This is a genomic window from Bacillus stratosphericus (assembly GCF_020524495.1).
In the GTDB taxonomy this organism is placed as follows: Bacteria; Bacillota; Bacilli; order Bacillales; family Bacillaceae; genus Bacillus; species Bacillus stratosphericus_B.
Genome location: NZ_JAIVLB010000014.1, coordinates 1 through 56,122, shown reverse-complemented (window position 1 = coordinate 56,122; position 56,122 = coordinate 1). Strand labels below are relative to the sequence as shown.

The 56,122-nt window shown below is 41.6% G+C and carries 69 protein-coding genes, 2 rRNA genes and 2 other annotated features; all 71 genes read right to left on the bottom strand.

Going from position 1 to position 56,122, the window contains the following annotated elements:
• Window positions 1-6: 6 nt before the first annotated feature.
• Window positions 7-1,791 carry a restriction endonuclease gene (locus LC033_RS07610; protein WP_226567676.1) on the bottom strand — a complete coding sequence of 595 codons (1,785 nt, stop codon included), beginning with the start codon at window positions 1,789-1,791 and terminating at the stop codon, window positions 7-9.
• 541 nt (window positions 1,792-2,332) lie between these two features.
• Window positions 2,333-2,725: a 30S ribosomal protein S9 gene (gene rpsI / locus LC033_RS07605; protein ID WP_007496354.1), complete on the bottom strand. Its 393-nt coding sequence runs from the start codon at window positions 2,723-2,725 to the stop codon at window positions 2,333-2,335.
• A gap of 20 nt (window positions 2,726-2,745) precedes the next feature.
• Window positions 2,746-3,183 carry a 50S ribosomal protein L13 gene (gene rplM / locus LC033_RS07600; protein WP_226567675.1) on the bottom strand — a complete coding sequence of 146 codons (438 nt, stop codon included), beginning with the start codon at window positions 3,181-3,183 and terminating at the stop codon, window positions 2,746-2,748.
• A 164-nt stretch (window positions 3,184-3,347) separates the two neighbouring features.
• The gene (truA, locus tag LC033_RS07595) at window positions 3,348-4,091 is read right to left on the bottom strand and encodes a tRNA pseudouridine(38-40) synthase TruA (RefSeq protein WP_226567674.1); all 744 of its coding nucleotides are present in this window, start codon (window positions 4,089-4,091) and stop codon (window positions 3,348-3,350) included.
• A gap of 11 nt (window positions 4,092-4,102) precedes the next feature.
• The gene (locus LC033_RS07590; protein ID WP_226567673.1) at window positions 4,103-4,900 is read right to left on the bottom strand and encodes an energy-coupling factor transporter transmembrane component T family protein; all 798 of its coding nucleotides are present in this window, start codon (window positions 4,898-4,900) and stop codon (window positions 4,103-4,105) included.
• Window positions 4,897-5,766, bottom strand: a complete 870-nt coding sequence (locus LC033_RS07585; protein WP_226567672.1) for an energy-coupling factor ABC transporter ATP-binding protein — start codon at window positions 5,764-5,766, stop codon at window positions 4,897-4,899. Before LC033_RS07585 ends, LC033_RS07590 begins: the two co-directional genes overlap by 4 nt.
• Window positions 5,742-6,584 carry an energy-coupling factor ABC transporter ATP-binding protein gene (locus LC033_RS07580; protein ID WP_226567671.1) on the bottom strand — a complete coding sequence of 281 codons (843 nt, stop codon included), beginning with the start codon at window positions 6,582-6,584 and terminating at the stop codon, window positions 5,742-5,744. The genes LC033_RS07585 and LC033_RS07580 overlap by 25 nt, the downstream gene beginning before the upstream one ends.
• A 123-nt stretch (window positions 6,585-6,707) precedes the next feature.
• Window positions 6,708-7,070, bottom strand: coding sequence for a 50S ribosomal protein L17 (gene rplQ / locus LC033_RS07575; RefSeq protein ID WP_003216944.1), 363 nt, complete (start codon window positions 7,068-7,070; stop codon window positions 6,708-6,710).
• A gap of 75 nt (window positions 7,071-7,145) precedes the next feature.
• A complete protein-coding gene (locus LC033_RS07570; RefSeq protein ID WP_226567670.1) occupies window positions 7,146-8,090 on the bottom strand; it encodes a DNA-directed RNA polymerase subunit alpha in 945 nt (314 codons plus the stop codon).
• Window positions 8,091-8,265: 175 nt separating this feature from the next.
• Window positions 8,266-8,661 carry a 30S ribosomal protein S11 gene (gene rpsK, locus LC033_RS07565; protein WP_008356548.1) on the bottom strand — a complete coding sequence of 132 codons (396 nt, stop codon included), beginning with the start codon at window positions 8,659-8,661 and terminating at the stop codon, window positions 8,266-8,268.
• A 20-nt stretch (window positions 8,662-8,681) separates the two neighbouring features.
• A complete protein-coding gene (gene rpsM / locus LC033_RS07560; protein ID WP_226567669.1) occupies window positions 8,682-9,047 on the bottom strand; it encodes a 30S ribosomal protein S13 in 366 nt (121 codons plus the stop codon).
• A 21-nt stretch (window positions 9,048-9,068) separates the two neighbouring features.
• On the bottom strand, window positions 9,069-9,182 hold the full coding sequence (gene rpmJ, locus LC033_RS07555; RefSeq protein ID WP_003156543.1) for a 50S ribosomal protein L36: 114 nt from the start codon (window positions 9,180-9,182) through the stop codon (window positions 9,069-9,071).
• Between the two features lie 31 nt (window positions 9,183-9,213).
• Complete coding sequence (gene infA / locus LC033_RS07550) at window positions 9,214-9,432, bottom strand: translation initiation factor IF-1 (RefSeq protein ID WP_003178377.1); 219 nt, start codon at window positions 9,430-9,432, stop codon at window positions 9,214-9,216.
• Between the two features lie 313 nt (window positions 9,433-9,745).
• Window positions 9,746-10,492, bottom strand: a complete 747-nt coding sequence (gene map, locus LC033_RS07540; RefSeq protein WP_226567668.1) for a type I methionyl aminopeptidase — start codon at window positions 10,490-10,492, stop codon at window positions 9,746-9,748.
• Window positions 10,489-11,142 (bottom strand): adenylate kinase, encoded by a 654-nt coding sequence (locus tag LC033_RS07535; RefSeq protein ID WP_226567667.1) that lies wholly within the window; start codon window positions 11,140-11,142, stop codon window positions 10,489-10,491. Before LC033_RS07535 ends, map begins: the two co-directional genes overlap by 4 nt.
• Before the next feature lie 54 nt (window positions 11,143-11,196).
• Window positions 11,197-12,489 carry a preprotein translocase subunit SecY gene (gene secY, locus LC033_RS07530; protein ID WP_226567666.1) on the bottom strand — a complete coding sequence of 431 codons (1,293 nt, stop codon included), beginning with the start codon at window positions 12,487-12,489 and terminating at the stop codon, window positions 11,197-11,199.
• A 1-nt stretch (window position 12,490) separates the two neighbouring features.
• Entirely contained in the window at window positions 12,491-12,931 is a 441-nt protein-coding gene (gene rplO / locus LC033_RS07525) for a 50S ribosomal protein L15 (RefSeq protein WP_226567665.1), read from the bottom strand.
• Between the two features lie 30 nt (window positions 12,932-12,961).
• The gene (gene rpmD, locus LC033_RS07520; protein ID WP_003217067.1) at window positions 12,962-13,144 is read right to left on the bottom strand and encodes a 50S ribosomal protein L30; all 183 of its coding nucleotides are present in this window, start codon (window positions 13,142-13,144) and stop codon (window positions 12,962-12,964) included.
• A gap of 13 nt (window positions 13,145-13,157) precedes the next feature.
• On the bottom strand, window positions 13,158-13,658 hold the full coding sequence (gene rpsE, locus LC033_RS07515) for a 30S ribosomal protein S5 (RefSeq protein ID WP_007496332.1): 501 nt from the start codon (window positions 13,656-13,658) through the stop codon (window positions 13,158-13,160).
• A gap of 24 nt (window positions 13,659-13,682) precedes the next feature.
• Window positions 13,683-14,045: a 50S ribosomal protein L18 gene (gene rplR, locus LC033_RS07510; RefSeq protein WP_226567664.1), complete on the bottom strand. Its 363-nt coding sequence runs from the start codon at window positions 14,043-14,045 to the stop codon at window positions 13,683-13,685.
• A gap of 32 nt (window positions 14,046-14,077) precedes the next feature.
• Entirely contained in the window at window positions 14,078-14,614 is a 537-nt protein-coding gene (gene rplF / locus LC033_RS07505; protein WP_226567662.1) for a 50S ribosomal protein L6, read from the bottom strand.
• A gap of 31 nt (window positions 14,615-14,645) precedes the next feature.
• Window positions 14,646-15,044 (bottom strand): 30S ribosomal protein S8, encoded by a 399-nt coding sequence (gene rpsH, locus LC033_RS07500; RefSeq protein WP_007496327.1) that lies wholly within the window; start codon window positions 15,042-15,044, stop codon window positions 14,646-14,648.
• Window positions 15,045-15,075: 31 nt separating this feature from the next.
• Window positions 15,076-15,261 carry a 30S ribosomal protein S14 gene (gene rpsN / locus LC033_RS07495; RefSeq protein ID WP_008356542.1) on the bottom strand — a complete coding sequence of 62 codons (186 nt, stop codon included), beginning with the start codon at window positions 15,259-15,261 and terminating at the stop codon, window positions 15,076-15,078.
• A gap of 22 nt (window positions 15,262-15,283) precedes the next feature.
• On the bottom strand, window positions 15,284-15,823 hold the full coding sequence (gene rplE, locus LC033_RS07490; protein ID WP_024425600.1) for a 50S ribosomal protein L5: 540 nt from the start codon (window positions 15,821-15,823) through the stop codon (window positions 15,284-15,286).
• A 25-nt stretch (window positions 15,824-15,848) separates the two neighbouring features.
• Window positions 15,849-16,160: a 50S ribosomal protein L24 gene (rplX, locus tag LC033_RS07485; protein ID WP_008356538.1), complete on the bottom strand. Its 312-nt coding sequence runs from the start codon at window positions 16,158-16,160 to the stop codon at window positions 15,849-15,851.
• A 35-nt stretch (window positions 16,161-16,195) separates the two neighbouring features.
• Complete coding sequence (gene rplN / locus LC033_RS07480) at window positions 16,196-16,564, bottom strand: 50S ribosomal protein L14 (protein ID WP_003216882.1); 369 nt, start codon at window positions 16,562-16,564, stop codon at window positions 16,196-16,198.
• Window positions 16,565-16,603: 39 nt separating this feature from the next.
• The gene (rpsQ, locus tag LC033_RS07475) at window positions 16,604-16,867 is read right to left on the bottom strand and encodes a 30S ribosomal protein S17 (RefSeq protein ID WP_003216906.1); all 264 of its coding nucleotides are present in this window, start codon (window positions 16,865-16,867) and stop codon (window positions 16,604-16,606) included.
• Between the two features lie 25 nt (window positions 16,868-16,892).
• Window positions 16,893-17,093, bottom strand: coding sequence for a 50S ribosomal protein L29 (gene rpmC, locus LC033_RS07470; protein WP_003217155.1), 201 nt, complete (start codon window positions 17,091-17,093; stop codon window positions 16,893-16,895).
• The gene (gene rplP / locus LC033_RS07465; RefSeq protein WP_003225801.1) at window positions 17,083-17,517 is read right to left on the bottom strand and encodes a 50S ribosomal protein L16; all 435 of its coding nucleotides are present in this window, start codon (window positions 17,515-17,517) and stop codon (window positions 17,083-17,085) included. The genes rpmC and rplP overlap by 11 nt, the downstream gene beginning before the upstream one ends.
• Window position 17,518: 1 nt before the next feature.
• Complete coding sequence (gene rpsC, locus LC033_RS07460) at window positions 17,519-18,175, bottom strand: 30S ribosomal protein S3 (protein WP_226567660.1); 657 nt, start codon at window positions 18,173-18,175, stop codon at window positions 17,519-17,521.
• Window positions 18,176-18,178: 3 nt separating this feature from the next.
• Window positions 18,179-18,520: a 50S ribosomal protein L22 gene (rplV, locus tag LC033_RS07455; RefSeq protein WP_007496316.1), complete on the bottom strand. Its 342-nt coding sequence runs from the start codon at window positions 18,518-18,520 to the stop codon at window positions 18,179-18,181.
• A 17-nt stretch (window positions 18,521-18,537) separates the two neighbouring features.
• Window positions 18,538-18,816: a 30S ribosomal protein S19 gene (gene rpsS, locus LC033_RS07450; protein ID WP_003216920.1), complete on the bottom strand. Its 279-nt coding sequence runs from the start codon at window positions 18,814-18,816 to the stop codon at window positions 18,538-18,540.
• Between the two features lie 57 nt (window positions 18,817-18,873).
• Window positions 18,874-19,707, bottom strand: coding sequence for a 50S ribosomal protein L2 (gene rplB, locus LC033_RS07445; protein WP_226567659.1), 834 nt, complete (start codon window positions 19,705-19,707; stop codon window positions 18,874-18,876).
• A gap of 28 nt (window positions 19,708-19,735) precedes the next feature.
• Window positions 19,736-20,023: a 50S ribosomal protein L23 gene (gene rplW / locus LC033_RS07440; RefSeq protein ID WP_003217016.1), complete on the bottom strand. Its 288-nt coding sequence runs from the start codon at window positions 20,021-20,023 to the stop codon at window positions 19,736-19,738.
• A complete protein-coding gene (rplD, locus tag LC033_RS07435; RefSeq protein WP_226567658.1) occupies window positions 20,023-20,646 on the bottom strand; it encodes a 50S ribosomal protein L4 in 624 nt (207 codons plus the stop codon). Before rplD ends, rplW begins: the two co-directional genes overlap by 1 nt.
• Before the next feature lie 27 nt (window positions 20,647-20,673).
• Window positions 20,674-21,303, bottom strand: coding sequence for a 50S ribosomal protein L3 (gene rplC / locus LC033_RS07430; protein ID WP_226567657.1), 630 nt, complete (start codon window positions 21,301-21,303; stop codon window positions 20,674-20,676).
• Between the two features lie 38 nt (window positions 21,304-21,341).
• Window positions 21,342-21,650 carry a 30S ribosomal protein S10 gene (gene rpsJ / locus LC033_RS07425; protein WP_003156464.1) on the bottom strand — a complete coding sequence of 103 codons (309 nt, stop codon included), beginning with the start codon at window positions 21,648-21,650 and terminating at the stop codon, window positions 21,342-21,344.
• A 218-nt stretch (window positions 21,651-21,868) separates the two neighbouring features.
• Window positions 21,869-22,828 (bottom strand): alpha/beta fold hydrolase, encoded by a 960-nt coding sequence (locus LC033_RS07420; protein WP_226567656.1) that lies wholly within the window; start codon window positions 22,826-22,828, stop codon window positions 21,869-21,871.
• Between the two features lie 110 nt (window positions 22,829-22,938).
• On the bottom strand, window positions 22,939-24,129 hold the full coding sequence (gene tuf, locus LC033_RS07415; protein WP_007496302.1) for an elongation factor Tu: 1,191 nt from the start codon (window positions 24,127-24,129) through the stop codon (window positions 22,939-22,941).
• A 118-nt stretch (window positions 24,130-24,247) separates the two neighbouring features.
• Entirely contained in the window at window positions 24,248-26,326 is a 2,079-nt protein-coding gene (gene fusA, locus LC033_RS07410; RefSeq protein ID WP_226567655.1) for an elongation factor G, read from the bottom strand.
• A 54-nt stretch (window positions 26,327-26,380) separates the two neighbouring features.
• On the bottom strand, window positions 26,381-26,851 hold the full coding sequence (gene rpsG / locus LC033_RS07405) for a 30S ribosomal protein S7 (protein WP_008356520.1): 471 nt from the start codon (window positions 26,849-26,851) through the stop codon (window positions 26,381-26,383).
• A 121-nt stretch (window positions 26,852-26,972) separates the two neighbouring features.
• Entirely contained in the window at window positions 26,973-27,392 is a 420-nt protein-coding gene (gene rpsL / locus LC033_RS07400; protein WP_008356518.1) for a 30S ribosomal protein S12, read from the bottom strand.
• 111 nt (window positions 27,393-27,503) lie between these two features.
• Window positions 27,504-27,752 (bottom strand): 50S ribosomal protein L7ae-like protein, encoded by a 249-nt coding sequence (locus LC033_RS07395; protein ID WP_226567653.1) that lies wholly within the window; start codon window positions 27,750-27,752, stop codon window positions 27,504-27,506.
• 146 nt (window positions 27,753-27,898) lie between these two features.
• Complete coding sequence (rpoC, locus tag LC033_RS07390; RefSeq protein ID WP_226567652.1) at window positions 27,899-31,498, bottom strand: DNA-directed RNA polymerase subunit beta'; 3,600 nt, start codon at window positions 31,496-31,498, stop codon at window positions 27,899-27,901.
• Between the two features lie 61 nt (window positions 31,499-31,559).
• Window positions 31,560-35,141, bottom strand: a complete 3,582-nt coding sequence (rpoB, locus tag LC033_RS07385; protein ID WP_226567650.1) for a DNA-directed RNA polymerase subunit beta — start codon at window positions 35,139-35,141, stop codon at window positions 31,560-31,562.
• A 255-nt stretch (window positions 35,142-35,396) separates the two neighbouring features.
• The gene (locus LC033_RS07380) at window positions 35,397-36,002 is read right to left on the bottom strand and encodes a class I SAM-dependent methyltransferase (protein WP_226567648.1); all 606 of its coding nucleotides are present in this window, start codon (window positions 36,000-36,002) and stop codon (window positions 35,397-35,399) included.
• 95 nt (window positions 36,003-36,097) lie between these two features.
• Entirely contained in the window at window positions 36,098-36,466 is a 369-nt protein-coding gene (rplL, locus tag LC033_RS07375) for a 50S ribosomal protein L7/L12 (RefSeq protein ID WP_226567646.1), read from the bottom strand.
• 42 nt (window positions 36,467-36,508) lie between these two features.
• Entirely contained in the window at window positions 36,509-37,009 is a 501-nt protein-coding gene (gene rplJ, locus LC033_RS07370; RefSeq protein ID WP_226567644.1) for a 50S ribosomal protein L10, read from the bottom strand.
• Between the two features lie 69 nt (window positions 37,010-37,078).
• Window positions 37,079-37,219 (bottom strand) — a sequence feature (ribosomal protein L10 leader region).
• Window positions 37,220-37,268: 49 nt separating this feature from the next.
• Window positions 37,269-37,967, bottom strand: a complete 699-nt coding sequence (gene rplA / locus LC033_RS07365) for a 50S ribosomal protein L1 (protein ID WP_226567642.1) — start codon at window positions 37,965-37,967, stop codon at window positions 37,269-37,271.
• Window positions 37,968-38,065: 98 nt separating this feature from the next.
• Window positions 38,066-38,491, bottom strand: coding sequence for a 50S ribosomal protein L11 (rplK, locus tag LC033_RS07360; protein WP_003216956.1), 426 nt, complete (start codon window positions 38,489-38,491; stop codon window positions 38,066-38,068).
• Window positions 38,492-38,662: 171 nt separating this feature from the next.
• On the bottom strand, window positions 38,663-39,196 hold the full coding sequence (gene nusG / locus LC033_RS07355) for a transcription termination/antitermination protein NusG (protein WP_226567640.1): 534 nt from the start codon (window positions 39,194-39,196) through the stop codon (window positions 38,663-38,665).
• A gap of 171 nt (window positions 39,197-39,367) precedes the next feature.
• On the bottom strand, window positions 39,368-39,544 hold the full coding sequence (gene secE, locus LC033_RS07350) for a preprotein translocase subunit SecE (protein WP_226567638.1): 177 nt from the start codon (window positions 39,542-39,544) through the stop codon (window positions 39,368-39,370).
• 34 nt (window positions 39,545-39,578) lie between these two features.
• Window positions 39,579-39,728 (bottom strand): 50S ribosomal protein L33, encoded by a 150-nt coding sequence (gene rpmG, locus LC033_RS07345; RefSeq protein WP_008356502.1) that lies wholly within the window; start codon window positions 39,726-39,728, stop codon window positions 39,579-39,581.
• 76 nt (window positions 39,729-39,804) lie between these two features.
• The gene (gene sigH, locus LC033_RS07340) at window positions 39,805-40,461 is read right to left on the bottom strand and encodes an RNA polymerase sporulation sigma factor SigH (RefSeq protein ID WP_226567636.1); all 657 of its coding nucleotides are present in this window, start codon (window positions 40,459-40,461) and stop codon (window positions 39,805-39,807) included.
• A 63-nt stretch (window positions 40,462-40,524) separates the two neighbouring features.
• On the bottom strand, window positions 40,525-41,037 hold the full coding sequence (gene rae1 / locus LC033_RS07335) for a ribosome-dependent mRNA decay endonuclease Rae1/YacP (RefSeq protein ID WP_226567634.1): 513 nt from the start codon (window positions 41,035-41,037) through the stop codon (window positions 40,525-40,527).
• Between the two features lie 2 nt (window positions 41,038-41,039).
• Entirely contained in the window at window positions 41,040-41,789 is a 750-nt protein-coding gene (gene rlmB, locus LC033_RS07330; protein ID WP_226567633.1) for a 23S rRNA (guanosine(2251)-2'-O)-methyltransferase RlmB, read from the bottom strand.
• Entirely contained in the window at window positions 41,773-42,204 is a 432-nt protein-coding gene (locus tag LC033_RS07325) for a Mini-ribonuclease 3 (RefSeq protein ID WP_226567631.1), read from the bottom strand. The genes rlmB and LC033_RS07325 overlap by 17 nt, the downstream gene beginning before the upstream one ends.
• Before the next feature lie 3 nt (window positions 42,205-42,207).
• Window positions 42,208-43,608 carry a cysteine--tRNA ligase gene (gene cysS, locus LC033_RS07320; protein WP_226567629.1) on the bottom strand — a complete coding sequence of 467 codons (1,401 nt, stop codon included), beginning with the start codon at window positions 43,606-43,608 and terminating at the stop codon, window positions 42,208-42,210.
• Window positions 43,605-44,258: a serine O-acetyltransferase gene (gene cysE, locus LC033_RS07315; RefSeq protein ID WP_226567691.1), complete on the bottom strand. Its 654-nt coding sequence runs from the start codon at window positions 44,256-44,258 to the stop codon at window positions 43,605-43,607. The genes cysS and cysE overlap by 4 nt, the downstream gene beginning before the upstream one ends.
• An 81-nt stretch (window positions 44,259-44,339) precedes the next feature.
• Window positions 44,340-44,571, bottom strand: a binding site (T-box leader).
• Window positions 44,572-46,023: a glutamate--tRNA ligase gene (gene gltX / locus LC033_RS07310; RefSeq protein WP_226567628.1), complete on the bottom strand. Its 1,452-nt coding sequence runs from the start codon at window positions 46,021-46,023 to the stop codon at window positions 44,572-44,574. It lies immediately after the preceding feature.
• Between the two features lie 94 nt (window positions 46,024-46,117).
• A complete protein-coding gene (gene ispF / locus LC033_RS07305; protein ID WP_226567626.1) occupies window positions 46,118-46,594 on the bottom strand; it encodes a 2-C-methyl-D-erythritol 2,4-cyclodiphosphate synthase in 477 nt (158 codons plus the stop codon).
• A gap of 3 nt (window positions 46,595-46,597) precedes the next feature.
• Window positions 46,598-47,287 carry a 2-C-methyl-D-erythritol 4-phosphate cytidylyltransferase gene (gene ispD / locus LC033_RS07300; RefSeq protein WP_226567624.1) on the bottom strand — a complete coding sequence of 230 codons (690 nt, stop codon included), beginning with the start codon at window positions 47,285-47,287 and terminating at the stop codon, window positions 46,598-46,600.
• Between the two features lie 13 nt (window positions 47,288-47,300).
• Window positions 47,301-48,401: a PIN/TRAM domain-containing protein gene (locus tag LC033_RS07295; RefSeq protein ID WP_226567690.1), complete on the bottom strand. Its 1,101-nt coding sequence runs from the start codon at window positions 48,399-48,401 to the stop codon at window positions 47,301-47,303.
• 148 nt (window positions 48,402-48,549) lie between these two features.
• Window positions 48,550-49,629, bottom strand: coding sequence for a DNA integrity scanning diadenylate cyclase DisA (gene disA / locus LC033_RS07290; protein ID WP_226567622.1), 1,080 nt, complete (start codon window positions 49,627-49,629; stop codon window positions 48,550-48,552).
• Between the two features lie 2 nt (window positions 49,630-49,631).
• On the bottom strand, window positions 49,632-51,011 hold the full coding sequence (radA, locus tag LC033_RS07285) for a DNA repair protein RadA (protein ID WP_226567620.1): 1,380 nt from the start codon (window positions 51,009-51,011) through the stop codon (window positions 49,632-49,634).
• Window positions 51,012-51,104: 93 nt separating this feature from the next.
• Window positions 51,105-53,540, bottom strand: coding sequence for an ATP-dependent protease ATP-binding subunit ClpC (clpC, locus tag LC033_RS07280; RefSeq protein ID WP_226567618.1), 2,436 nt, complete (start codon window positions 53,538-53,540; stop codon window positions 51,105-51,107).
• Complete coding sequence (gene mcsB / locus LC033_RS07275) at window positions 53,537-54,628, bottom strand: protein-arginine kinase McsB (protein WP_226567616.1); 1,092 nt, start codon at window positions 54,626-54,628, stop codon at window positions 53,537-53,539. The genes clpC and mcsB overlap by 4 nt, the downstream gene beginning before the upstream one ends.
• Before the next feature lie 4 nt (window positions 54,629-54,632).
• Window positions 54,633-55,190 (bottom strand): protein-arginine kinase activator protein McsA, encoded by a 558-nt coding sequence (mcsA, locus tag LC033_RS07270; RefSeq protein WP_226567615.1) that lies wholly within the window; start codon window positions 55,188-55,190, stop codon window positions 54,633-54,635.
• Window positions 55,191-55,204: 14 nt separating this feature from the next.
• On the bottom strand, window positions 55,205-55,669 hold the full coding sequence (locus LC033_RS07265) for a CtsR family transcriptional regulator (RefSeq protein WP_226567614.1): 465 nt from the start codon (window positions 55,667-55,669) through the stop codon (window positions 55,205-55,207).
• A 176-nt stretch (window positions 55,670-55,845) separates the two neighbouring features.
• Window positions 55,846-55,961, bottom strand: a 5S ribosomal RNA gene (gene rrf / locus LC033_RS07260).
• Window positions 55,962-56,022: 61 nt separating this feature from the next.
• A 23S ribosomal RNA gene (locus LC033_RS07255) occupies window positions 56,023-56,122 on the bottom strand; the annotation flags it as partial.

Here is a 56,122-nt window from a genome sequence, read left to right as displayed (position 1 = left end):
CAGGTATTACGATGGGTAAAATAATGTACCCATATTCTTTGTCGATTTACGGATAATCCTCCCAACAGCTTGAACAATATCTACTTGAGACTTCCTAGGTGATAAGAAGATGATTGCATCCAGATTAGGAACATCAATTCCCTCAGTAAGAAATCGCACATTGGATAGAATTCGAGCTGAATTATCAGGTATATTTTCACTAGCTAACCAATCAAGCGCTTCGTTCTTCTCTAATGCGTTCATACCTCCGTCAACATGTCGAACTTCTGCACGATAGCCTCCTTCTAAGTTTAGATAATCATTAACAACATTTTCAAACTGATTAGTAATTTTTTGACTGTCCTTAATCGTCCTAGAAAAGGCTATCGCACGTTTCATAGGATCACCACTTACTTTATTTGAAAATGTTTCTCTCTTGATCATGCCATTCCAAATACCGATAATCCGACCAATATCATCAATCCCTAACCCATTTTCGGGATCAGCAATTGATTTTTGCATATCTTTTTGAATAACGGTTTCATCAACAGCAAGTACCATCAATTTATAATCTGTCAAATAGTCTTGTGAGATCGCATCTCCAAAACCCAAACGATAAAACACTTCACCATATCTTTCTGGGTCATCCATACTAGAGATAACCACAGAAGATGCCTCTGCTCTTTTTTTAGCTTCTGCTCCATATAATTTAGGGGTTGCTGTTTGATAAAGACGTTTGTTTCCTTTAACATTATTATCAGAATGAACTTTTTGAAATGCGCTATCTTCTTCTCCTAATGCAGTGGCTCCGGTCGTTCTATGCGCTTCATCAGCAATTATTAAGTCAAATTCAGGAAATCCATGTTTTTGCGCATTGCCTAAAACATCTATTGATTGATATGTCCCAAACACAACAAGTAACTCCGTTTTATCCTTTTTTGATAGCTCCATATAATTTGAAACAACTTTTTTATATGAAGTAGTAGCTGGATAACCAATATCACTGGCTCTAGTAACCAAATTAGTTTCATCTTGATTTATTTTCCCTCTACTTGCATTTCGATCACTTGTTACAGCCATTGAGGAGATTGACATTTCAGAATCATTATTCCAACCTCTTAGAGTCTGTGTTAATAATTGAATACTTGGAACCAAATATAAAACAATAAACTGTTCCTTATTTGTCTTTTTTGCCAATGCTTCCGTCAACTTTAAACTAGTAAATGTTTTTCCAGTACCAGGAGCCATAATTAACTGCCCCCGATCTTTTTTTTCAAAATAAGTTAAGGCAGCATTTATAGCATCCTGTTGATACTTACGAACTTTTTTTGCTTTTCTAACCTTTACTTCTTCAGGGCTAGCAAAAGAAAATTGATTCCAATCAATCTGAGAACTCCTCAAATCAGATAAGCCGATTCTTATAACGTCTTCTCTATCCGCTAATGCCTGTTCAGCATTTTTCCCCCATTTATCTGTAGTACTAACGATAATTCCTGATGAAAAATAAGAACGTCCTAATTCTCCCAAGAAAGAATCAATATTAGATTTTTGAACAGTACCTTCATAGAACTTAGCCTGAATAGCTACTAGTTCACCAGTACGTTTTTGTGCAACTAGATCGACCCCTGTATCAATATGAGAGATTCCCAGGTCTAATGGTACTTCATTTAACATCCAAACATTTGTAAACTCATTCTTATACATGGGCTCATTCTTTAAGTAGGCTTGAACAATATACTCAAAATAAGTTCCCCTTAACCTCTGGCTATCGGATATTTTGTTAATTTGATTAATAAGATTGTTAAGGCTCAAATTTCAATTGCACCCTTTCTTAACTTGGTATTTTTTAATCAACTTCAACATGCAAATTAACAAATATGTTAAATGAAATAGTTTTTCTAAGAATACTGACTTTCTAAAATTTTTTAAAGGTAATCCAGTCACAAATTTAAAAGTTTAATAAATTTGTTTCTTACTAAAAAGGAATTACCTATAAATAACATGGGTATATATCCAATGGGATAAAATTTTTATTCGATTTAATAATTAATTAGCCCTGCTTAAAGTCACTTTTGAGCAAGTAATTAAGTTTCAAAATCAAACAGCTCCACTTCATTGAAAACTATTTCTTAAAGAGAATAGTTTCTTAGTGTAGCAATATCTAAAAATAGGAAGGACTACAAACTGTAGGAACCTATTTATAGGTACTAAGCTAAGCAGATAGAAAATATAAAGATTCAGACAGCAAAGGTATTCTTATTACCAGAAAAAAGCACCAGCAAAATGCTGATGCTTTTTTATATAGTTTGTCTGTAACAAAACTTTGTAAAACGTCCATACAATATAAAATTGATTAACGCTTCGAGAACTGAGGAGCTCTACGTGCGCCTTTAAGACCGTATTTTTTACGCTCTTTCATACGAGAGTCACGAGTAAGAAGTCCAGCACGTTTAAGTGGTGTACGGTACTCAGGATCTACTTCTAGAAGAGCACGAGAGATACCGTGACGAATTGCTCCAGCTTGACCAGAGAATCCACCACCGTGAACATTTACAAGAACATCGTAGCTGTTAGCTGTTTCTGTGATGTTCAAAGGCTGTTTCACGTCTTCGATTAAAGCAGCGAATGGAATGTATTCAGTAATTTCACGATTATTAACGACGATACGGCCTTCACCTGGAACTAAGCGAACGCGCGCTACAGAACTTTTACGACGACCTGTACCGTAATATTGAACCTGTGCCAAATTGTTAACCTCCCTTATAATTAACCGCGAAGTTCGTAAACTTCAGGTTGTTGTGCTTGATGTGGATGCTCAGAACCACGGTACACATTTAATTTTTTGAACATTTGACGACCTAGTGGACCCTTTGGAAGCATACCTTTGATAGCAAGCTCCAACATTTTTTCAGGGTAGTTTGTACGCATCTCAAGAGCAGTTCTTTGTTTCAAACCACCTGGGTGCATTGTGTGACGGTAGTAAATTTTGTCCGTCAATTTCTTACCAGTTAATTCAATCTTCTCAGCATTGATGATGATGACGTGATCACCTGTATCAACGTTTGGTGTATAAGTTGGTTTATGCTTACCGCGCAAAAGTGATGCTACTTCAGTAGAAAGACGACCTAGAGTCTTGCCTGCCGCATCAACAACTAGCCATTTGCGCTCAATTGTGCTTGCGTTCGCCATTGGTGTTGTACGCATGAGTTTCCCTCCTAAATAAATCAATGATTTTTCCTTGAATCAAATGCTACGTTCTATTTCAAAACACAGATAAGTTTCCGGGGCTTATTTGTGGGGTTGAAATACATACCATATGATATCTTATAACTTTCTGCTTCCTGTGTCAAGAACATGTTACACCTGGTTTAGTTGTCATAGAAAACTTCCCATAAATACAGTCCGTGACTAGGCGCAGTCTTGCCTGCCACTTCGCGATTTCGCGCGGCAAGCATGGCTTTTATCTCTTCAGGGTGAAATTTACCAGATCCGATTTCAAGTAACGTCCCAGCAATAATTCGCACCATGTTGTATAAAAAACCATTTCCTTTCACACGCATTTCAAGCCCATCTGAGACGTTTTTCCACTCGAGGGCGTAAATATCCCTCACCTTGTCCTGAACCTCTGTATTGGCCGCACAAAAGCTTGTGAAGTCATGTGTGCCAATCAGGTGCCCAGCGGCTTCTCTCATTTTGTCGACATCTAGCCGGTAAGGATAGTGGCAGGCATACTGTCTCGTAAACACATTTTGATGCGTTTCCGTTGAGACTCTATATCGGTACTCCTTCGAAACGACACCAAATCTTGCATGAAACGACTCATCCACTTCCTCAGCCTTTAGAACACGAATGTCATCTGGCAGCAAGCTGTTAAGGGCAAAAGGCCATCTCTCCATCGTGATGGCAAGCGGGGTGTCGAAATGGATGACCTGCCCCTTTGCGTGAACACCGCTGTCCGTCCGGCCAGAAGCCACAATCGGAATCAGTTCATCCTGTTTATGCATTCTGGCAAGGGCAGACTCAATCTCCGTTTGTACGGTTCGCTGCCCAGGCTGCACCTGATAGCCTTTAAAATGTGTTCCATCGTATGATACAGTACATTTTACTTTCATCTAGGCATCACCTAATTTCTAAAAAGCACAAGGAGTGCTGTTAACAGGATGAATAGAAGCAGCGTGAACGTGTCTTTCGTGCCCCAGACAAGCTGACGGTATTTCGTACGCCCTTCTCCCCCTCGATAGCCTCTCGCTTCCATAGCGGTCGCCAATTCCTCCGCACGCTTAAACGCACTGACGAAAAGCGGGACAAGCAACGGAACAATCGCTTTTAAACGATCTTTCACTGGTCCGCTAGTAAAATCAACACCTCTTGCCATTTGTGCCTTCATGATTTTGTCCGTCTCTTCGAGTAAAGTCGGAATAAACCGAAGAGAGATGGACATCATGAGAGCAAGCTCATGAACAGGCAGTTTGATTTTACGGAAGGGGTGCAGCAGCTTTTCCATGCCATCTGTCACTTCTATAGGCGTTGTGGTTAACGTTAGAAGTGTCGTCATCATGATGAGATAGACAAAACGGAGTGAGATGAATATCCCCTGCTTTAAACCTTCTTCATAAATATTCAGAAAACCAAAGTGAAATAGCAAGGCGCCATCCTTTGTCATGAAGATATGCAGAATAAAGGTAAAGAGGACAATCCATAGGATCGGCTTCATTCCTTTGAGAATAAAGTAAAGCGGCACCTGAGAAAACATCACCACAAGGATCGTAAAGACCCCTAAAAGCCCGTAAGTAATGTAGTTATTAGCAAAAAAGACAATAAAGACGAAAAAGAAAATTGATAACAGCTTTGTCCTTGGATCAAGACGATGGACAAAGGATGAACCTGGCACATATTTGCCGATAATCATACTATCCATCATGATGACGTGTCCTCCTGATATAGAGCTGTTAAGGCTTCTGCCATTTCTTTCATAGTTAAAAGCGGCCTTGGAAACGCAATGCCCAGCTTTTCTTCTAAGGCCTGCTGGAATTTAATCGTTTCCGGGAGGTCGAGACCGAAAGAAGACATGTCTGTGCGATTGGCAAATAGCTCTCTCGGCGTACCTGTCGCCTTTACTGTTCCTTTATGCATCACAATCATTTGATCCGCATAATGAGCGGCATCCTCCATACTGTGTGTAACAAGGATCGTGGTCAGATTTGCTTTTTGATGAAGCTCATAGAACATGTCCATGATTTCTTTTCGCCCGCGTGGATCTAATCCTGCAGTCGGCTCATCAAGCACAAGCACTTCTGGCTCCATAGCTAGAACACCTGCAATCGCCACGCGTCTCATTTGACCCCCGCTTAATTCAAAAGGTGATCGAGATAATAAGGATTCAGACAGGCCTACGAGCTTCAGCATCTCCTTTGCCTTGACTTCTGCCTTCTCCTGAGGAACGCCGAAATTCATTGGACCAAAACAGATATCCTTCAGAATGGTCTCCTCAAAAAGCTGATGCTCAGGAAACTGAAACACGATGCCTACTTTTTTCCGAAGGGATTTCAAGTCCTTCTGCTTTTTATTGGCTTGTAAGACCGTATCTCCAAGCGCAATGCTCCCTTTTGTTGGTTTGAGCAACCCATTTAAGTGCTGCAGCAATGTAGACTTGCCAGAGCCCGTATGACCAATGACAGCGACATAGCTGCCTTCTTTGATGGAAGCATTGACATCATACATAGCGAGACGCTCAAACGGCGTTTTCATTTGATAACGATGCTCTAATTCTTTGATCGTAATGTCCATAGCTCTTTCACCAATCCTTCTTGTGTCAAGTGGGCATTTGCCAGTGGCACACCTTGCTGCTTTAATTGCTTGCTCAACCGGTAGCAAAATGGCAGATCAAGTCCGATCTGAACCAGCTGTTCATCTAGTTCAAATACTTCCTCTGGTGTTCCCTCGGCAAATTTCTTGCCACCGTTCATCACAATCACGCGATCTGCTTTCGCAGCCTCGTCTAAATCATGTGTGATGGAGATGACCGTGACCGTTCCTTGTTCCTTCAGCAGTCTGACGGTCTCTAACACTTCTTCACGGCCAATCGGATCAAGCATTGATGTTGCTTCATCCAAGATCATGATGTCAGGGCTTGCGGCAAGCACACCTGCGATGGCTACTCTCTGCTTTTGCCCGCCTGATAGATGGTGCGGCTCTTGATCAAGAAACTCCTGCATACTGACCTGTTTGACAGCCCAATCTACACGTTCTATCATCAATTCCCGCTCAACCCCGTTATTTTCTAAACCAAAAGCCACATCATCACGAACCGTTGAGCCAACGAATTGGTTATCTGGGTTTTGAAAGACCATTCCAACTTTTTTGCGGATATCCCAAACACTTTTTTCTTTCAGCTCAATCTCACCAACCTTGACCGTTCCAGCATCCGGTAAAATGAGCCCATTCAGTACGCGGGCAAGTGTGGATTTACCTGAACCGTTGTGACCAACAATGGCGAGCCATTCATTTTGATTCACATGCAATGATACTTGATCTAAAACGGGCTTGTCCGCATCTTTGTGATAACGAAATACAATGTCTTTTACGTCAATTAATGTCTTCCCCATCTCTACCGGACCTCCTCTCAGCTCAATCTCTTCTTTGCTTATTCCTAAACAGCCGTAGTATCTAAAAAAGGGCATAGATCCAGTTTGAACTGTCCCGCCCTTTCTTAGATACACGATATGTGATTAAACTAATTCAATGACAGCCATTGGTGCGCCATCGCCGCGACGAGGTCCAAGCTTCATGATACGAGTGTATCCACCTTGGCGATCTTCGTAGCGAGTTGCAACGTCAGCGAACAATTTTTGAAGTGCATCTTGGTTCGTTTCAGCGTTAGCTACTTCGTTACGAATGTAAGCTGCAGCTTGACGGCGAGCATGAAGATCTCCGCGTTTGCCAAGAGTGATCATTTTTTCAACTACAGAGCGAAGTTCTTTCGCACGTGTTTCAGTTGTTTCAATGCGTTCGTTGATAATCAAATCAGTCGTTAGATCACGAAGCATTGCTTTACGTTGTGCACTAGTGCGTCCTAGCTTTCTGTATGCCATGTGATGTCCCCTCCTTAATTAGAGATGCTGTATGAATAAAAAACACACGAAAATCCTAGTTCACAATGAAACTAGTCAATCGTCTTTACGAAGACCCAGTCCAAGTTCTTCTAGTTTCGCTTTCACTTCTTCAAGAGATTTACGTCCAAGGTTACGAACTTTCATCATATCCTCTTCTGTCTTGTTAGCAAGCTCTTGAACAGTGTTAATACCCGCACGCTTCAAACAGTTGTAAGAACGAACAGAAAGATCAAGCTCTTCAATTGTCATTTCAAGCACTTTTTCTTTTTGGTCTTCTTCTTTTTCAACCATGATTTCTGCATGCTGAGCTTCGTCAGTTAACCCAACGAATATATTAAGATGTTCAGTTAAAATCTTAGAACCTAGAGCGATCGCTTCTTTCGGTCCTGTGCTTCCATCAGTCCATACATCTAGTGTTAGTTTATCATAGTTTGTAATTTGCCCAACACGGGTGTTTTCCACTTGATAAGTCACACGAGATACAGGTGTATAGATTGAGTCGATCGGAATCACGCCGATAGGCTGATCGTCTCTTTTGTTTGCATCAGCAGGATTATACCCACGACCTCTTTGTGCAGTCAAACGAACACGAAAGCTCGCATTCTTGCCAAGAGTTGCGATGTGAAGATCTGGATTTAAGATTTCAATATCGCTGTCGTGTGTAATATCAGCAGCTGTTACAGCACCTTCATCTTGTACATCAATTTCAAGCGTCTTCTCTTCTTCAGAGTAAATTTTGAGTGCAAGCTTTTTAATGTTTAAGATAATTGTTGTAACATCTTCAACCACGCCTTCAATCGTTGAGAATTCGTGTAAGACACCATCTATCTGGATCGATGTTACAGCTGCACCAGGAAGTGAGGATAAAAGGATACGACGAAGGGAGTTCCCTAAAGTGGTACCATATCCACGCTCAAGTGGCTCTACGACAAACTTGCCATACTTGGCATCATCGCTGATTTCAACCGTTTCGATTTTTGGTTTTTCAATTTCGATCATCTAATAAAACCCTCCTTCAAAACGTCGAAACCTCGAATAGAATCATATAAGATTCCATCCGAAATTCCTCATTGTTTAGTCCCGTATGTGCTGAGGCAACGAGTCGTGTATTCGTCTCATAAATAACTGTATCATAACCCATTATTGACAGGGACACAAAATCTATACAAACAAATTACACGCGGCGACGTTTTGGCGGACGGCATCCGTTATGAGGAACTGGAGTTACGTCTCTGATTGCAGTAACTTCAAGACCCGCAGCTTGAAGTGCACGAATTGCAGCTTCACGACCAGAACCAGGACCTTTAACAGTTACTTCAAGTGTTTTAAGACCATGTTCGATAGAACCTTTAGCAGCAGTTTCAGCAGCCATTTGTGCAGCGAAAGGAGTAGATTTACGAGAACCTCTGAATCCTAATGCACCAGCACTTGACCAAGAAATTGCGTTTCCATGAACATCAGTAATCGTTACAATCGTGTTGTTGAAAGTGGAACGGATATGAGCGATTCCAGCTTCAATATTCTTTTTCACGCGACGTTTACGCGTATTTGATTTACGAGCAGCAGCCATTCTTTAACTACCTCCTTTACTTATTTTTTCTTGTTAGCTACAGTACGACGCGGACCTTTACGAGTGCGTGCGTTGTTTTTTGTGTTTTGTCCACGAATAGGAAGTCCTCTACGATGACGGATTCCGCGGTAGCTTCCGATTTCAATTAGACGCTTAATATTAAGTGAAACTTCACGACGAAGGTCACCTTCTACTTTAAGTTTGTCAATGATATCACGGATTTTACCAAGTTCGTCTTCAGTTAGATCGCGAACGCGAGTGTCTTCAGAAACACCTGCTTCTTTAAGGACTTGTTGAGCAGTCGTACGACCAATTCCAAAAACATATGTTAAAGAAATGACAACACGCTTATCACGTGGAATATCTACACCAGCAATACGAGCCATGATTTGGGCACCTCCTTGTTATTAGCCTTGTTTTTGTTTATGTTTTGGGTTTTCACAGATCACCATTACTTTTCCTTTTCTGCGAATCACTTTACATTTTTCACAGATAGGTTTAACAGATGGTCTCACTTTCATGTGTTTCCAACCTCCTTCTTCCGGAGTTGCTTTATTTGTAACGGTACGTAATTCTACCACGAGTTAAGTCATATGGAGATAATTCTACCGTAACTTTGTCTCCAGGTAAAATGCGAATGAAGTGCATACGGATTTTTCCTGATACATGCGCTAAAACTGTATGACCATTCTCTAGTTCAACTTTGAACATTGCGTTTGGCAGAGTTTCAACTACAGTACCTTCCACTTCAATTACATCGTCTTTCGCCATTCAAGTGTTCTCCCTTCTTCAAATCAGTAACTTGCTCTCTGATAAATGTCCAAAAGAGATTATCTCAATTGTCCATCTATCACCCGACCTGTTTTGAATATACTGTTCTGAACTTCCGGAGATACGCAATCATAAAAGGTTAAATGATTGATATTTTTTTCTTAGGAGAATGAAATTTACGCTTTTCTCCGTCTGCGACTAGTACATGGCAGCCACCGAACATGCCGCTGAACAACTGTATACTGATCTTGTTCTTTCCTTGGACTATACAGACAACCTGCCCGATTTGGGCTTGAAAGGCTTTAGTGAAGACCTAAATCTTAGTCAGTATATCAAAACCTGTATCTGTAATCGCAATCGTATGCTCAAAGTGAGCACACTTTTTCCCATCAACCGTTACAACCGTCCAGTTATCAGCCAGTGTTTTCACATATCGGCTGCCTGCGTTCACCATCGGTTCGATGGCCAACACCATTCCAGGTTTTAGCCGTGGGCCTTTGTTAGGCGGACCATAATGAGGAATTTGAGGGTCCTCATGAAGATCCTGTCCGACACCATGTCCAACATATTCTCTAACAACTGAGAAATTCTCACCTTCAACATACGTTTGTATGGCATGGGAAATGTTTGACAGACGTTCGCCTGGCTTTGCTTCCTGTAAGCCTTTATATAGAGATTCCTCTGTGACTTCCAGTAGTTTGCGGTCCTCATCACTGATTACCCCAACTGAATAAGTCCAAGCAGAGTCACCATGATAGCCATTTAACTTTGCACCGATATCGATACTAATGATGTCTCCATCACGTAAAACCCGTTTACCAGGAATACCGTGAACGAGTTCTTCATTCACCGAAACGCAAATGCTCCCGCGAAAACCATTATACCCTTTAAAAGATGGGATTGCACCCTGCTTTGTCATAAAACATTCGGCAATTTGATCCAATTCTTTTGTCGAAATACCTGGTTTTATGTGTTTCTTGAGCTCTTCATGAGTCAGTGCGACAATGCGTCCAGCTTCTCTCATAATGTCAAGCTCGCGAGGAGTTTTACAGATAATCATTTATTTAATCCCCCAAGCAGATCCTTGATATCTGCGTATACATCGTTAATGTGCTTCGCACCATCAATGTTTGCAAGATATCCTTTTTCTGAATAGAAGTTCAGTAAAGGCTCAGTCTGCTTTAAGTTTACTTCAAGTCTCGTCGAAACGGTTTCTGCATTATCATCTGCACGTTGATAAATCTCGCCTCCACACTTGTCGCAAACATTTTCTTTCGCAGGTGGATTGAATACTAAATGATATGTCGCTCCGCAATTTTTGCAAATTCTTCGGCCAGTCAGACGCTCCATCAAGGCATCTTTATCGACTTTAATATTAATGACATAATCAATCGTTCTGCCAAGGTCCTTTAGAATGTCTTCTAAAGCTTCAGCCTGAGCGACTGTTCGCGGAAATCCGTCCAGAAGAAAACCTTGTTCACAATCATTCTTGCCAAGTCTTTCTCTAACAATACCGATTGTGACCTTATCAGGAACAAGCTCTCCCTTATCAATAAAGGATTTTGCTTCGAGCCCAAGTTGTGTCTCCTCTTTTATAGCAGCACGGAACATATCTCCTGTTGAGATATGAGGTATCCCATAATCATCAACAATTCGTTCTGCCTGAGTGCCTTTGCCAGCACCCGGAAGCCCCATTAAGACTAAGTTCATTTCGGATTTCCCCTTCCTTACTAGAGAGGTTGGGCAGGAGCCCAGCCCTCTGTTTTATTTCATAAATCCACGGTAGTTTCGTTTCACTAATTGGCTTTCAAGCTGTTTCATTGTTTCAAGTGCAACACCTACAACAATGAGAAGACTTGTGCCGCCAATTTGTGCAGCCGAAGGTAATCCAGCGAATTGAATGAAAAAGATAGGAAGTATTGAAATCACGGCTAAGAAAATGGCGCCCACAAAAGTGAGTCGGTACAAAATGCTCGTAATTCTATCTTGAGTCATTTTCCCTGGACGAACTCCCGGGATATAGCCACCCTGCTTTTGCAGATTTTCAGCCATTTGTTCAGGGTTTACTTGGACAAAGGCATAAAAATATGTGAAAGCAACAATCAGTGCTACATAAATCGTCATACCGATTGGCTTAGTATAGTCAAAGTTGTTAGTTATCCAAGTTGTCACATTATTTGTTCCGAAGAACGATGCGATCGTCTGAGGAGTAATAATGAAAGCAACGGCAAAGATGACTGGTATCACCCCTGCTGGATTCACTTTCAATGGAAGGTGCGTTGCTTGACTAGCAGACATTTGTGCACGACCAGTTCCTTTTGAATATTGAATCGCAATCTTTCTCACTGCCATTTGAATGTATATAACACCTATAACAATGACAAGAATGGCAATCACAATAAGGGCAATTTTAAGGATCTGCATGAACAACTGTCCATCTCCACCTACAAATTGCTGAGCGTACACTTGTTTTAATGTTTGAGGGACACCTGCGATGATACCGGCAAAGATAATAATCGAAATACCGTTACCAACACCGTGAGCAGTAATCTGCTCTCCCAGCCACATTAAAAATGCTGTTCCCGCAGTGAGTACGACCGCAATTAAGAGATACGTTGAAACACCTTGGTTTTCAATCAGCATGCCTCCTGCCATATTGTTGAATCCATACGACATTCCTAGCGCCTGGATAAATCCTAGAACAATTGTAAAATACCTTGTGAATTGTGCTAATTTTCGGCGGCCAACCTCTCCTTGCTTTGACCACTCAGTAAACTTCGGAACAACATCCATCTGCAAGAGCTGGATGATGATTGAAGCGGTGATATACGGCATAATCCCCATTGCAAGAATAGAGAATTGGAAAAGTGCCCCGCCCCCAAACGTGTTGAGAATTCCGAAAACACTCATTTGGTCCTGTGCCTGGAGAACTTCGGCGTTCACATTAGGCACAGGGATGAAAGCACCTATACGAAAGACGACTAACATTAAAAGTGTGAATATAATCTTATTCCGTATATCTTTCACGCGCATAAAATTGGAGATTGTCTTAAACAAGTTAGATCACCTCGGCTGTACCGCCAGCAGCTTCAATCGCTTCTTTCGCAGAAGCAGAGAATTTATTGGCTTTTACAGTTAATTTTTTTTCTAATTTACCGTTGCCAAGAATTTTTACTCCTGCTTTTAACTTGCTTATTGAACCAGTCTCTAGAAGAAGTTCAGGAGTGACTTCCGTTCCTTCGTCAAAACTGTTTAATCTGTCTAAGTTGATTACCGCATAATCTTTACGGTTGATGTTTGTAAAACCACGTTTTGGAAGGCGTTGGAATAAGGGCATTTGACCACCTTCAAATCCAGGACGTACACCGCCCCCAGAACGAGCGTTTTGACCTTTATGACCTTTACCAGAAGTTTTACCGTTACCTGATCCAATACCACGACCAACACGGTTACGTACTTTACGTGAACCTTCTGAAGGCTTCAATTCATGAAGTTTCATTTGGGCACCTCCTTATCAATTAAAAATGTTTTATTGTTCTTTTACAGAAACTAAATGAGACACCTTGTTAATCATGCCGCGGATCGCTGCATTGTCTTCATGTACGACTGTTTGGTTTGTTTTCTTAAGACCAAGAGTACGAACAGTGACACGCTGATCTTCTGGGCGACCGATTACACTGCGTTTGAGGGTAATTTCTAATTTATTTGCCATTATTGTTCCCTCCTTATCCTAACAGGTCTTCTACAGATTTTCCACGAAGCTTCGCTACATCTTCAGCACGTTTAAGTTCACTTAAACCTTGAAGTGTTGCGCGAATCATGTTGATCGGTGTATTAGAACCTAGAGATTTAGAAAGGATATCAGCTAGACCAGCAAGCTCAAGTACCGCACGCACTGGGCCTCCAGCGATAACTCCTGTACCTTCTGAAGCAGGCTTCAATAGAACGTTTCCTGCACCGAATCGACCGATGATTTCATGTGGAATTGTAGTTCCAACCATTGGTACTTCAATTAAATTCTTTTTCGCATCTTCAACAGCTTTGCGGATCGCTTCTGGTACTTCTTGTGCTTTACCAGTACCGAATCCTACATGACCATTTTTGTCACCGACAACAACTAAAGCTGCAAAACGGAAGCGACGTCCACCTTTAACAACTTTCGCTACGCGGTTAACCGTAACTAAGCGTTCTTCTAACTCTAATTTGCTTGGGTCAATACGACTCATTCGGATGTGTCCCTCCTTCTTTTATTAAAATTTAAGTCCAGCCTCACGAGCAGCTTCAGCTAGAGCTTTTACACGTCCATGATATAGGTATCCTCCGCGGTCAAATACCACGTTAGAAATGCCTTTTTCAACAGCACGTTTTGCAACAAGTTCGCCAACTTTCGTAGCAGCTGCAGTGTCAGAACTATTCTCGATCTTTAACTCTTTATCAAGAGTAGAAGCACTTACAAGTGTTACACCGTTAACATCATCAATTACTTGAGCGTAGATATTCTTGTTAGAACGGAAAACATTAAGGCGAGGTCTTTCAGCAGAACCTGAAAGTTTCGCACGAACACGAGCATGTCTTTTAAGACGAGTAGCGTTTTTGCTAGTTTTCGTAATCATCGGAGTCACTCCTTTCTTCACTTTAAGCGGTCTTACTTACCAGTTTTTCCTTCTTTACGGCGAACGAATTCACCTTCGTAACGAATTCCTTTACCTTTGTAAGGCTCTGGAGAACGGACAGCGCGGATGTTAGAAGCTAGAGCTCCTACACGCTCTTTATCGATACCTTTAACGATTACTTTCGTTTGAGATGGAACTTCGATTTCAACTCCAGCCTCAGGAACGATTTCAACTGGGTGAGAGTATCCAACGTTAAGAACAAGTTTGTTTCCAGATTTAGCTGCACGGTAACCGACACCGATAAGTTCTAAACCTCTTTCGAAACCTTTAGATACACCTTCAACCATGTTTGCAAGCAAGCTACGTGTTGTACCATGTAATGCACGGTGTTCTTTATGTTCAGACGGACGGCTTACAGTTAAGACGTTGTCCTCAATTTTAATTTCCATATCAGGGTGAAACGTACGAGTTAGTTCACCTTTTGGTCCCTTTACTGTCACTGTGTTATCGTTCTTTGTCACAGTTACACCTGAAGGGATCTCAAGTAGTTTTTTACCTACGCGAGACATACCAAGCACCTCCATTCATCTTAAACTTTTTTTACCATACGTAAGCAAGTACTTCTCCACCAGCTTGTTTAGCACGGGCTTCTTTGTCCGATAAAACACCTTGTGATGTAGAAATAATTGCGATTCCAAGTCCGTTAAGTACACGTGGTACTTCATTTGATTTCGCATATACGCGTAAACCAGGTTTACTGATTCTTTTAAGACCAGTGATCACACGCTCGTTGTTTTGGCCGTATTTAAGAAACAAACGGATAATTCCTTGTTTGCTGTCTTCGACGTATTCAACGTCACGGATAAAACCTTCACGCTTTAAGATTTCAGCAATTTCTCTTTTGATTTTTGAAGCCGGTACTTCTAGCTTCTCATGACGTACCATGTTCGCATTGCGAATACGAGTCAGTAAATCTGCAATCGGATCTGTCATAACCATTATTTAATAACCTCCTTCCCATTTATGGGGATTACCAGCTAGCTTTTTTAACGCCAGGAATTTGTCCTTTATATGCAAGTTCGCGGAAACAAATACGGCAAAGTTTAAACTTACGAATAACTGAATGTGGACGACCACAACGTTCGCAGCGCGTATACTCTTGAACTTTAAACTTTTGTTTGCGTTGTTGTTTCGCAATCATAGACTTTTTAGCCACGATTTCGCCTCCCTTTCATTGATTATTTCTGGAACGGCATACCTACTTGAGTTAATAACTCACGTGCTTCTTCGTCCGTATTGGCAGTAGTAACGATAACGATATCCATACCGCGGACCTTTGTTACTTTATCGTAATCAATTTCTGGGAAGATTAACTGTTCTTTAATACCAAGCGTGTAGTTTCCACGTCCGTCGAAAGATTTTTTAGAGATCCCACGGAAGTCACGTACACGTGGTAAAGATACAGAAATAAGTTTATCAAGAAAATCATACATGCGCTCTCCGCGAAGTGTTACTTTCGCACCGATTGGCATTCCTTCACGTAGACGGAATCCAGCAATAGATTTCTTCGCACGAGTAACGACAGGTTTTTGACCAGCGATAAACGTTAATTCTTCAACAGCAGTATCGATTGCTTTAGCGTTTTGAACTGCGTCACCAACACCCATGTTGATCACGATTTTTTCGATTTTTGGCACTTGCATTACTGAAGTGTATTCAAACTTAGAAACTAATGCAGGTGTAATTTCTTTTACATACTTTTCTTTAAGGCGGTTCATGAGAAAGACCTCCCTTCCTTATTTACTATTTATCTAGAACTTGCCCAGATTTTTTCGCTACACGGACTTTCTTTCCGTCCTCAACTTTATACCCAACACGTGTCACTTCACCCGTTTTAGGATCAAGCGGCATTACGTTTGATACGTGGATCGGCGCTTCTTGTTCAGAAATTCCGCCTTGAGGGTTAGCTTGGGTTGGTTTAGAGTGTTTTTTCACAAGGTTAATACCTTCTACTAAAACACGTTCCTTTTTAGGGAAAGCAGCAAGGATGACACCTTGTTTACCTTTATCTTTACCAGAGATAACCACTACTTTATCGCCCTTTTTAACATGCATTTAATCGCACCTCCTTGAGTCGCGGATTGTATTCATTAAAGTACTTCTGGTGCTAGAGAAACAATTTTCATATAGTTGTTTTCACGAAGTTCACGTGCTACTGGTCCGAAGATACGAGTTCCACGTGGGCTCTTGTCGTCACGGATGATGACACATGCATTTTCATCAAAACTGATGTAAGATCCATCGTTTCTGCGAGCTCCGCTCTTTGTACGAACGATAACTGCTTTCACAACTTCACCTTTTTTGACAACGCCTCCTGGTGTTGCTTGTTTAACCGTACAAACAATGACATCACCGATGTTAGCCGTTTTACGTCCAGAGCCACCAAGAACTTTAATCGTTAGTACTTCGCGTGCGCCAGAGTTGTCAGCTACTTTTAAACGAGTCTCCTGTTGAATCATTAATGTTACCTCCCTTCGGAAAAAGAAATCCGAACTTTATTAGATAATAACAGCTTCTTCGACAACTTCAACTAGACGAAAGCGTTTAGTCGCAGATAATGGACGAGTTTCCATGACCTTTACGATGTCTCCGATTTTTGCTTGGTTGTTTTCATCATGTGCTTTGAACTTTTTAGAGTATCTTACACGTTTGCCATAAAGTGAATGCTTTTTGTATGTTTCAACAACAACAGTGATGGTTTTATCCATTTTGTCAGAAACAACACGACCTTGATACACTTTACGTTGGTTACGTTCGCTCATGTTTGCGGGTCCTCCCCTCTAATTATTATTTATTAGCAGCGATTTCTCTTTGACGAATCACAGTTTTCATGCGTGCGATTGATTTACGCACTTCACGAATGCGAGCAGTATTTTCAAGCTGCCCAGTCGCTAATTGGAAACGAAGATTGAAAAGTTCTTCTTTAAGAGACTTTACTTTTTGTTCAATTTCAGCAGTGGTAAGGTCACGAATTTCATTAGCTTTCATTTGATTCACCACCAATTTCTTCACGTTTTACGAACTTCGTTTTAATTGGCAATTTGTGAGATGCAAGACGAAGAGCTTCACGAGCAACTTCTTCAGACACACCAGAAATTTCAAATAAAACTTTGCCCGGTTTTACTACAGCTACCCAACCTTCTGGAGCACCTTTACCGGAACCCATGCGGACCTCAAGAGGTTTAGCTGTGTATGGCTTAGAAGGGAAAATTTTAATCCAAACTTTACCGCCACGTTTCATATAACGAGTCATAGCAATACGAGCAGCTTCGATTTGACGGTTAGTGATCCAAGAAGCTTCAAGAGCTTGGATACCGAATTCACCGAAATGTACTTCAGTGCCGCCCTTTGCACGACCACGCATTTTTCCACGATGTTCTCTGCGATACTTCACGCGTTTTGGCAATAACATATTATTTTCCTCCTTCCGCAGTATTCTTCTTAGTTGGAAGGACTTCTCCACGATAGATCCATACTTTTACGCCAAGCTTACCATAAGTAGTGTCAGCTTCAGCAGTAGCATAGTCGATGTCAGCACGAAGTGTGTGCAACGGAACAGTACCTTCACTGTAATATTCAGAACGAGCAATATCTGCACCGCCAAGACGACCAGAAACCATTGTTTTGATTCCTTGTGCTCCAGCACGCATTGTGCGTTGGATTGTTTGTTTTTGTGCACGACGGAATGAAATACGATTTTCAAGTTGACGAGCGATGTTTTCAGCAACTAGCTGAGCATCAAGATCTGCTTTCTTGATTTCAAGAATGTTAATGTGTACACGTTTGCCAGTTAGGCTGTTAAGAGCTTTACGAAGTGCTTCAACTTCAGATCCGCCTTTACCAATTACCATACCTGGTTTAGCCGTGTGGATTGTGATATTTACGCGGTTTGCAGCACGTTCAATTTCTACTTTAGAAACAGACGCTTCAGACAAACGCTTGCTGATGAATTCACGGATTTTCAAGTCTTCATGTAAGAAGTTTGCGTAATCTTTTCCTGCGAACCATTTAGATTCCCAATCTCGAATGACGCCAATACGAAGACCTACTGGATTTACCTTTTGACCCACGGATTATCCCTCCTTCTTTTCTGATACAACGATTGTAATGTGGCTAGTACGTTTGTTAATTGCGCTCGCACGACCCATAGCACGTGGACGGAATCTCTTAAGTGTTGGACCTTCGTCAACGAATGCTTGAGTAATTACTAGGCTGTTAGCGTCCAACTCGTAGTTATGCTCAGCATTTGCGATAGCAGATTTTAATACTTTTTCAATAATTGGTGAAGCAGCCTTAGGTGTAAGGTTTAAGATAGAAACTGCTTCTCCTACTTGCTTACCTCGAATCAGGTCCATTACTAGACGTGCTTTGCGAGGAGCAATACGGACTGTTCTTGCGACAGCTTTAGCTTGCATTTAAAAGCCTCCTCTCATTAGCGTCTTGTTTTTTTATCGTCACTAGCATGACCTTTATAAGTACGGCTTGGTGCGAATTCGCCCAATTTGTGACCTACCATATCTTCAGAGATGAAAACAGGTACATGTTTGCGTCCGTCATAGACAGCGATTGTGTGACCGATGAATTGTGGGAAAATTGTAGAACGACGAGACCAAGTTTTTACTACTTGCTTTTTGTCAGTTTCATTCAATTTCTCGACTTTAGCCATCAAATGATCATCAACAAATGGTCCTTTTTTTAAGCTGCGAGCCATTGTGTAACCTCCCTTCGTGATTGAACTACGGTCCTAAATGAACCGTAGACAACCCCGTTACTTGTTTTTACGACGACGTACAATAAATTTATCAGACTTGTTGGTTTTCTTACGAGTCTTGAATCCAAGAGTCGGTTTACCCCATGGAGACATTGGTGATTTACGTCCGATTGGAGCGCGTCCTTCACCACCACCGTGTGGGTGATCGTTAGGGTTCATTACAGAACCACGAACTGTTGGGCGTACGCCTTTCCAGCGAGAACGTCCAGCTTTACCGATGTTAATTAATTCGTGTTGCTCGTTTCCAACTTGACCGATTGTCGCACGGCAAGCAGAAAGGATCATGCGAACTTCACCTGAGTTCAAACGTACAAGAACGTATTTACCTTCTTTACCAAGAACTTGAGCAGAAGTCCCAGCAGAACGAACTAATTGTCCACCTTTGCCTGGTTTTAATTCAATGTTATGCACAACTGTACCAACTGGGATGTTGATAAGTGGTAGAGCATTACCTGGTTTGATGTCTGCTTCTGGACCAGAAGTAACTTCAGTACCAACTTGAACTCCTTTTGGAGCAAGAATGTAACGTTTCTCACCATCTGCATAGTTTACAAGAGCGATGTTCGCTGAACGGTTTGGATCATACTCGATTGTAGCAACGCGTCCAGGTATACCGTCTTTATCACGCTTAAAGTCGATGATACGGTATTGACGTTTGTGACCGCCACCTTGATGACGAACTGTTAATCTACCTTGGTTGTTACGTCCGCCTTTTTTATGAAGCGGTGCAAGCAACGACTTTTCTGGTTTGTCAGTCGTGATTTCAGCAAAATCTGAAGTAGTCATGCCACGACGACCATTACTGGTTGGTTTATACTTTTTAATCGCCATTTTGAATTTCCCTCCTTCTTTTTAAGATTTATGCTTCAAAAATTTCGATTTCTTTGCTGTCAGCAGTTAATTTCACGATCGCTTTTCTGCGACGGCTAGTCATACCAGTATAGCGTCCAACGCGTTTAGATTTCCCTTTGTAGTTTTGAACGTTGACTTTCTCAACTTTCACTCCAAAGATTTCTTCAACAGCGTCTTTCACTTCTGTTTTGTTAGCTCTGACATCAACTTCGAACGTGTACTTCTTCTCTGTCATTAGATCAGCAGAACGTTCAGTAATGATAGGGCGCTTTAGAACATCACGAGGATCTTTCATTATGCAAGTCCCTCCTCTACTTTTTCAACCGCTGCTTTAGTGATCAGAAGTTTGTCGTGGTTGACAACGTCAAGAACGTTGATACCTTTAGCTTCAACAACTGTTACTCCAGGGATGTTACGAGCAGATAAAGCAACTGTTTCGTTTGCATCCGCAGTGACGATCAACGCTTTCTTCTCAACAGATAATCCTTTAAGGATGCCTGCGAATTCTTTCGTTTTCACTGCATCAAGAGTAAGATCTTCAAGAACGATGATGTTGTTGTCGACTACTTTAGAAGACAATACTGACTTGATAGCCAAGCGGCGAACTTTTTTAGGTAATTTATAAGAATAGCTGCGTGGTGTTGGACCGAATACGATACCGCCTCCGCGCCATTGTGGTGAACGGATAGAACCTTGACGAGCACGACCAGTACCCTTCTGTCTCCAAGGCTTACGACCTCCGCCACGTACTTCAGAACGAGTTTTTACTTTGTGAGTTCCTTGACGTAAGGAAGCTCTTTGCATAAGAATAGCATCGAATACTACGCTTTCGTTTGGCTCGATTCCAAACACAGAAGCGTTTAATTCGATTTCACCGTTAGTAGAACCGTTTTGGTTAAATAATGCTACTTTTGGCATGACTTGTTTCCTCCTTTCCTAAGAGAGTTATTTAGATTTAACTGCACTCTTTACAGTTACTAGAGATTTTTTAGCTCCTGGTACGTTACCTTTGATCAAAAGAAGATTGCGTTCAGCATCAACTTTTACGATCTCAAGGTTTTGGACAGTGATTTGCTCTCCACCCATACGACCTGGAAGAAGTTTACCTTTGAATACACGGTTTGGATCAACAGGTCCCATTGAACCAGGACGACGGTGGTAACGTGAACCGTGAGTCATTGGTCCGCGTGATTGTCCGTGGCGTTTGATAGCCCCTTGGAATCCTTTACCTTTTGATGTTCCTGTTACATCTACGATATCTCCATTTGCGAAAATATCAACTTTGACTTCCTGACCAACTTCATACGCATCTAGCTCCACACCGCGTAATTCTTTTACGAAGCGCTTAGGAGCAGTTTCCGCTTTAGCAACGTGGCCTTTCTCTGGTTTGTTAGAAAGCTTTTCACGTTTGTCGTCAAAACCGATTTGGATTGCTTCGTAGCCATCCGTGTCATCAGTTTTCTTTTGAAGAACAACGTTAGCAGCAGCCTCAACAACAGTTACAGGGATAAGATCACCGTTTTCTGCGAATACTTGCGTCATACCAATTTTTCTACCTAAGATTCCTTTGGTCATTTCGTCACACCTCCTATAATGTATGTTTTCTATTTGAATTAAAGTTTGATTTCGATATCTACACCAGATGGTAAATCTAAACGCATCAGTGCATCAACTGTTTGCGGAGTTGGATTCACGATGTCGATTAGACGCTTGTGAGTACGCATCTCGAATTGCTCACGAGAATCTTTGTACTTATGCACCGCACGAAGGATTGTGTAAACTGATTTTTCAGTTGGAAGCGGGATTGGACCAGATACACTAGCACCAGAACGCTTAGCCGTTTCAACAATCTTCTCAGCAGATTGATCAAGAATTCTATGATCATATGCTTTTAAACGAATACGAATTTTTTGTTTTGCCATTATTTTCCCTCCTTTTCGCCTACTTACGTTAGACAGTTCTCCGTGAGAAAAACCTGATCACCTCGCCATGGCAAAGCGGCCGGGTGTGTCAGCAACCTCTCACTTCATCGCAGTCAAAGACCAACATGCACTATTGTAACAAATTGGCCTGTGTGTTGCAATAATAAATCAGATAAATTTATGATTTGCACACTTTTTATATTATACAGGGGTTCAGCCTATAAATCAAGCTTTCCCTGAAGATGATGTATAGCAGTCTTTCTTACGATACGAATGAATTCATCTGGTTCTTCAAGATGTGGGGAATGTGCAGAATCTTTAAAGGTGAACCATTCTTTTATTGGTGTCGTTAATTGGTCAACATATGGTTTTGATACATCAGCTGGTGTAATCAAGTCATGTGCACCATTGATAAAGTAGCACGGTATTAATATAGTAGAAACTCGGTTTTGAATGCTCTCATTCATCAGCTCATCCCACAGCTTGCTTTGACTAAACTTCTGCCCTTTGAGAAATCTCCATTTATCTATAAGCTGATAATGCTTGCTATGGAGAAACGCTCCCATCATTTGAAAAATCGGCTTCCACCTAAGCGTGAATCCTGCTTTTGCGAACTCTTTATATAGAGAGAACAATGCATGAGCTGAGCTTCGTTTCCACGGAGGAGGCGTAAGTAATCGCAGACAACTAGTGAAGAGTCGATTGCGATGGTATTTTCTCTGAAGAAGCTCATAAGAGACAATATTTTCTTTTAATACATCTACTACCTGACTAATTCCATAATAAGCATGATATAGATATGGACGTCTATGTACTGCTTGTATAGCAATCAATGAACCCCATGAGTATCCTGCAATGTATAATTTCGATTGGCCAACGTGGGAAAGGAGTTTTTCTGTGAGCTCAATCGTATCCTCGACAAATTGCTGAATGGTCATCGATGAAGCAGGAATATTTTTTTGATATGAAAGCCCTGCGCCGCGCTGATCCCATTGGACGACTGTGAAGTCTTGATCAAGTTCCTCATGAAAGGAACCGATATAACTAATTTGAGCTGAGCCAGGTCCACCGTGTAAAAATAAAAGAACGGGCTTTGTCTCTTTTGAATGATCCTCTTTCATCATGGTCCATTGGTCTACCCCACCAATCACCCATTTTTTCAAATATGTCTTTGCCATTCCAGTGATCCTCTCGGTTCAATATAGATTCTATAGCTTATAGTAGCCGTTCTGATCTGAAAAAGCAAAAAAAGAGACCCTTTTGGCAAGGAGTCTCTTTTATATGTTGATTACTTAATGATAGTTGAAACGACGCCAGAACCTACAGTACGTCCACCCTCACGGATAGAGAAACGAGTTCCTTCTTCGATAGCGATAGTAGAGATAAGTTCAACTTCCATCTCAGTGTTATCGCCAGGCATTACCATTTCAGTACCTTCTGGAAGATGTACGATACCAGTTACGTCAGTTGTACGGAAGTAGAACTGAGGACGGTAGTTAGTGAAGAATGGAGTATGACGTCCACCCTCTTCTTTAGAAAGTACATAAACTTCAGCTTTGAAACGGCTATGTGGAGTGATTGTACCTGGTTTAGCAAGTACTTGACCACGTTGAATGTCTTCACGAGATACACCACGAAGTAGTGCACCGATGTTGTCACCAGCTTCAGCATAGTCAAGAAGCTTACGGAACATTTCAACACCTGTAACAGTTGTTTTACCGTTTTCTTCTTGAAGACCGATGATTTCGACTTCGTCACCGACTTTAACTTGTCCACGCTCAACACGGCCAGTAGCAACTGTTCCACGACCAGTGATTGAGAATACGTCCTCAACTGGCATCATGAAAGGCTTCTCAGTGTCACGCTCTGGAGTTGGGATGTACTCATCAACCGCATCCATAAGTTCAAAGATTTTAGCTTCGTAGTCAGCATCTCCTTCAAGAGCTTTAAGAGCAGAACCTTTGATAACTGGTACATCGTCACCAGGGAAGTCATAGTCAGAAAGAAGGTCACGAACTTCCATTTCAACAAGTTCAAGTAACTCTTCATCGTCAACCATGTCACATTTGTTAAGGAATACTACGATGTATGGTACACCTACGTTACGAGAAAGTAGGATGTGCTCACGTGTTTGTGGCATTGGACCGTCAGCAGCAGATACTACTAAGATCGCACCGTCCATTTGAGCAGCACCAGTAATCATGTTTTTAACGTAGTCAGCGTGTCCTGGGCAGTCTACGTGTGCATAGTGACGAGTTTCAGTTTCATACTCAACGTGTGCAGTTGAGATTGTGATTCCACGCTCGCGCTCTTCTGGAGCACCATCGATTTGGTCATAAGCCATAGCTGTACCTTTACCAGATTTCTTATGAAGAACTGTTGAGATAGCAGCAGTTAGAGTTGTTTTACCATGGTCAACGTGTCCAATTGTACCAATGTTAGCATGCGATTTGGAACGATCGAATTTTTCTTTAGCCATTCTAAAAATCCTCCTTAAAGGTTCATTGTATTTGGTATAGAATGATAGAAAGTGAAGAGTTACCTCCCACTTTCTGATCTTCAATAGTAGTTATACTTTAGTTTAAAGGCAAAATCAATTATTCACCTTTATTTTTTTTGATGATTTCTTCACTGATGCTCTTAGGCACTTCTTCGTAGTGATCCATGTGCATAGTGAAAGTACCTCGACCTTGTGTGTTAGAACGGAGTGCAGTTGCATATCCGAACATTTCAGAAAGTGGAACCATAGCACGAACAACTTGAGCGTTACCACGAGCTTCCATACCTTCTACACGTCCACGACGAGATGTGATATCACCCATGATGTCTCCCATGTATTCTTCTGGGATAACGACTTCTACTTTCATCATTGGCTCAAGTAGAACTGGGTTACATTTGCTGACAGCATTTTTCAATGCCATAGATGCAGCAATTTTGAACGCCATTTCGTTAGAATCAACATCGTGGTAAGATCCATCAAATAACTTAGCTTTGATGTCGATTAATGGGAATCCAGCTAATACACCATTTTCAAGTGAATCTTCAAGACCTGCTTGAATAGCTGGGATGTATTCACGAGGAACAACCCCACCGACGATTGCATTTTCAAATTCGAAGCCTGCGCCTTCTTCGTTTGGTTCGAATTCGATCCAAACGTGTCCGAACTGACCACGTCCACCAGACTGACGTACGAATTTACCTTCAACTTTCGCACCAGTACGGAACGTTTCACGGTACGCAACTTGAGGAGCTCCTACGTTAGCTTCAACCTTGAATTCACGCTTCATACGGTCAACAATGATATCAAGGTGAAGCTCACCCATACCAGAGATGATCGTTTGACCCGTTTCAGGGTTTGTTTGCGTACGGAAAGTTGGGTCCTCTTCAGCTAGTTTAGCTAAAGCGATACTCATTTTATCTTGGTCAGCCTTAGATTTAGGCTCGATTGCTACATCGATAACTGGCTCTGGGAATTCCATAGACTCAAGGATAACAAGATCTTTCTCGTCACAAAGAGTATCCCCAGTAGATGTATCTTTAAGACCTACAGCTGCTGCGATATCTCCTGCGTAAACAGTAGAGATTTCTTCACGGCTGTTAGCGTGCATTTGAAGGATACGTCCAACACGTTCACGCTTGTTCTTAGAAGAGTTCTTCACGTAAGAACCAGAATCAAGTGTTCCAGAGTATACGCGGAAAAAAGTTAGTTTCCCAACATAAGGGTCAGTCATAACTTTAAATGCAAGTGCAGAGAATGGCGCGTCGTCAGTAGATTCACGCACAACCTCTTCATTTGTATCTGGCAGGATACCTTTGATTGCAGCAACATCAGTTGGTGCAGGAAGGTAATCAAGCACAGCGTCAAGTACAAGCTGAACACCTTTGTTTTTGAAAGCAGATCCAACAAGAACTGGATAGAATTCAACATTCAACGTTCCTTTACGGATTGCAGCTTTCAATTCAGGAATTGTGATTTCTTCACCCTCAAGGTATTTTTCCATAAGCTCTTCATCAAGCTCAGCGACAGCTTCAATTAAGCTGCTACGAAGCTCTTCAGCTTTGTCCTTATACTCAGCAGGGATTTCTTTCGCATCAGAGCGAGTTCCAAGGTCATCTTCGTAGAAGTATGCTACATTTTCTACAAGGTCGATGATTCCTTCGAATTGATCTTCAGCACCGATCGGCAATTGAATTGCATGAGCGTTTGCTTGAAGACGATCTCTTAATGTGCTTACAGAGTAAAGGAAGTCCGCACCTGTTTTATCCATTTTGTTAACGAATACGATACGAGGTACTCCGTAAGTTGTTGCTTGGCGCCAAACCGTTTCAGTTTGTGGCTCTACACCTGATTGTGCATCAAGAACAGCAACCGCACCATCAAGTACACGTAAAGAACGTTCAACTTCAACTGTGAAGTCTACGTGTCCTGGTGTATCAATGATGTTTACACGGTAACCTTTCCATTGTGCTGTAGTTGCTGCAGAAGTGATTGTAATACCACGTTCTTGCTCCTGCTCCATCCAGTCCATTTGTGAAGCTCCTTCGTGAGTTTCACCAATTTTATGGATACGACCAGTGTAGTACAAGATACGCTCAGTCGTTGTCGTTTTACCGGCATCGATGTGAGCCATGATGCCAATATTACGAGTTTTGTCTAAGGAGAACTCTCTTGCCATTGGGTAATTTCTCCTTCCTTATTAGGGAATAGTTTTTTTAGTTTGGTATAAATCCTACCAACGGTAGTGAGCGAATGCTTTGTTCGCTTCTGCCATTTTGTGTGTATCTTCACGTTTCTTAACAGCAGCACCAGTGTTGTTAGCTGCGTCAAGGATTTCGTTAGCAAGACGCTCTTCCATCGTTTTTTCTCCACGAAGACGAGCATAGTTTACTAACCAGCGAAGACCTAAAGTCGTACGACGGTCTGGGCGAACTTCTACAGGAACTTGGTAGTTAGCTCCACCTACACGACGTGCTTTAACTTCAAGAACTGGCATGATGTTTTTCAAGGCTTGTTCGAAAACCTCCATTGCTTCATTACCAGTACGTTCTTTGATGATATCAAATGACTTGTAGAGGATTGTTTGAGCTTTTCCTCTTTTACCGTCGATCATCATTTTGTTGATCAAACGAGATACAAGTTTAGAATTGTATATTGGATCTGGCAAAACGTCTCTTTTTGCTACAGGACCTTTACGTGGCATCTGAATAGCCTCCCTTCTCTTTTAAAAGGATTTCTATCTGTCTTTCATCTCAGTTTCATTGTCAGTTTCTTAACTCCACTGATCTGAAATCAACTCCTAAAAACCCTTATGTTTGATTCTATTATTTGCTTTGTTTAGGGCGTTTTGTTCCGTATTTAGAACGTCCTTGCATACGACCATCAACTCCGGCAGTATCAAGCGCACCACGAACGATGTGGTAACGTACACCCGGTAAGTCTTTTACACGTCCGCCACGGATAAGTACTACACTGTGCTCTTGTAGGTTATGTCCGATACCAGGAATGTAAGCTGTTACTTCAATCAGGTTAGACAAGCGTACACGAGCATATTTACGTAGTGCTGAGTTTGGTTTTTTCGGTGTCATTGTACCGACACGAGTACAAACCCCGCGCTTCTGTGGAGATGTTACGTTAGTGTGCTCTTTTTTGAAACTGTTGTATCCTTTGTTAAGTGCAGGAGACTTTGAGTTTTCAACTTTACTCACGCGTCCTTTGCGTACTAGCTGATTAATTGTAGGCATGTTTTATTCCTCCCTTCATTGCTTTTTTATAACCCACATACCCAGGTGGTTCATCAAAAGGCAAAAAACAATGTTTTTGCATTTTAAGCACGCAAAAACAAAACAAGTACGTTATAACTTAATGGCAACAGATGCTGCCCCAACTTCAATTCCGCAGGCTTTGCCGAGCTTTTTCATGGAATCTACCACTAAAATGTCTACATCCTTCTCTTGTGCTAGTTTCATTACACTAGCTATTAAGGTAGGATCAGCATCTTTTGCTACGACGATTTCCTTTACTGAATCTCGTTTTAGAGCTTTTACTGTTTGCTTCGTACCAATAATAATGGATTGAGCCTGTGATACTTTATCATAAGACATCAAATATCCTCCAAAGTAACAGGTTTTATTTTGAGCACCTTGGTTATATTATCATCATGGCAGAAGGATGTCAATATCGTATGACAGATTATCTTGACATCCTTCACCATTTTTTGAGGACTTTTATGGAATTCTTAAGAGAAAGATTACTCTACAGGAACCATGTCGTCAGTCGGTTGCACTTGGGAAACCGGCTTAACTTTACGGTAGTTTTGCATTCCCGTTCCAGCAGGAACAAGTTTACCGATGATTACATTCTCTTTCAAGCCAAGCAGTTCATCACGTTTGCCTTTGATCGCCGCATCTGTTAGGACACGAGTCGTTTCTTGGAAGGATGCAGCAGACAAGAATGAGTCTGTTTCAAGCGATGCTTTTGTAATACCAAGAAGAACTGGACGACCTGTTGCAGGACGTTTGCCTTCGAATAGTACTTTTTTGTTCGCTTCAGTGAATTGATGTACATCAAGAAGTGTGCCTGGTAATACGTCTGTATCCCCTGCATCAGCGACACGCACTTTGCGAAGCATTTGGCGAACCATTACTTCTACGTGCTTATCTCCAATTTCTACCCCTTGCATACGATATACTTTTTGTACTTCATGAAGCAGATATTCTTGAACAGCTGTCATGTCAGTCACTTTGAGAAGTTCTTTTGGATCGATAGAACCTTCTGTAAGCACTTGACCACGAGTGACTTTGTCACCTTCAACAACTTTCAGACGTGCATTGTAAGGAGCTGTGTAAGAACGAGTTTCAACTTCGCCTTGAACCACAATTTCCTGCTGCTTGTCACGAACATCGTTGATTTCAGCAACGACACCATCAATTTCAGAGATGGTTGCTTGCCCTTTCGGATTACGCGCTTCAAATAGCTCTTGGATACGAGGTAAACCTTGTGTGATGTCGTCTCCTGCTACCCCACCGGTGTGGAACGTACGCATTGTAAGCTGTGTTCCTGGCTCACCGATTGATTGTGCAGCGATGATTCCAACTGCCTCACCAACTTCAACATCAGTACCAGTTGCAAGGTTTCGGCCGTAGCATCGTTTACATACACCATGAGGCGTGTTACATGTAAATGCAGAACGGATCCATACTTCCTCAATACCTACTTCAACTACTTCAAGTGCTTTATCTTCATCAATTAGTTCGTTCTCGTTAACAATGACTTCGCCCGTTTCAGGGTGAACAATTGGTTTTCTTGCAAAACGTCCGATGAGACGTTCTTCAAGTTTCTCAATAATTTCATTTCCTTCTTTAATGGACTTCGCCAAGATTCCACGGTCTGTACCGCAATCTGTTTCACGGATGATAACATCCTGTGCAACATCTACGAGACGACGCGTGAGGTAACCTGAGTCAGCTGTTTTAAGGGCTGTATCCGCAAGACCTTTACGCGCTCCGTGAGTAGAAATAAAGTATTCCAATACGGTTAAACCTTCACGGAAACTAGATTTAATCGGAAGTTCAATGATACGTCCAGCCGGGTTGGCCATCAGACCACGCATACCAGCCAGCTGAGTGAAGTTAGATGCGTTACCACGCGCTCCAGAGTCACTCATCATGTAGATTGGGTTGACTTCATCAAGGGACTTCATCAGTTTACCTTGGATGACATCTTTTGAAGAACTCCAGATTGAGATGACTCTCTCATAACGCTCTTCCTCTGTAATCAAACCACGTCTGAATTGCTTCATGACGTTATCTACTTTTGCTTGTGCTTCTTCAAGAATTTGCTGCTTATCATCTAATACGACAATATCAGACACACCAACAGTAATACCGGCTTTAGTAGAGTATCTGAAACCAAGATTTTTCATGCGGTCAAGCATTTTAGATGTCTCAGTGATATGGAATCTCTTAAAGATTTCAGCAATGATTTTTCCTAAAATACCTTTTTTGAACGGCGCATTTATTTCTTGTTTCTCGATCGCAGCTTTTACATCTTCACCTTTTTCAAGGAAGAAACGGTCGGGCGTTTTTTCTTCAATATTGCTCTTAGTCGGCTCATTCATGTATGGGAAAGATTCCGGTAAGATTTCGTTAAAGATCAGTTTTCCAACTGTTGTAATCAACAATTTAGAGCGCTGTTCATCAGTGAATGTAACATTCTTCAACGAGCTGGATGCAACAGCTACACGTGTATGAAGATGTACGTAACCATTTTGATAAGCTAAAAGGGCTTCGTCAGTATCTTTGAAGACCATACCTTCTCCGATAGCACCTTTGCGCTCAAGTGTTAGGTAGTAATTACCAAGTACCATATCCTGAGATGGCGTAACAACTGGTTTTCCATCTTTCGGATTCAAAATGTTTTGAGCAGCAAGCATTAAGATACGAGCTTCAGCTTGGGCTTCAGCAGATAATGGTACGTGAACCGCCATTTGGTCACCATCAAAGTCAGCGTTGTAGGCTGTACATACAAGTGGATGCAAACGAATTGCCCGTCCTTCCACAAGTGTAGGTTCAAACGCTTGAATACCAAGTCTGTGAAGAGTTGGTGCACGGTTTAGTAAGACTGGATGCTCACGAATAACTGATTCTAAAACATCCCATACTTCCGGCTGCACACGCTCAATTTTACGCTTTGCGCTCTTAATGTTGTGAGCTAATCCTTTTTCAACAAGCTCCTTCATCACAAATGGTTTGAATAATTCAAGAGCCATTTCTTTCGGAAGTCCACACTGATACATTTTCAAATGTGGCCCTACCACGATAACGGAACGTCCAGAATAGTCAACACGTTTACCAAGCAAGTTTTGACGGAAACGACCTTGCTTCCCTTTCAGCATGTGAGAAAGAGATTTCAACGGTCTATTCCCTGGTCCTGTTACTGGTCGACCTCTACGTCCATTATCAATCAAGGCATCGACAGCTTCTTGAAGCATACGCTTTTCGTTCTGAACGATGATGCTTGGCGCACCAAGATCTAATAGACGTTTCAGACGATTGTTACGGTTGATGACACGACGATAAAGGTCATTCAAGTCAGAAGTAGCAAAACGTCCACCATCAAGCTGAACCATTGGACGTAATTCTGGTGGGATCACCGGAAGTACATCAAGGATCATCCAAGACGGTTTGTTTCCTGAGTTACGGAAGGCTTCCAATACTTCAAGGCGTTTGATCGCACGTGTACGACGCTGTCCTTGGGCTGTTTTTAGTTCTTCTTTAAGTGTATCCACTTCTTTTACAAGATCGATATCTTGAAGAAGTTTGTTAATTGCTTCTGCACCCATAGCTGCTTGGAACGTATTACCGTACTTATCTAAATAAGCACGGAATTCTTTTTCAGAAAGAAGTTGTTTCTTCTCAAGCGGTGTATTGCCTGGATCTGTCACTACGTAAGAAGCGAAGTAGATCACTTCTTCTAACGCACGTGGTGACATATCAAGAACAAGCCCCATACGGCTTGGGATACCTTTGAAATACCAAATGTGGGAAACTGGGGCAGCCAGTTCGATATGCCCCATTCTCTCACGACGGACTTTCGCCCGTGTTACCTCTACACCACAACGGTCACATACAACACCCTTATAACGAACGCGTTTATACTTTCCACAATGACATTCCCAGTCTTTTTGCGGTCCGAAGATACGTTCACAAAAGAGACCATCTTTTTCAGGTTTCAGTGTACGATAGTTAATCGTTTCAGGCTTTTTCACTTCACCAAAAGACCAAGAACGGATTTTATCAGGTGATGCGAGACCGATGTTCATATACTCAAAATTGTTCACATCTAGCAAGGGGCCTACCTCCCTTTTAATCTTCGGGTTATACCCTAGTCACTTGCTCTAATCGTTTCTTCTATTCTTTTGTGACTGCGTCACGTTCAAGATCGACAGGTGCGAGGTCTGCAGCATCTTCGTCATTAGATAACGCTAATCCGTCTGCTTTCTTCGTTCCCTCATCGTCTTCTAAATCTCTCATTTCTATCTCTTCTTCATCGCCAGATAGGATTTTCACATCCATACCTAAACTTTGAAGTTCTTTGATTAACACTTTGAATGATTCAGGGACACCTGGTTCAGGTACGTTATCCCCTTTGACAATGGCTTCGTATGTTTTCACACGACCCACAACGTCATCCGATTTAACAGTTAAGATTTCTTGAAGTGTGTATGCAGCACCGTAAGCTTCAAGTGCCCATACTTCCATCTCTCCGAAACGCTGACCACCAAACTGTGCTTTACCGCCAAGTGGCTGCTGCGTAACAAGTGAGTATGGTCCAGTTGAACGAGCGTGAAGTTTATCGTCAACCATGTGAGCCAGTTTGATCATATACATGATTCCGACAGAAACACGGTTGTCGAATGGTTCACCAGTTCGACCATCATAAAGGACTGTTTTCGCATCACGAGACATACCTGCTTCTTCAAGCGTTTCCCAAACATCTTCCTCACGAGCACCATCAAATACTGGTGACGCAATGTGGATGCCAAGGTAACGTGCAGCCATACCCATATGAAGCTCAAGCACTTGACCGATGTTCATACGAGATGGTACCCCTAGAGGGTTTAACATGATATCAATCGGTGTTCCATCTGGAAGATACGGCATATCTTCTTCTGGAAGGATTTTAGAGATAACCCCTTTGTTACCATGTCGTCCGGCCATTTTGTCACCTTCAGAAATTTTACGTTTCTGAACGATGTATACACGAACTAACTGGTTCACACCTGGTGGTAATTCATCTCCATCTTCACGGTTAAAGACTTTTACATCGTGAATAATTCCGCCGCCGCCGTGTGGAACACGTAGAGACGTATCACGCACTTCACGAGCCTTTTCACCGAAGATTGCATGTAATAGACGTTCTTCAGCTGTCAGTTCTGTTACACCTTTAGGCGTTACTTTCCCTACAAGAAGGTCTCCGTCTTTTACTTCTGCACCAATACGGATAATTCCACGCTCGTCAAGGTTGCGTAAAGCATCTTCCCCAACGTTTGGAATATCACGCGTAATTTCTTCTGGTCCAAGCTTTGTATCACGAGCTTCTGATTCATATTCTTCAATATGAATAGAAGTGTAGACGTCATCTTTTACAAGGCGCTCACTCATAATGATCGCATCCTCATAGTTGTAACCGTCCCACGTCATGAAGCCGACCATGACGTTACGCCCTAGAGCCAATTCACCTTTTTCCATAGAAGGTCCGTCTGCAAGGATTTCTCCTTTAACGACTTCATCTCCAACACTTACGATTGGGCGCTGGTTGTAGCAAGTCCCTTGGTTAGAGCGGACAAATTTCAGCAAGCTGTATTTGTCTAGGTTCCCTTTGACTTGTTGTCCGTCAACGTCTTCATAGCGACGAACCCAAATATTTTTCGCTTCAACACGTTCTACAACACCCGGGTAGCGGCAGATTACAGCAGCACCAGAGTCTTTACCTGATACATACTCCATACCTGTACCAACAATCGGTGATTCTGGCTGCATCAAAGGCACAGCCTGACGTTGCATGTTCGCTCCCATTAGAGCACGGTTAGAGTCATCGTTTTCTAAGAATGGGATACACGCTGTCGCTGCAGAAACAACCTGCTTCGGCGAAACGTCCATGTAGTCAACGCGGTTTCGAGGAACAACTGTGTTTTCCCCTCTGAAACGAGCGATAATGTTATCATCGATAAACGAACCATCTTCAGCTAACTGAGCGTTCGCTTGTGCTACAACATAGTTATCCTCTTCATCAGCAGTTAAGTAATCGATTCTTGGTGTCACTTTACCTGTTTCAGGGTCAACCCGACGGTAAGGTGTTTCGATAAAGCCGAAGCGATTCACTTTCGCAAATGAAGATAAAGAGTTGATCAAACCAATGTTTGGACCCTCTGGTGTTTCAATCGGACACATACGGCCATAGTGAGAGTAGTGAACGTCACGAACTTCCATTCCTGCACGCTCACGTGTCAAACCACCCGGTCCGAGTGCTGACAAGCGACGTTTATGCGTCAGTTCAGCAAGCGGGTTTGTTTGATCCATGAACTGAGAAAGCTGAGAGCTACCAAAGAACTCTTTGATTGAAGCGATCACAGGGCGAATGTTGATCAGCTGCTGAGGTGTGATCGTGTTTGTGTCTTGGATCGACATTCTTTCACGAACAACACGCTCCATTCTACTTAAACCAATACGGAATTGGTTTTGCAGAAGTTCACCTACAGAACGCAGACGACGGTTACCTAAGTGATCGATATCATCTGTGTCCCCTACACCGTGAAGGAGGTTAAAGAAGTAACTGATCGATGAAATGATGTCAGAAGGCGTGATATTTTTCACAGCTTCCTCTAAATATGCATTACCAATCACATTGATCACTTGCTCACCTTCTTGATCGGTCGGTGCATAAATCTTAATAGATTGAAGTTCTACTTCATCTTCTACTACGCCACCGTTCGGATAAAGCTTTCTAAATCCGATGCCGTTTTCTAAGTATGGAAGAACTTTATCAAGAACTCTTCTATCTAAAATTTGACCTTTCTCTGCTAGAATTTCACCTGTTTCAGGATCAACTAACGTTTCAGCCAATTTTTGATTGAACAGTCTATTTTTAATATGAAGCTTCTTATTAATCTTGTAGCGTCCAACATTTGCCAGGTCATATCTCTTCGGATCAAAGAAGCGAGAGTCTAGCAAGCTTTTCGCATTTTCAACAGTTGGCGGCTCCCCAGGGCGAAGGCGCTCGTAGATTTCGAGAAGTGCTTTATCGGCATTCTCTGTGTTGTCTTTTTCAAGCGTGTTGCGCAAGTATTCATTCTCGCCTATGAGGTCAAGAATCTCTTGATCAGAGCTGAAGCCGAGAGCACGCAAAAGAACCGTAACCGGCAACTTACGTGTGCGATCGATGCGTACATAGACTACATCCTTCGCATCAGTTTCGTATTCTAACCATGCGCCACGGTTTGGAATGACAGTCGCAGTAAAACCTTTTTTACCGTTTTTGTCTACTTTACCACTGAAATATACACTCGGAGAACGCACTAATTGAGAAACGATTACACGTTCCGCACCATTAATGATAAAAGTACCTGTGTCTGTCATAATTGGGAAATCACCCATGAACACATCTTGATCTTTTACTTCTCCAGTTTCTTTGTTAATTAAACGAACTTTTACTCTTAGTGGAGCAGAGTAAGTTACATCACGTTCTTTCGATTCTGCTACAGGATACTTAGGATCCCCTAGGCTGTAATCAATGAATTCAAGAGAAAGGTTACCAGTAAAATCCTCAATTGGGGATATATCTTGAAACATCTCTCTAAGACCCTCATCTAGAAACCACTGATAAGAAGAGGTTTGAATTTCAATGAGATTTGGTAATTCTAACACTTCGCTTATGCGTGCGTAGCTTCTACGCTGGCGGTGTCGTCCATACTGAACTAGTTGACCTGTCAACTGATTCACCCCTCAAATCATGCGTATTATATGTGTAAAAAGTATTTCAGTCTTTCAAATGTCAGATAAGAAATACTTTTACAAGACAAAAGAAAAAAGGGTTTCTAAAATAAGAAAACCACATCCAAAAACAAATACCAATTTTATTAGTTTTCCCAAGTATGCATAATTTATACAAAATAGTTATTTTTTAAGCCTATCAAGCAAAATATACACATTGGCATTTTATAATGTTAACACAGCTAGGAAACTGCGTCAAACTTTTTTAGCTTTGATAATATAGTAACTTTTTTTTTTCATAACGACCGTCACTTCTTCAAAGAGCTGCTCTAATTTTTCAATCGCAGATGGTCCACCTTGCTTTTTCTGAATGACCACCCACAATTCACCTTCTGGCAATAAATGATCAGCACTTTTTTCAAAGATCGCATGTACAACTTTCTTCCCTGCCCGTATTGGGGGATTGGTCAGTATAGAGGCAAAAGCAGCTGATGAATGAACATTCGAGAACAAATCACTTTGATAAATGCGGACATTATCAATGCGATTATGTTTAGCGTTTTCCTTTGAAAGTTCGACTGCTCTTTCGTTCACATCAATCATATGAATGGTGCGGCCTGTCATCTCGTTTGCTAACGATAAGCCGATCGGTCCATAACCGCAACCGACATCTAAGACGTCGCCATCCAAGTCAGGTTCTTCAAAAGCTTCAATTAAAAGCCTTGAACCATAGTCGACTTCTTTCTTAGAAAACACTCCACTGTCACTTGTAAAAGTAAAGGTACGGTTTCTCAAGGTGAAGTCCCATGTCTGTTTATTGCTTTTCACTGATGGCTTTTTCGTATAATAGTGGTCACCCATGGTGAATGGACCTCCTCTGAATTCAATCGTTTCAGGTTTTAGAAAAGAAAAAGCCCGCCAGTAAAAGCGAGCTTTCCCAAAAGATTAGGCGAAGATTACTTAACTTCTACAGAAGCGCCAACTTCTTCAAGCTTAGCTTTAAGTTCTTCAGCTTCTTCTTTAGCAATACCTTCTTTAAGTGGTTTTGGGGTGTTGTCAACAAGTTCTTTAGCTTCTTTCAAACCAAGACCAGTGATTTCACGAACCACTTTGATAACTTTGATTTTTTGGTCTCCAGCACCAGCAAGTACTAGATCAAAATCAGTTTTCTCTTCAGCAGCGCCACCAGCAGCAGCACCAGCTACAGCTACAGGAGCAGCAGCAGTTACGCCAAATTCTTCTTCGATTGCTTTTACTAAGTCGTTTAACTCAAGTACAGTTGCTTCTTTAACTGAAGCAATGATTTCTTCGATATTTAAAGCCATTTGTAATTCCTCCATTTTAAGTTTTTTTACGTGAAGTACGCATTAAGCGCCTTGTTCTTCTTTTTGTTCTGCAACTGCTTTAGTAGCAAGAGCAAGGTTACGAACTGGAGCTTGAAGAACGCTAAGCAACATAGATAGCAAGCCTTCGCGAGACGGAAGTTCCGCAAGAGCCTTCACTTCTTCTACAGTCGCTACGTTTCCTTCGATAACACCAGCTTTGATTTCTAAAGCTTCGTGGCTTTTCGCAAATTCGTTGATGATTTTCGCAGGTGCGATAACATCCTCGTTACTGAATGCGATAGCGTTTGGACCTGTTAAGAAATCCTTTAAACCAGTTAGTTCAACTTGTTCAACTGCGCGGCGAGTCAAAGTATTTTTGTAAACTTTGAATTCTACGCCAACTTCACGAAGTTGCTTACGAAGTTCCGTCACTTCAGAAACTGAAAGACCACGGTAATCTACGATTACAGTAGACACGCTGTCTTTAAATTTAGAAGTAATTTCATCAACGACTACTTTTTTAGTATCGATTGCATTGCTCATGGTTACACCTCCTGTACATTCTTTGTGTAATACTTATACCGATCAGGCCATCACGTTCCTAGAGAACGGTTCTCCATATAAAAAGCCTCCATTAAGACATGGAGGCTGTATATACAAGCATACGTTAACGTAAGACTGTGACATATACACCTCGGCGGGTTAATTAAGCCATAAGGCCCCTGCTGTCTACGGTATAAATGGACATTATTCTATTTTACAACATTTTGATATTATCAAAACGATTCTGATAAGTCAAGAATTATTTTGCAGAGAAAGATGACGGATCCACTTTCACGCCAGGGCCCATTGTAGATGTAACAGAAACGTTTTTCACGTATACACCTTTAGCCGCTGCAGGTTTTGCTTTAAGGATTGTGTCATAGATTGTTGCAAAGTTCTCAACAAGCTTTTCATCCTCGAAAGAAACCTTTCCGATTGGCGCATGGATGTTACCAGCTTTATCAACACGGTATTCAACTTTACCAGCTTTGATTTCATTGATTGCTTTTTCTACTTCGAATGTAACAGTTCCAGTTTTAGGGTTTGGCATAAGACCTTTTGGTCCAAGTACACGACCGATCTTACCAACTTCACCCATCATGTCAGGTGTCGCAACAATTACATCGAATTCGAACCAGCCTTGTTGGATTTTTGTGATGTAATCAGAATCTCCAACGTAGTCTGCTCCAGCAGCTTCTGCTTCTTTTGCTTTTTCACCTTTAGCGAACACAAGCACGCGTTGAGTTTTACCAGTTCCGTTAGGAAGTACAACTGCACCGCGGATTTGTTGATCGTTTTTACGAGGGTCTACGCCCAAACGAAAAGCAACTTCTACAGTCGCATCAAATTTCGCTGTATTTGCTTTTTTTGTAAGAGTAACAGCTTCAGCTACATCATACGCTTTAGTACGATCGATTAGCTTAGCAGCTTCTACATACTTTTTACCTTTTTTACCCATTATAAAATCCTCCTTATGTGGTTTTAGCGGAATAACCTCCCACGAATAAGGGTTGCGAACTTGTCAAAACCAAACTCGCAACCCAACAAGACAAAAAATCAATCTTCGATGACAATACCCATACTGCGTGCAGTACCTTCAACCATGCGCATAGCTGATTCAACGCTAGCAGCGTTTAAGTCAGGCATTTTTGTTTCCGCGATTTCGCGTACTTTATCACGCTTAACAGTTGCTACTTTATTACGGTTAGGTTCACCAGAACCAGACTCAATACCAGCTGCTTTTTTAAGTAAAACTGCAGCTGGTGGAGTTTTAGTAATAAATGTAAATGAACGGTCTTCAAAAACCGAAATTTCAACAGGAATGATAAGGCCAGCTTGGTCAGCTGTACGAGCGTTAAACTCCTTACAGAATCCCATGATATTAACACCAGCTTGACCTAGTGCAGGTCCAACTGGTGGAGCTGGGTTAGCTTTTCCAGCAGGAATTTGCAATTTAACAACTTTTACTACTTTTTTAGCCACGAGACACACCTCCTTAAAGTCCGTGATGTGGTAATAGGGGAATCCCCCTCCCACTCAACAACTTCATTCTTTATATGAATGACGAAATAACTAGCTAGCGATCTTGAGTGAACTCAAGACGTACCTTTGCTATATTACCACTTCTATACACTCATTTCAAGCTCTTTTGAATTACAATTTATCGATCTGCGTGAACTCAAGTTCCACAGGTGTTTCTCTACCAAACATATTAACAAATACTTTGACTTTGCTTTTATCGTAATCAATCTCTTCGATGTAGCCTGTGAAGTTAGCAAATGGTCCATCGATAACTTTGACTGTTTCTTTTAGTTCAAAGTCGATTTCTGTCTTGCGCTCTTCAAGGCCCATTCTCTTCAGAATGGTTTCAGCTTCGCCTGGCAATAACGCTGTCGGCTTAGAGCCTGAACCAGCTGATCCAACAAATCCTGTCACACCTGGTGTATTACGAACAACATACCAAGAGTCGTCAGTCATGACGATTTCCACTAGCACATAGCCTGGGAATACTTTCTTTTTGACTACTTTTTTCTTACCATTTTTAATATCGGTTTCTTCCTCTTCTGGTACGACAACGCGGAAGATTTTATCCTGCATGCCCATTGATTCAACACGTTTTTCCAAGTTCGCTTTTACTTTGTTTTCATAGCCAGAGTACGTATGCACAACATACCAATTCTTTTCCATTTTCGTTCAGGACTATTCAGTCCTTCCCTCCCCACGTTTCATAATGTCTATTTGACAAATCTCAAGTACCGGTAAATATTTTCAAGCAATTGAAAAAACCCGTAAAACGGGTTTTTTGGCAAGTCATATTATGATCTATTATAGCACGTTCAGTAGACCATTATTCAAGTATTAATGAATTAATTCGATTAATTGTGAGATTCCTATATCAAGAAGAGAGAAAAAGATTGCAAAGAATACGACTGTTAGAATAACAGTGATTGTGTAGCGGACCATTTCGTTTTTCTTTGGCCAGCTAACCTTTTTCATTTCTTTCCCGACACTTTTTAAAAAACTGATAATACGCATGTAAAAGACCTCCACAGATTAAAGAACGCAAATCTTACTTCGTTTCTAAATGTGTTTTATGTGAATTACAAGTCTTGCAATATTTTTTAACTTCTAATCTTTCAGCTGCTGAAGCAACGCTCTTCATTGTCGTATAATTGCGGCTTCCGCAGTCTTTGCAGGCTAGAGTAATCTTTTTCCTCATATTTACCCCTATTTTCTCGACATCATTTCCTTAGTACCTTATCACAGTGTCGAAAAAGCTGTCAATATAGGTTTGACTAGAGACTGATCTCGCGAAGCTCTAAATATTTCTCTAATTTTCTCTTTACTCTTTGGAGTGCATTATCAATTGATTTCACATGACGGTTCAAGTCTTCAGAAATTTCCTGGTAGGATCTACCATCAAGATAAAGCACAAGTACCTTTCTTTCCAGCTCGCTTAATAATTCACCCATTTTCATTTCAATATCATCAAATTCTTCTTTGCTAATGATTAAATCTTCTGGATTAAGCGCTTTAGCACCGGAAATGATGTCCAATAATGTTCTGTCCGATTCTTCATCGTATATCGGCTTGTCTAATGATACATAGGAATTTAACGGGATATGTTTTTGGCGAGTAGCTGTTTTAATTGCGGTGATAATTTGGCGGGTAATACATAATTCTGCAAAAGCCTTAAATGAAGTAAGCTTGTCCTCTCTAAAATCGCGGATAGACTTATAAAGTCCGATCATTCCCTCTTGGACAATGTCCTCTCGATCCGCTCCAATCAAGAAATAAGATCTTGCTTTCGCACGAACAAAATTGCGGTATTTCGTTATTAAATAATCTAGCGCATCACTATCTCCGACATGAACCCTTTCAATGACTTGTTCATCTTCCAACTGGTAAAATTGCTCTCTGATGGACTTACCCTTGCTGTTGTTTAGATTCACTTCGATCCCCCCGACCGCACCTAGATAGAAATATTATACATTAATGGTTGAAATATCGTCAAGCTATTCCAAGTTCCCCCGCCGCCATTTTTCAAACGTTTTCAATACATCTTCTGACAATTCAATTTTGGAAGCCGGCTTATCAGATGTAATCTTTTTGACCCGTGCTTCAATCTTTCGTTCAATCACTTCAATTTCTCTTAAAAGCTCTCGAGCCGATTTACGAAGTGCCCCTTGTCCAAATATCGCCCATTGTTCCGTATAATCAGAGGTCGCCACATGAATCTGCGTCCGAATATTATTCAAATCTTGTGCTAGCTTTTCAATCCGCTCATCAGCTGTTTCATTCTCTCTCGTGAAGATGACCTCTACTCGGTGGTTTGTCCGCTTTTTCTCGATTCCTTTAACCATATGGGCATCGAATATGACAATGACTCGATACCCTGTGTATGCTTGATATTCTGCTAAATGTTGAATCAGCACGTCTCTGGCTTCTTCAAAGCTGTTTTCCTTTAAGTGCTGCAAACGAGGCCATGCACCTATCATGTTGTATCCATCGACTAAGAGGATGTCCATCTCTATCCTCCTAACGGATAACGTTTTCGATAAACTTCATACATCAATAGACTAGCGGCAACTGATGCATTTAATGAAGTCACCTTCCCGGCCATTGGCAATTTTATCAGAAAATCACATTTTTCCTTGATCAATCGACTGATTCCTTTTCCTTCACTGCCGATCACAAGAGCTAGAGGCATTGTTCCATCAAATTGTCTGTAGTCCTGCTTAGCAGACGCATCTGTTCCTGCGACCCAGATCCCTCTTTCTTTCATCTCATCAAGGGCTCTTGAAAGATTGGTCACTTTTGCCACAGGGATATGCTCAATTGCCCCAGTAGATGCCTTAGCAACGGTTGTCGTCAAACCTACCGCTCGTCGTTTCGGAATAACGATCCCATGTGCACCAACAGCGTCTGCTGTACGCATAATGGACCCTAAATTATGCGGATCTTCTATTTCATCTAAAATAAGGAAAAAAGGCTGTTCATTCCGCTTTTCAGCAATTTGATACAGATCGTCCAATTCTGCATATTCATATGCCGCTACTTGTGCAACGATTCCCTGATGCTGTCCTGATACCATTTGATCAAGCTTTTTCCTAGGAACATACTGAATGGTGATATTTTGCTTTTTTGCGAGTTCAATGACATGCTGGGCTTGTCCTTTTACAGTGTTTTCTGCCATCCAGAGCTTGTATAACTCTCGATCTGACTTCAGTGTCTCAATCACTGAATTTTTCCCAATCACATAATCATGTTGCTGACTCATTTATCTTCCTCCCTGACGTTCCGATTTCAATCACCTGACTAATCAGCTCTTCTAAGCGTTCGTCCTGCTTTTCAATAAATAAATAACCCATGAGCGCTTCAAGCGCCGTACTATAACGATACGTTTGAACGTCTGTGTTTTTAGGCACTGTGCCTGATTTTGCATTTCTTCCTCTTTTCAGCACCGCTTCTTCCGCTTCAGTGAAAAAGCTCTGCTGCTGAAGCTCAAATAAAATAGCGGCCTGAGATTTAGCGGAAACAATCTTACTTGCTCGTTTATGCAGCTCATTTGGTTTTGTCGCCCCAGTTTGGAGGAGGTGATGCCTCACATATACTTCAAAAATGGCATCACCCATATAAGCAAGCGCAAGTCCGTTTAACTGTTTTCCGTCTTTAAACTTTTCAAAATTTAACATGACCTATTCTCCTCTTTTCCAGCGAGTACCTTGAGGAGTGTCCTCCAATACAATATTCATGCTCTTTAACTGTTCACGAATTTGATCTGACAGTGCGAAATCACGATTTCTTCTAGCTTCATTTCTTTTGTCGATTAACGCTTCTACCTCTTCGTCAAGTGTATGCTTTTCTTCTAATGAGAAGCCAAGAACAGATGTGATTTCTTGGAACAAGCCAATAAATGCCTTGATCACTTCCTCAGAAGTATGATCATTTTCCATATAGTAATTCGCCTGCTTCGCTAGTTCAAATAAAACAGAGATAGCATTCGCAGTATTGAAGTCATCATTCATTTCAGAAATAAATGTCGCGCGCTGCTCTTCAATCTTCGCCAGCCATTCGGCACAATCATCTGTCAAATTGGTACTGCTCTCAAGGCGATGATGTAAATTGGCATACGATGTTTTGAGTCTGTTAAAAGCACTCTTTGTACTTTCCAATAAATCAATTGAGTAATTGATTGGGTGACGATAGTGAACAGATAACATAAAGAATCGAAGCACATCTGGATCTTGTTCTTTAATAATGTCATGCACTAGTACAAAGTTGCCCAGTGATTTTGACATTTTTTCATTCTCAATATTAATATACCCATTATGCATCCAATACTTCGCAAAAGGCTTTCCTGTCAAAGCCTCGGATTGGGCGATTTCATTCTCATGGTGAGGGAACGTTAAATCCTGTCCGCCCGCATGAATGTCGATCGTATCACCTAAATATTTTTTGACCATAGCCGAGCACTCGATGTGCCAGCCTGGACGCCCTTCTCCCCATGGGCTATCCCATGAAATCTCCTGATCCTTTGCAGCCTTCCATAAAGCAAAGTCCAATGCATCTCTTTTCTTTTCACCAACGCGAATACGGGCACCTGTCTTCAGTTCATCAATTGATTGGTGAGAAAGCTTACCGTAGCCCTCAAAAGAACGTGTACTGTAATACACGTCACCTTCCGCTTCATAGGCATAGCCTTTTTCAATCAATGCGGCAATAAACGCAATGATATCATCCATATTTTCTGTCACTCGCGGGTGAAGATCTGCTTTTTTGCAACCTAGTGCACTGACGTCTTCAAAGTAAGCTTGGATAAATCGATCAGCAATCGTCGGGACATCTTCTCCTAACTCATTGGCTGCTTTGATGAGTTTATCATCCACATCAGTAAAGTTTGATACAAAGTTCACATCATAACCGCTGTATTCTAAATACTTACGTACGGTGTCATATACAATCGGCGGTCTGGCATTCCCGATATGAATGTAGTTATAAACGGTTGGTCCGCACACATACATCTTGACCTTTCCTGGATCAAGTGGGACAAATTCTTCCTTCTTACGTGTCAATGTATTATAAATATTGATTGTCATGATTGTTCTTCCTTTCTGCTCAATGAAGCCAGCTCACGTTTTAGCTTTTCCATTTCTCGTTCCAATTCTTTAAAACGATCGGAAACTGGATCTGGCAAATCTTGATGATTGAGATCACGATTGATTTTCTTTCCATTTTGAACGACGACTCGCCCAGGTATACCTACAACGGTGGAATGGTCTGGTACATCTTTTAACACAACAGAGCCTGCACCAATCTTGGACCCTTTTCCAACTGTAATGGAACCGAGCACCTTAGCACCAGTCGCAATGAGGGCATCGTCTAAAATGGTCGGATGCCGCTTTCCCTTTTCTTTCCCTGTTCCCCCTAATGTCACGCCTTGGAAAACGGTCACGTTGTCTCCAATTTCACATGTTTCCCCAATCACAACGCCCATGCCGTGATCAATGAAGAATCGTCTGCCAATGGTTGCCGCTGGGTGAATTTCAACCCCTGTGAAAAACCGGCTGACCTGAGAAGTAATCCGTGCAAGAAAATATAACTTACGCTTATAGAATGCATGCGCGATACGATGAGCCCAAATTGCATGAAGCCCTGAATAGGTTAGCACTACTTCAATATAGCTTCTAGCAGCAGGATCTTGATCAAACACAGTATCAATATCTTCTTTCAGCATTTTGAAAAACACATACTCCCCCCGTTCTCCCCCATCAATCTCTCTTATGACTTGCTCTCTTTTTTGGACAAATAAAAAACGCCTCTGCCATAAGACAGAGACGTTTTGAAAACGCGGTTCCACTCTGTTTAGAAAGCCCCTGATCTTGCAAGCTTTCTCAACTTCATCCCATAACGGAGGGTACCGCCCTTGCATACTAACGTACGTGTTCCTCAAGGGTCTTGAGGGTGCATTTCCAACGTCTGCCCATAAGTCTCTTTCAGCCGGTGAAGACTCTTTCTGTGATGGACGAAAACATTGTACTTCTCCCTCGCAACGATTTTCCTTATATTTGTTTAATACGGTTTAATACCGTTTCTTTACCTAGTAGTTCAATGCTTTGCGGAAGTTCTGGGCCATGCATTTGTCCTGTAACAGCCACACGAATTGGCATGAATAGTTTCTTGCCTTTATGCCCTGTTTCTTTTTGTACCGCTTTAATGGCAGCCTTGATTTCATCAGGTGTGAAAGATTCAAGACGTTCAAGCTGTCCCGCAAAAGAGGCCATGACTTCTGGTACTTGCTCTTCTGCTAGAACTTCCCTTGCCTTTTGATTATACTCAATTTGCTCCTTAAAGAACAACTCTGTTAACTCAACAATTTCTGCTCCGAAGTTCAATTGTTCGTGATATAGAGAAATGAGTTTGCGTACCCACGTGTTTTCTTCTTCTGTCAGCTGCTCGGTTACCTTGCCTGCCTTTTGAAGATGTGGAAGTGTTAAGGCAACGACCTGATCAAGATCAAGTGCTTTCACGTATTGGTTATTCACCCATTTTAGTTTATGCATATCGAATAGAGCTGGTGACTTAGAAAGTCGGTTGACATCGAAAATATCAATGAATTGCTCTTTTGTAAATAGTTCCTCTTCGCCAACTGGAGACCATCCAAGTAGTGCAATGAAGTTAAACAAAGCTTCTGGTAAATAGCCCAAGTTTTTATACTGCTCGATGAATTGAATAATCGATTCATCACGCTTACTTAATTTCTTGCGGTTCTCGTTTACAATCAACGTCATATGTCCGAACAGCGGCACATCCCAGCCAAATGCATTGAAGACCATGATTTGTTTAGGTGTATTCGAAATGTGATCCTCTCCGCGAAGAATGTGAGTCATTTTCATCAAATGATCATCCACTGCTACAGCGAAATTATAAGTTGGCGTGCCATCTTTCTTCACAATGACAAAGTCACCAATTCCGTCTGTTTCAAACGAAATATCACCTTTGACCATGTCATCAAATTTGATGAGTTCTCCTTTTGGAACACGGAAGCGAATGCTTGGCTCTCTTCCTTCACCAATGAGCTTGTCCTCTTCTTCTTTTGATAAATGACTGCATTTACCAGAATATCGAGGCATTTCACTGCGGGCAATTTGCGCTTCACGCTCTTCTTCTAGTTCTTCAGCCGTACAATAGCACTTATACGCCATCTCCTTCTCTATCAGCTCATCATAATATTTTTTGTAAATATCATTACGCTCTGATTGTCTGTAAGGACCATAGCCGCCATCTTTATCAATGCTTTCATCCCAATCAATACCGAGCCACTGCAAATGACGAAGCTGGCTTTCTTCTCCGCCTTCTACATTACGCTTTTGATCCGTATCTTCGATTCGAATAATAAATTTGCCGCCTTGGCTGCGTGCGAACAAATAGTTGAAAAGAGCCGTTCTAGCATTACCAATATGTAAATGACCAGTTGGACTCGGTGCATAACGAACACGCACTTCATTTCCCATGAGTTTAACTTCCTTTCATCTGCATCATGTTGCCTGACAACATTCTTTTATAAACGTATTTTATCATCAAATACCATTCTCATCAAAATGGATTTTACTTTTTCTGAAGAAGTACTGTTGCCTGAGAAGCAATTCCTTCGCCTCTGCCTGTAAATCCGAGTTTCTCTGTCGTTGTTGCTTTGACATTCACCTGTGTGACATCTGTCTCAAGTGCTTCTGCGATTTTCTCACACATTGGTTGAATGTATGGTGCCATCTTTGGCTTTTGCGCCATGATGGTGCAATCGATATTCACAAGTGTATAGCCTTTGTCTTTCACAAGAGCCCATACATGCTGAAGTAATTTAAAAGAATCTGCATCCTTAAACTCGGGATCAGTGTCTGGGAAATGTCTGCCGATATCCCCTTCACCAATCGCACCTAAACAGGCATCCGCCACTGTGTGAAGCAGTACGTCAGCGTCTGAATGCCCAAGCAGTCCTTTTTCATAGGGAATGGTCACCCCACCGATAATAAGAGGCCTTCCCTCTGTTAATTGATGTACATCAAAGCCTTGTCCTATTCTAAACATGATCTAGTACCCTCTTTCCGCATCCATAATTGCCTTGGCAACCAATAAATCATCCGGTGTTGTCAGTTTAATATTGGTATAGTCTCCTTGGACAATATACACACTCTCACCGTGTAATTGTTCTACAAGGCTGGCGTCATCTGTTCCAAGGAAGCCTGTCCGCTCCGCGTATTCATGCGCCTCTTTTAAAATAGAATGACGAAAAGCTTGTGGGGTCTGGACTGCCCACAAGCTCTGACGTTCAATGGTTTGCTCCACTTTGCCTTGTTGAACGCGTTTGATTGTATCTTTCACTGGTACCGCTACGACTGCAGAGCCTTTTTCAATCGCTGCTTTAACGAGCAAGTCAATCTGTGTATGCTTAATAAAAGGCCTTGCTCCATCATGCACAAGCACGATGTCCGCATCTTTCACAGCCTTTAACCCTTCGTATACACTTTGCTGGCGTTCTTTACCACCAGTGACCAGTGAAACAGGCGTTTGAAAAGCGTGTACCTTTAGTAGCCTTTCAAAGTCACGAAGCTCCTCTTCATTAATTGCTAAGATCATGCGTTTGCATTGTGAATGGGTGTCAAACACCTTCAGTGTGTGAATGATGACGGGCATTCTTTTCAATTCAATAAAAAGCTTATTGCGGCCGGCCTTCATTCGCTTCCCCTGCCCCGCAGCCGGAATAACTACTTCATAATACATGTTCGTTCTCCCTTTAGAGCGCCTTCTCCAGAAGTTTTGGCTTCGCAAAAATCATTCTTCCAGCAGCAGTCTGTAGCACACTTGTGACGAGCACATCAATGTCTTTTCCAATGTAATTGCGTCCTTCCTCGACCACAATCATCGTACCGTCATCTAAGTAGGCAACACCTTGGTTATGCTCTTTTCCATCTTTAATGACCTGTACCTTCATTTCTTCCCCAGGCAATACAACCGGCTTGACCGCATTGGCTAGATCATTAATGTTTAACACTGCTACTTTTTGAAGTTCGCATACTTTATTTAAATTAAAATCATTTGTCACAACAACACCTGAAGTTAACTTAGCGAGCTTCACAAGCTTGCTGTCAACCTCTTGAATGTCTTCGAAGTCACCTTCGTAAATTTCAACTTTAATATCCAATTCTTTTTGGATACGATTTAAAATATCAAGACCTCTTCGGCCTCTATTTCTCTTTAATACATCAGAAGAGTCTGCAATATGCTGCAATTCTTCAAGCACAAATTGAGGAATGACCATGACTCCTTCTAAGAATCCAGTTTGACAAATATCTGCGATTCTTCCATCAATGATAACACTTGTGTCTAAAATTTTCAGCTTTTTATCTTCTATTTCAGGTTCATCATCAGCTGCTCCTTTTTTCTTGCTGACCTTTGCAGACCGAGAGAAAAGCCCCATCATTTCATCTTTCTTCTTAAACCCTACTTGAAATCCAAGGTATCCTAAAAAGAAAGCCAGGAAAATCGGAATAATGGTACCAAAAATAGGATATGGGATATTTTTTAACGGGATCACGTTTACAATAAGATATGCTAGAATAAGTCCAAATACTAAACCGAAACTTCCAGATATAAGATCAGGAAGAGGCGCCTTCAATAGAGAATCCTCGATCCATTTCACCCAATTAACAACATAGCCTGTGCACCATTTGCCGATGATAAAAAACATAGCGGCTCCTATTAATGCTGAAAAGTAAGCATTTGTTATGAAAGGTATGTCCTTTACATTTAACAGTAGAAATAACTCTGGGAAGATAAAAATCCCCACAACTGCACCCAAAATGATAAAAAACGCCTGAACGATTCTTTTTAACATACCTTCACCTCCTTTATTTTTCATGTGTCAATCCACCTTCACCTGACATTGATATATGTTTAAGTTTCCTATTACAGAAAACAAAAAGCATCATTAATATACCCATATTCATCCATTTTTAACCGTGAATTGAGAAAATTTTCTCTTTTTATAGCTGACGGTCGATATAATGTTTTTCTTGCAACCTTTTTAATCCTTTTTTTATCTTTTTCGCTCTTACTTCCCCAATTCCTTCTACTTCATCCAATTGTTGTACATCCGCTTCCAGAATTTGATCTAACACACCAAACGCTTCGACCACATTTTCGACAATTGGCATAGGCAGTCTAGGGATTTTGTGAAGTAATCTGTACCCTCTTGTGTAAACATAATCGTCAATATTTGTAGAAACTGGATATCCAAGTAACTTGTACAAAATGGAATCATCTAAAAGTTCAAAGCTAGACATATCTTGGAGCTGTTTAAGCAAAACATATGGATCTTTGATCTTTTCTTTCACGTAATCTTTAATAAATAAAGCCGCTTCCTGCTCCATATCTGTAATCAGCTCATTGACTTGAAGACGAATCAAGTGTCCTTCTGTTCCAAGCTCTTTGATATACATATTGATTTCATTTTTGATTCTGAGCACCATTTCATAGCGATGCAGCACGGATAGTACATCACCAAAGGTGACAAGCTCTTCAAATTCTAGGGCGCTTAACGCAGAAATGGCATGATCTAAAATGGTTTTATATTTCTCAAGTGTTTGTATTGCTTGATTGGCCTTCGTTAAAATAAAACCGATATCTTTCAACGTATAACGACGATTCCCTTGGTATAAGGTAATGACGTTTCTCCGTTCAGAAATGGCAATGATTAAGCAGCCTGTCTGCTTGGCTACACGTTCAGCCGTTCGGTGTCTCATGCCTGTTTCTGATGAATGAATGGTGGCATCTGGCATCAGCTGTGTATTAGCATACAAAATTTTTTGACCAGAATCGCTTAAAATAATGGCCCCATCCATCTTGGCCAATTCATATAAATGTGCTGGGGAGAAGGCAGAGTTAATGTGAAATCCTCCATCTACCACACTTTTGACTTTGTCGTTATAACCAACAACAATGAGCCCGCCCGTATTAGCTCTCAGGACGTTTTCAATCCCTGCCCGCAGAGGTGTCCCTGGTGCCACAAACTGTACGATATCTAAGAGATCGACTTCTCTCGCTCCTTTTTTCTCTTTTTCCATTTCTATGATCCCCCTAATGAAATACGAAGTGCCTCCGCTACATTTTCTACGCCGACTAACTCAATCCCTCCCGGCTTTTTCCATCCATCTATATTCGCCTGAGGGATAAACATTCGCTTAAATCCTAGTTTAGTAGCTTCCTGCACACGCTGTTCAATTCTGGATACTCTTCTGATTTCTCCCGTCAGACCGACTTCTCCAATAAAGCAATCCGCTTGATGCGGCGCTGCGTCTTTAAAGCTTGATGCAATACTGACGGCAATGGCCAAGTCAATCGCTGGTTCATCTAGCTTTACACCGCCTGCGACCTTTAAATACGCATCTTGGTTTTGCAGCAGCAGCCCTACACGTTTTTCTAAAACTGCCATTAGCAATGACACACGATTATGATCAAGGCCTGTGGCCATTCTCCGTGGATTCCCAAAACTGGTTGGCGAAATTAATGCTTGTATCTCCACAAGAACGGGTCTTGTTCCTTCCATTGAAGCAACAACACAAGAACCAGATACACCCGCTGATCGCTCTTCTAAGAAGATTTCAGATGGGTTTAATACTTCCGAGAGCCCTTCCTCTCTCATTTCAAAGATCCCTAATTCATTCGTTGAACCAAATCGGTTTTTCACTGCTCGTAAGATGCGAAACGTATGATGCCGCTCCCCTTCAAAATAAAGAACCGTGTCGACCATATGCTCTAAAAGTCGTGGCCCTGCGATTGAGCCTTCTTTGGTCACGTGACCAACGATAAAAATGGGGATACCATTTGTCTTAGCAATCTTCATCAGCTGCGCTGTACATTCCCTCACCTGAGAAACAGATCCAGGAGCTGACGTAATATCGCTTTGATAAACAGTTTGAATCGAATCCACCACAACAAAAGCGGGTTTCATCTCTTGTATAGCAGACGTGATATACTCCATATCGGTTTCAGCCAAAACATGTAAAGAGGCACTTTCAATACCAAGGCGGTCTGCTCTTAGCTTCGTTTGTTTAATGGACTCCTCACCAGATATGTATAACACATTCTGATTTTGGTCTGAGAGTTGCGCTGATACTTGTAGCAATAGTGTGGACTTCCCAATTCCAGGGTCTCCGCCAATTAGCACCAGAGAACCTCTGACAATTCCACTTCCTAATACTCGGTTAAATTCTTCTAAATTCGTTTTAATTCGGGGTTCTTCTGATGTTTCAATTGTAGATATAGGTGAAGGTTTTTGAATAGTTTGAACAGAATGGTTAAAAGCACTTCGACGATTTGGCGGGTCTTTACGGACGACTTCTTCTGTCATACTGTTCCATGTGCCGCATCCGGGGCATTTCCCCATCCATTTTGCTGACTCATAACCGCACGATTGGCATATATATTTTGATTTTGTCTTTGCCATAGATTGAAGAATACAACTCCTTATACTGGTCAGAAAATAAGTAAAGGGAGGCATACAACTCACTGGTATGCCTCACACCTTTTTCTTACTATATTAGTTCGTGGCTGCCGTTGCTTTTACGACAATTTCTCCATCTTCAACATCTAATATGATTTGTTGACCCTTTTCAATATTGCCCTTTAGCAATTCCTCAGAAAGACGATCCTCAACGTGCTTTTGAATCGCTCTTCTTAACGGACGAGCGCCATACTCAAGGTCTACACCTTCGTCGGCAATCTTCGCTTTTGCTGCTTCCGTCAATTCTATGGAAAGATCTTGCTCTTTTAATCGTTTTGTCAATTGATTAGACATGAGAGACACGATCTCTTTTAGATGATTCTTCTCAAGCGAGTGGAAGACAATGATTTCATCAATACGGTTGATGAATTCCGGTCTAAACGCACGTTTCAACTCGCCCATGACTTTGCCTTTCATATCTTTATAATTTTGACTTTCATCTTGCACGTTAAATCCGACATATTTATTTCTCTTCAGTTCGCTAGCTCCAACGTTAGAAGTCATAATCAAAATGGTATTTCTAAAGTCCACTGTACGCCCTTTAGAATCAGTGAGACGACCATCTTCTAACACTTGCAGTAAGATATTAAACACATCAGGATGCGCCTTTTCAATCTCATCTAAAAGCACGACAGAATACGGTTTTCTTCTCACTTTTTCAGTCAACTGACCACCTTCATCATAGCCAACATAACCTGGAGGTGATCCAACAAGTCTTGAAGTAGAATGTTTTTCCATGTATTCAGACATATCAATACGGATCATCGCTTCTTCATCACCGAAAATAGACTCGGCCAGTGCTCTTGCAAGCTCAGTCTTACCAACTCCTGTTGGACCTAAGAAGATAAAGGAACCAATCGGACGTTTCGGATCTTTTAGGCCAGCACGAGCACGTCTCACTGCTTTCGCTACAGCGACAACCGCTTCATCCTGTCCAATGACGCGAGAGTGGAGCAATTGTTCCATATTCAGAAGCTTATCTGTTTCGGTTTGAGCAATTTTTGAAACAGGCACTCCGGTCCAGCTAGAGACAACCATCGCAATATCATCTACAGATACCTCTGAATTCTCTTGTCCCTGCTTTTCTTTCCACGATTTCTTTGTCACTTCTACTTTTTCACGCAGACGCTGCTCTGTATCACGAAGGGAAGCTGCTTTTTCAAATTCTTGACTTTGAACAGCCGCATCCTTTTCCTTGCGCACTTCATCCAATTTTTGTTCTAATTCCTTTAGGTTAGGCGGTGTAGTGAATGAACGTAAGCGTACCTTCGAACCTGCCTCATCAATTAAATCGATCGCTTTATCTGGAAGGAAACGATCAGAGATATAGCGGTCTGACAGTTTTACCGCCGCCTCAATGGCTTCATCCGTAATGGACACACGGTGATGCGCTTCATAACGATCTCTAAGTCCTCTTAAGATTTGAATACTTTCATCAACGGACGGCTGATCAACTTGAATTGGTTGGAAACGACGTTCAAGCGCAGCATCCTTCTCGATATATTTACGGTACTCATCTAACGTTGTTGCTCCGATACATTGAAGCTCACCACGTGCTAAGGATGGTTTCAGAATATTAGACGCATCAATCGCACCCTCTGCTCCACCTGCACCGATCAGTGTATGAAGCTCATCAATGAAGAGAATGATATTTCCCGCCTGACGAATTTCGTCCATGACCTTTTTCAAACGATCCTCGAATTCACCGCGATATTTCGTGCCCGCTACAACGGTTCCCATATCAAGTGTCATCACTCGTTTATCTTTCAGGATTTCAGGCACTTCGTTGTGAATAATTTGTTGTGCAAGACCTTCTGCAATCGCTGTTTTACCAACACCAGGCTCACCAATCAGCACAGGGTTATTCTTTGTTCTTCTGCTTAGTACTTCAATGACACGTTGAATTTCTTTGCTTCGACCAATGACAGGGTCCAAACTGTCCTCTTTCGCAATAGCTGTTAAGTCTCTCGCCAAGCTATCTAATGTTGGTGTATTTGCATTGCTATTAGATCCTGCCGCAGATGCACCAGTTTCATTGCTGCCAAGCAGCTGTAGTACTTGCTGGCGTGCTTTATTTAAGCTCACTCCCAGGTTATTTAAGACACGGGCAGCAACGCCCTCTCCCTCTCGAATAAGACCTAAAAGAATATGTTCAGTCCCTACATAGGAATGACCTAGCTTTCTCGCTTCATCCATTGAGAGCTCCGTGACCTTCTTCGCTCTAGGCGTGTAATGAGGAATAGCTTGGGACACCTCTTGCCCTCTTCCAATCAAGCTTTCGACTTCTTTTTGGATTTTATCTGAAACAAGGCCCAGTGCTTCTAACGCTTTTGCAGCTATGCCCTCACCTTCACGAACAAGACCAAGTAAAATGTGCTCTGTTCCAATATTTTTATGGCCTAGGCGAATGGCTTCTTCTTGTGCAAGTGCTAATACCTTTTGAGCTCTTTCAGTAAATCTTCCAAACATCATATCGTTTCATCCTCCTGTCCATTCCAATGCATTTCTAAGCGCAGCCTTTCTCTAATAATTGCTGCTCGTTTTATATCTCTTTCATTTGGCTCCAAGGCTCCTCCTGAATATTGCTGAAGGAAGCCAGGCTGAGTCAAAATCATGAGTTCATTCAGTATATTACTTGATAGCTCCTTAATGATACCTAAATCAATTCCAAGCCGCACATCTGACAAACATTTTGCCGTCTCCTTTGATTCAATCATACGACAATTGGCCAAAATCCCTAGAGAACGGTACACTCTGTCCTCAAGTTCAATTTTAGATGTTTGATATAATGCTTTTCGTGCAGATCGCTCTTGTTCAATGAGCTGAGCCGTCACACTATTCAAGTCATCTACAATATTCTCTTCAGATTGACCCAGTGTCATTTGATTTGAAATTTGAAAGATGTTTCCTATTGCTTCGCTACCCTCACCATAAATTCCTCTCACCACAAGGCCTAATTGATTAATGGCAGGAATAATACGATTCATTTGTCTTGTGAGGGCTAATGCTGGTAAATGCATCATGACCGAAGCCCTAATACCTGTTCCTACATTGGTAGGACAGCTAGTTAAGTATCCTCGCTTTTCAGAAAACGCATAATCCACTTGTTCTTCAATCCAATCATCTACCTGATTAGCCGCTTTTAGTGCATTGGCCAGCTGAAAACCTGGGAACAAGCATTGGATACGAATATGGTCTTCTTCATTCAGCATCACACTGATTTCTTCATTTTCAGAAAGCAAGCAGCCACCAAATCTTGATTCTGCTAAGTTGGGGCTAATCAAATGCTTTTCAACAAGTACTCTCTTTGCCAAAGGCTGCGTTTCATTCATTCGAATCAAAACAAAGTTTCCAATGTCCTTCACCTCTTGGCTTGCAAACTTTTGCTCGAATTGTTGGAGAACAGCTTCAGCCTCCTCCTGAGAAAACTGAGTTGGGAAACGAACATGCTCTAGATTGCGTGCTAGCCGAATACGACTGCTTAGAACAATGTCACTTTCTGGTCCTTTTTGTTTCATCCATTTACTTAAAGCGTCTTGAATAAAATGCTGGAGCGACATGTCGTTAATCTCCCTCCCTTTGCTGAGATTGTTCATGCTCTAATGCACGAATTTGATCTCGAACTTCCGCTGCTTTTTCAAACTCTTCCTGTTTAATCAGCTGCTTCAGCTCTTGCTGCATTAACTCAAGCTTCCTGCGGGCATGCAGACTGCCGGCAATCCGCTTAGGGACCTTTCCATTATGGACCGTATTTCCACTATGGACTTTCCGTAATAAAGGGTTTAGATACTGATCAAATGTGCGATAGCATTCTGCACAGCCAAAACGGCCTGTTTTTCTGAATTGCTGAAAGGTTAAGCCACACTTAGGACATTGATCCACTTCTCTCGCTTCTTGAAAAATAGATGATCCTTTGTTAGCACTCGTTGGAAAGCTAGGATCAATATTCAATAGGCCTGATAACAAGTTGTGTATCGAGAAACCTTGGTTGCCACTCATAGCATATGAATCACTGTTTTCTTTTGCACATTGTTCACATATGTGCATTTCTTGTTTTTCTCCATTTATAACTTTCGTAAAGTGAAAAGTGGCTGGTCTCTCATTGCATTCTTGACAAATCAATCTTTTCACCCGCTTTACTTTAATTTCAAAGCATTTAACATCGCTATCATCATACGAGCCCGCAGTTCATCTCGTTCAGGTAAATCAATGTGCAAAACAGAGCGGTCCATGACGCTGATCATCATCTTTGCTTCTCTTTCGGATAAAATGTTGTTTTCAACAAGACGCATGATGATATGATCAGATGAGGACTGTGATAAACGATGATATATTTGGGAAGTAATGTTGTTCAATAAATCGACTTCATCATTCATTTTGACTTTAATGATGCGGATATAGCCACCGCCGCCACGCTTACTCTCAACGATATAACCTCTTTCGCTTGTAAAGCGTGTATTGATAACATAGTTAATTTGTGAAGGTACGCATTGAAACTTATCTGCAATCTCATTGCGTTTAATTTCTAATATTTCTCGACTATTCTGATCCAAGACTTCCTTCAAATACTGCTCGATGATATCAGAAATATTTTGTGCCACTCCGCCTCCTCCTCCATTGACTTTGACTATATTTGACCTTAATCTTACTATAAATTTTTTCGATCGATTTTTCAAGATAATCGCTCAACTAACAATATTATTTCCACATTTATCTGGTGTCAAACCTCCCAAAAACATAAAAAAGACCAGTTCCGTCTGGAACTGATCCTTATAAAGCTTGGCGGCGTCCTACTCTCACAGGGGGAAACCCCCAACTACCATCGGCGCTGAAGAGCTTAACTTCCGTGTTCGGTATGGGAACGGGTGTGACCTCTTCGCTATCGCCACCAAACCTGATGGAGAGAATGTTCTCTCAAAACTAGATAACAACGTCCATGCTTCACATTAGAATATAGGTTAAGTCCTCGATCTATTAGTATCTGTCAGCTCCACGTGTCACCACGCTTCCACCTCAGACCTATCAACCTGATCATCTTTCAGGGATCTTACTTC

What these genes read in the sequence shown, in the direction of transcription:
- rplM (WP_226567675.1), bottom strand. Translation starts at nt 3,183, where the DNA reads ATGCGTACAACACCAATGGCGAACGCAAGCACAATTGAGCGCAAATGG.
- truA (WP_226567674.1), bottom strand. Translation starts at nt 4,091, where the DNA reads ATGAAAGTAAAATGTACTGTATCATACGATGGAACACATTTTAAAGGC.
- LC033_RS07590 (WP_226567673.1), bottom strand. Translation starts at nt 4,900, where the DNA reads ATGATGGATAGTATGATTATCGGCAAATATGTGCCAGGTTCATCCTTT.
- LC033_RS07585 (WP_226567672.1), bottom strand. Translation starts at nt 5,766, where the DNA reads ATGGACATTACGATCAAAGAATTAGAGCATCGTTATCAAATGAAAACG.
- LC033_RS07580 (WP_226567671.1), bottom strand. Translation starts at nt 6,584, where the DNA reads ATGGGGAAGACATTAATTGACGTAAAAGACATTGTATTTCGTTATCAC.
- rplQ (WP_003216944.1), bottom strand. Translation starts at nt 7,070, where the DNA reads ATGGCATACAGAAAGCTAGGACGCACTAGTGCACAACGTAAAGCAATG.
- LC033_RS07570 (WP_226567670.1), bottom strand. Translation starts at nt 8,090, where the DNA reads ATGATCGAAATTGAAAAACCAAAAATCGAAACGGTTGAAATCAGCGAT.
- rpsK (WP_008356548.1), bottom strand. Translation starts at nt 8,661, where the DNA reads ATGGCTGCTGCTCGTAAATCAAATACGCGTAAACGTCGCGTGAAAAAG.
- rpsM (WP_226567669.1), bottom strand. Translation starts at nt 9,047, where the DNA reads ATGGCTCGTATTGCTGGTGTAGATATTCCACGTGATAAGCGTGTTGTC.
- rpmJ (WP_003156543.1), bottom strand. Translation starts at nt 9,182, where the DNA reads ATGAAAGTGAGACCATCTGTTAAACCTATCTGTGAAAAATGTAAAGTG.
- infA (WP_003178377.1), bottom strand. Translation starts at nt 9,432, where the DNA reads ATGGCGAAAGACGATGTAATTGAAGTGGAAGGTACTGTAGTTGAAACT.
- map (WP_226567668.1), bottom strand. Translation starts at nt 10,492, where the DNA reads ATGATTATCTGTAAAACTCCTCGCGAGCTTGACATTATGAGAGAAGCT.
- LC033_RS07535 (WP_226567667.1), bottom strand. Translation starts at nt 11,142, where the DNA reads ATGAACTTAGTCTTAATGGGGCTTCCGGGTGCTGGCAAAGGCACTCAG.
- rplO (WP_226567665.1), bottom strand. Translation starts at nt 12,931, where the DNA reads ATGAAACTTCATGAATTGAAGCCTTCAGAAGGTTCACGTAAAGTACGT.
- rpmD (WP_003217067.1), bottom strand. Translation starts at nt 13,144, where the DNA reads ATGGCAAATAAATTAGAAATTACCCTCAAACGCAGTGTAATCGGTCGC.
- rpsE (WP_007496332.1), bottom strand. Translation starts at nt 13,658, where the DNA reads ATGAGTCGTATTGACCCAAGCAAATTAGAGTTAGAAGAACGCTTAGTT.
- rplR (WP_226567664.1), bottom strand. Translation starts at nt 14,045, where the DNA reads ATGATTACGAAAACTAGCAAAAACGCTACTCGTCTTAAAAGACATGCT.
- rplF (WP_226567662.1), bottom strand. Translation starts at nt 14,614, where the DNA reads ATGTCTCGCGTAGGTAAAAAACTACTTGAGATCCCTTCAGGTGTAACT.
- rpsH (WP_007496327.1), bottom strand. Translation starts at nt 15,044, where the DNA reads ATGGTTATGACAGATCCGATTGCAGATTTACTGACTCGTATTCGCAAT.
- rplE (WP_024425600.1), bottom strand. Translation starts at nt 15,823, where the DNA reads ATGAACCGCCTTAAAGAAAAGTATGTAAAAGAAATTACACCTGCATTA.
- rplX (WP_008356538.1), bottom strand. Translation starts at nt 16,160, where the DNA reads ATGCATGTTAAAAAGGGCGATAAAGTAGTGGTTATCTCTGGTAAAGAT.
- rplN (WP_003216882.1), bottom strand. Translation starts at nt 16,564, where the DNA reads ATGATTCAACAGGAGACTCGTTTAAAAGTAGCTGACAACTCTGGCGCA.
- rpsQ (WP_003216906.1), bottom strand. Translation starts at nt 16,867, where the DNA reads ATGAGCGAACGTAACCAACGTAAAGTGTATCAAGGTCGTGTTGTTTCT.
- rpmC (WP_003217155.1), bottom strand. Translation starts at nt 17,093, where the DNA reads ATGAAAGCTAATGAAATTCGTGACCTTACCACTGCTGAAATTGAACAA.
- rplP (WP_003225801.1), bottom strand. Translation starts at nt 17,517, where the DNA reads ATGTTATTGCCAAAACGCGTGAAGTATCGCAGAGAACATCGTGGAAAA.
- rplV (WP_007496316.1), bottom strand. Translation starts at nt 18,520, where the DNA reads ATGCAAGCTAAAGCTGTCGCAAGAACAGTCCGTATTGCTCCTCGCAAA.
- rpsS (WP_003216920.1), bottom strand. Translation starts at nt 18,816, where the DNA reads ATGGCTCGCAGCTTAAAAAAAGGACCATTTGTTGATGATCATTTGATG.
- rplB (WP_226567659.1), bottom strand. Translation starts at nt 19,707, where the DNA reads ATGGCGATTAAAAAGTATAAACCAACCAGTAATGGTCGTCGTGGCATG.
- rplW (WP_003217016.1), bottom strand. Translation starts at nt 20,023, where the DNA reads ATGAAAGATCCTCGTGATGTTCTAAAGCGCCCTATCATTACTGAACGT.
- rplD (WP_226567658.1), bottom strand. Translation starts at nt 20,646, where the DNA reads ATGCCAAAAGTAGCATTATTTAACCAAAACGGTTCTACTAACGGTGAA.
- rplC (WP_226567657.1), bottom strand. Translation starts at nt 21,303, where the DNA reads ATGACCAAAGGAATCTTAGGTAGAAAAATTGGTATGACGCAAGTATTC.
- rpsJ (WP_003156464.1), bottom strand. Translation starts at nt 21,650, where the DNA reads ATGGCAAAACAAAAAATTCGTATTCGTTTAAAAGCATATGATCATAGA.
- LC033_RS07420 (WP_226567656.1), bottom strand. Translation starts at nt 22,828, where the DNA reads ATGGCAAAGACATATTTGAAAAAATGGGTGATTGGTGGGGTAGACCAA.
- tuf (WP_007496302.1), bottom strand. Translation starts at nt 24,129, where the DNA reads ATGGCTAAAGAAAAATTCGATCGTTCCAAATCGCATGCTAACATTGGT.
- fusA (WP_226567655.1), bottom strand. Translation starts at nt 26,326, where the DNA reads ATGGCAAGAGAGTTCTCCTTAGACAAAACTCGTAATATTGGCATCATG.
- rpsG (WP_008356520.1), bottom strand. Translation starts at nt 26,851, where the DNA reads ATGCCACGTAAAGGTCCTGTAGCAAAAAGAGACGTTTTGCCAGATCCA.
- rpsL (WP_008356518.1), bottom strand. Translation starts at nt 27,392, where the DNA reads ATGCCTACAATTAATCAGCTAGTACGCAAAGGACGCGTGAGTAAAGTT.
- LC033_RS07395 (WP_226567653.1), bottom strand. Translation starts at nt 27,752, where the DNA reads ATGTCTTATGATAAAGTATCACAGGCTCAATCCATTATTATTGGTACG.
- LC033_RS07380 (WP_226567648.1), bottom strand. Translation starts at nt 36,002, where the DNA reads ATGGGTGACCACTATTATACGAAAAAGCCATCAGTGAAAAGCAATAAA.
- rplL (WP_226567646.1), bottom strand. Translation starts at nt 36,466, where the DNA reads ATGGCTTTAAATATCGAAGAAATCATTGCTTCAGTTAAAGAAGCAACT.
- rplJ (WP_226567644.1), bottom strand. Translation starts at nt 37,009, where the DNA reads ATGAGCAATGCAATCGATACTAAAAAAGTAGTCGTTGATGAAATTACT.
- rplA (WP_226567642.1), bottom strand. Translation starts at nt 37,967, where the DNA reads ATGGGTAAAAAAGGTAAAAAGTATGTAGAAGCTGCTAAGCTAATCGAT.
- nusG (WP_226567640.1), bottom strand. Translation starts at nt 39,196, where the DNA reads ATGGAAAAGAATTGGTATGTTGTGCATACGTACTCTGGCTATGAAAAC.
- secE (WP_226567638.1), bottom strand. Translation starts at nt 39,544, where the DNA reads ATGCGTATTATCAGTTTTTTAAAAAGTGTCGGGAAAGAAATGAAAAAG.
- rpmG (WP_008356502.1), bottom strand. Translation starts at nt 39,728, where the DNA reads ATGAGGAAAAAGATTACTCTAGCCTGCAAAGACTGCGGAAGCCGCAAT.
- rae1 (WP_226567634.1), bottom strand. Translation starts at nt 41,037, where the DNA reads ATGGACATCCTCTTAGTCGATGGATACAACATGATAGGTGCATGGCCT.
- rlmB (WP_226567633.1), bottom strand. Translation starts at nt 41,789, where the DNA reads ATGAGTCAGCAACATGATTATGTGATTGGGAAAAATTCAGTGATTGAG.
- LC033_RS07325 (WP_226567631.1), bottom strand. Translation starts at nt 42,204, where the DNA reads ATGTTAAATTTTGAAAAGTTTAAAGACGGAAAACAGTTAAACGGACTT.
- cysS (WP_226567629.1), bottom strand. Translation starts at nt 43,608, where the DNA reads ATGACAATCAATATTTATAATACATTGACACGTAAGAAGGAAGAATTT.
- gltX (WP_226567628.1), bottom strand. Translation starts at nt 46,023, where the DNA reads ATGGGAAATGAAGTGCGTGTTCGTTATGCACCGAGTCCAACTGGTCAT.
- ispF (WP_226567626.1), bottom strand. Translation starts at nt 46,594, where the DNA reads ATGTTTAGAATAGGACAAGGCTTTGATGTACATCAATTAACAGAGGGA.
- ispD (WP_226567624.1), bottom strand. Translation starts at nt 47,287, where the DNA reads ATGTATTATGAAGTAGTTATTCCGGCTGCGGGGCAGGGGAAGCGAATG.
- LC033_RS07295 (WP_226567690.1), bottom strand. Translation starts at nt 48,401, where the DNA reads ATGTTAAAAAGAATCGTTCAGGCGTTTTTTATCATTTTGGGTGCAGTT.
- disA (WP_226567622.1), bottom strand. Translation starts at nt 49,629, where the DNA reads ATGGAAAAAGAGAAAAAAGGAGCGAGAGAAGTCGATCTCTTAGATATC.
- radA (WP_226567620.1), bottom strand. Translation starts at nt 51,011, where the DNA reads ATGGCAAAGACAAAATCAAAATATATATGCCAATCGTGCGGTTATGAG.
- clpC (WP_226567618.1), bottom strand. Translation starts at nt 53,540, where the DNA reads ATGATGTTTGGAAGATTTACTGAAAGAGCTCAAAAGGTATTAGCACTT.
- mcsB (WP_226567616.1), bottom strand. Translation starts at nt 54,628, where the DNA reads ATGTCGCTCCAGCATTTTATTCAAGACGCTTTAAGTAAATGGATGAAA.